Below are 55098 nucleotides of genomic sequence, written 5' to 3'. Positions count from 1 at the left end.
GCTCAACGAAAAGGCAAACTCGCTGTTCGGCAAGGCGTCGATCGGGCTCGAATATCTCTTGAAACGTTCCGGGCCAATGGCGATGGCGCCGAGCCAGCTCGGCATCTTCACCCGCTCCGGGCCGGAAAAGGAAACGCCGGATCTGCAGTATCACGTGCAGCCGGTGTCGCTCGACAAGTTCGGCGAGCCGGTTCATTCCTTCCCGGCTATCACCGCCAGTGTGTGCAACCTTCGTCCGGAAAGCCGCGGTTCGGTGCATCTCAAAGGGCCGGACTTTGCCGCCTCACCGGACATCCGGCCGCGCTACCTGACGGCGGAGGCCGACCGAAACGTCGCGGTCAATGCCATCCGGCTAACGCGGCAGATCGTCAGGCAACCTTCCTTCGCCCGCTTCAACCCGGTCGAGTTCAAGCCGGGGCCTTCCTACGAGACCGAGGAGGACCTGAAGCGTGCGGCCGGCGACATCGGCACGACGATCTTCCATCCGGTCGGGACCTGCCGCATGGGCGCCGATCCCGACAGCGTCGTCGATCCGGAACTGCGCCTACGGGGGCTCAAGGGATTGCGCATCGCCGACGCCTCGGTCATGCCGACAATCACCTCGGGCAACACCAACTCGCCGACGATCATGATCGCCGAAAAGGCGGCGACGATGATCCTCGCGGCCAATCGCTAGGCGTCTCGGGCAAGGGCGGGCGACGTTCGGGCGCCCGCCGAAGATGCTGATTCCACGCCGGATTCGGCCAGGTAGCGGTGTCGGATAACGGTAAACTGGCCGAAAAACGACGCGAAAAGCTTAAATCTCAGGCGTCGAGCCCCTATATCAGGCCCTGATGGCTCGGTTTGAGCCCAAGCAAGATTTAGGGGTTGTGATGGCAATGCAGCGATTTGGGCGTTTTGGACGAACTCTGGCAATGATGGCGATCGGCATGGTCGTCGCGCTGACCGTTGTGGACGTCGCCGAAGCGCGGCGTTCGGGCGGCGGCTTCGGTAGCCGCGGCACCCGCACCTTCTCGCAGCCGGCAACCACCAACACCGCGCCGACGAGCGCGGCACCGATCAACCGTTCGATGACGCCGCGCCAGGACGCAGGCCCCGCCGCCGCCACTCCGGCAGCCGGCCAGACGCGTCCGAACGCCACCCAGCCGAACGCCCGCCCGGGATTCTTCAGCGGCTTTGGCGGTTCGCTGCTCGGCGGCCTGATGGTCGGTGGTCTCATCGGCATGCTGATGGGCGGCGGCTTAGGCGGCGCTGCCGGCTTCCTCGGCCTGATCGTGCAGATGCTGCTAATCGGCGGCCTGATCATGCTCGCCATGCGCTTCTTCAACCGCAACCGCCAGCAGACGGCCTATGCCGGTCCGTCCGAGCGCTCGTCGGGCCAGCAGCCTTCGAACGGCATGCCGTCGTTCAAGATCCCGAGCATCGGCGGTGGCCAGGCAAGCGGCCAGCCGCAGGCGCGGCCCCAGGCTGCCCCTCAGGCAGCGCCCGTCACCGACGGCCCGACCGATGAGATCGGCATCGAGGGCTCCGACCTCGAGCAGTTCGAAAAGATGCTGAAGGAGGTCCAGGCCGCTTATGCTGCGGAAGACTACGGCACGCTGCGTCGCCTGACGACGCCGGAAGCCATGTCCTACCTCGCCGAAGAGCTCAGCGACAACGCCACGAGCGGCGTCAAGAACGATGTGCGCGATGTGCACCTGGTTCAGGGCGACGTCGCCGAGGCCTGGTCGGAAAACGGAACGGAGTTCGCGACCGTCGCCATGCGCTACGAGAGCATCGACGTCATGCGTGACCGCACCACCGGCAAGGTAATCAGCGGCGATCCGGACAATCTGACGGAAGCCGTCGAACTCTGGACCTTCGTGCGCAAGCCGGGCGCCGAGTGGCAGGTTTCGGCGATCCAGGGCGTCAGCCACTGACGCACTAAACAAAGCCTATAAGAAAGGCCCGGTCGGCATCGCCGCACCGGGCCTTTTCGTTTTCACGCGTCACACGGCGGCGGGGGCCGCAGTCGACGGCGCCAGAACACCGGCGATCAGGTCCCGCAGCCAGCGATGGGCCGGATCGCCGTCGCGCCGCCGGTGCCAGATCTGCCGGAAGGCGAAGGGCGGGATCGCGAAAGGCGGCGGGAAGATGGCAAGCTGCCCGGCCTCCCCGTCGCGGGGCAGGATACGGCGCGCGACCGTCAGCACGAGGTCGGTTCCGGCAACGAGACCGGGCGCCGCACTCCAATGGGGCAAAGCCAGCGCGATACGGCGCTTGTGTCCGATAGCCGAAAGCGCGAGGTCGATCTCGTTGCCGGTATCGCCGCGCAGCGAAACGAGGATATGCGGCCGCTGCAGATAGGCGGAAAGATCCATCGTAGTTTCGCCACCGAGGCTCACACGATCGGCCAGGCAGGCAAAGTGCTCCTCAAACAGCAAGGATGTTCTCAGATCCTCGGCAAGCGTCGGGAAAACCCCGAGCGCCAGATCGATCTCCCCGTCGATGGCCTGCGCCATCATCACTTCGCGGCTCGCCTGGCTGACAATGAGATCGACGTTCGGCGCCTGCTGGCGCAGCACTGCCGTCAGTTGCGGAAGCAGCACAAGTGCTGCGTAGTCGGACATCGCCAGCCGGAAGACATGGCGCGCGCGCGCCGGATCGAACGGCTGAGACCCCATGAGCTGACGCATATGCGCGAGCGCTTCGGCAAGCTGCGGCGCGATCTCCAGCGCCCGCACCGTCGGCTCGAGCTGGCCGCCGTGGCGCACCAGCAACGGGTCGTCGAACAGTGCGCGCAACCGCGCCAGCGCATGGCTGACGGCAGGCTGGCTCCTGTTCAGCCGGAGAGCCGCGCGCGAGACATGGCGCTCCGCCAGGAGGGCGTCGAGCACCACGAGCAGGTTCAGGTCGATAGCGCCAAGATTATTCATCGCACGAATATAGCACCTGCAAAATCGGAATTTCCATTCTCCGCGCAAATGAGAGAGGATCACGGCAACAAAAGGAAAAAAACAATGCCCAATCTCTCCTCCCTCCTGTTGCTTGCCGTGGCGATCTTCGCCGGCGCCGTCGTCCCCCTCCAGGCCGGCGCCAATGCCAACCTTGGCCGCCTCCTCGGCCATCCGCTCTGGGCGACGGTTGTCTCGCTCGGCGTCAGCCTCGCGCTCATCCTGCCGATGCTGATTGCATTCCGGGCGCCGTTGCCCAACCTGGCTGTGGCATTCAAGGGTCCGTGGTGGATCTGGATCGGCGGCCTCGCCGGCGTGATCTACATTACCGCGGCCCTCCTCCTTGCGCCGAAGCTCGGCGCGGCAAGCTTCATTGTTGCCGTCATTGCCGGCCAGATGGTCATTTCCATGCTGATCGACCACTACGGCCTGATGGGTTTTCCGCAAAAGCCAGTCAATGCGGCGCGGCTGACCGGCCTGTTCTTCATCGTCGGCGGCATGGTGATCACGCAGATCGCCAATGTCACGCCGGCCTTGGCCAACGCACCGCGATAGCGCAGGGCCGCCTATCCATCGCGGCAGCCATCACCATGAAGGCTGCCGCTTGTCACCTGAGAAGCGCCCATGGTAGATGGCTGGCCATGTCGAGCGAACCCCATTTGATGGCCTGATTAGCCCCGCAAGGCGGGGCTTGCATCTGTGAGCCCAGAACCGTCCGCCTCTCGCGCGGGCTTATCCTGTTCGCGTCGATCTCATCAAACCTGCCAATGCAGCAGACCCGAGATCGATTGCGTCTCATCGGGCTCTCCTATGAACACTTCCAATCTTTGGGGCGATGCCGCCTTCCGGCGCATCAGCCTTGTCCTCACCGTCGATTCCTTCTGCTCCTGGATGCTCGTCGCCGCGTTACCGCTCGTCGTCGCAACGCGTTTCGGCGCCGGTGCGGAACTGGTCGGCAGTCTTGCCTTGCGCCTGCTGCCGAGCCTCCTGCTTGCGCCGATCGTCGCCGCGCTCCTGCGGCGGAGCGGCCCTAGGCTTCCGGTGCTATGCTCCCTGTTGGTGACCGCCGTCGCCATTCCCGGCCTTGCATTCGCGCCGAACGCGATGACAGTGCAGATGATTGTCCTGGTCATCGGCACTGCGGATGCGGGGATCACGCCGGGCCTCCTGATGCTACGCGCCGCCGTCGTTCCCGCCGGTCGCAACATGGAGGCCAATACCGCATTCCAGGCGATCGACCGCTTCGGCAAGATTTTCGGACCGCCGGCAGCGGGTCTCGCAGTCGCCTCCGCCTCGATCGAGGCAACGCTTGCTGCGCTGGCGCTCGCCCAGATCGCGACAGCCCTTCTACTGGTGCTTCAACCACGCGACAGGCAGGTGCAAGAGAACGCGGCCCCTTCACACGCTCCGGGCTTCGAACGGGAAATCCTTGCGATGTTCCGCGAGAACCCCGTACTCTGGGCCTTGCTGCTCCCGGCTTTCGGCTACATGGTCTCGCTCGGGGCACTGCAGCCGTTCCTGTTCTGGCTCAATCGTGACCAGTTTCATCTCGGCCCCGAGATGTGGACTTTGCTTCTGGCGGCGCAGGGTGCCGGCGCCCTGATCGGCGCCATCGTCTCGCATCAATTGGCAGGGGCTTTGACCAGCACGCAAGCGCTGCTTCGCGCCTATCTCATCTCCAGCCTGCTCGAGGGCCTTTCGACCTTCGCGCTGATTTTCACGCCCAACTATCTGGTCGCGAGCGCACTGCTGATCGTCGGCGGCATACCGGAGATGATCGCCTTCGCCACCTACTTTACCCTCGTGCAACGCTGCCTGCCTCTTGAGCGCCAGGCCTTGTTTTATGCCGTCAGCTTGCCACTCATGGATGCCAGCTTGATCGCCGGCATCGTCTCGGGAGCCTTGTATACCAGCGATCTCGTGACGCTCGGGCAGTTCTGGCTCTTTGCCAGCGCCTGCGCCGTGCTGCCGGTTTTGCCGTTCCTTGTGTGGCGCGGGTCGGCGACCAACCGTTAGAGCCGTCTCCCCGCGGGAAAAAGACCAACGCCAGCCGTAACTTACGGCTGGCGCGTTTCACTTTGACTGGCCATACTCGCACCGGGCTATAAAGGGGTATTGCATGCAGGACCGGTTGTTCATCGACGGAAAATGGGAAAAACCGCGCCGCGGCGGCACGCTCGACGTGATCGACCCGGCGACGGAAGAGGTCATCCATCGTGCGCCTGCCGCAACCTACGAAGACGTGGACCGGGCCACTAAGGCTGCCCGCATCGCCTTCGACAGCGGTCCCTGGCCGAAACTGTCGGGAACCGAGCGCGCCGCCTATCTTCGCGCGATCGCTGCCAAGATCGAAGAGAAGCGCCACTCGCTGGCCCGGCTCGAAGTCGCCGACAACGGCAAGCCGCTGCCGGAAGCATTGTGGGACATCGACGATGCCGCCGGCTGCTTCCGCTATTATGCTGGCCTCGCCGAGGAACTGGACGCCAACCCGGAGGAGGCGATCACCGTCGGCGACAGCCGCTTCACGTCACGTGCCGTGCGCGAACCGCTTGGTGTCGTCGGCGCAATCACACCCTGGAACTATCCGCTGCTGATGGTGTCGTGGAAGGTGGCGCCGGCGCTCGCCGCCGGCTGCACCATCGTGCTCAAACCGTCGGAGCTGACGCCGCTGACAGCGCTCGAGCTCGGCGTCATCGCCGAGGAGGTCGGGCTGCCAGCCGGCGTGCTCAACATCCTCACCGGCACCGGCCAGGACGCCGGCCAGCCGTTGACCGAGCATCCGCTGGTCGACAAGCTTGCCTTCACCGGCTCTGTCGTCACCGGCCGCAAGGTGATGATGGCCGGAGCCCAGGACATCAAGAACGTCAGCCTCGAACTCGGCGGCAAGTCGCCCTTCGTCGTCTTCGCCGACAGCGATATCGACAAGGCCGTCGAATGGATCATGTTCGGCATCTTCTGGAACCAGGGCCAGGTCTGCTCGGCGACCTCACGCGTGCTCGTCGAGGAGACGATCTACGAGAGCGTCGTCAAGCGCCTCTGCGAGGAGGCCGCGAAAATCACCATCGGCAACGGCATCGATGACGGTACCCTGCTCGGGCCGATCGTCTCCAAGGGCCAGTACGACAAGATCATGGGCGCGATCGACCGCGCCCGCCAGGACGGTGCCACCGTGGCTGCCGGCGGAGGCCGCCCGGCCGGCCTCAACAGCGGCTACTTCATCGAGCCGACGGTGCTGACCGATATGCGCGAGGACAGCTACGTCTGGCGCGAGGAGATCTTCGGCCCGGTTGTCTGCGTCAAGCCGTTTGGCGAAGAGGCAGACGCGATCCGCATGGCCAACGACAGCCGCTTCGGTCTTGCAGCCGCCGTCATGTCGGCCGACAGGGACCGCTGCGAGCGCGTCGCCCGCGCCTTTCGCGCCGGCATCGTCTGGATCAACTGCTCGCAGCCGACCTTCACCGAAGCGCCATGGGGCGGCTACAAACAATCGGGCATCGGCCGCGAACTCGGCCGCTGGGGGCTTTCGAACTATCTGGAGACCAAGCAGATCACCAGCTTCGATGCCGACGAGCCCTGGGGCTGGTACATCAAGGGATAGCGCCGATCGGAGGGTGGAGGTACCGGCGTCAAATTCCCTTCATGCGGCTGTGAAATAAGCCGACTAACGATGGCATCATGCAAAGCTGTCGTGGAGCACACGGAATCCGGAGGGTCAGATGAACAGGTCGAACGACGAGATCGAAACGCAGGACTGGCTGGAAGCGGAACTGGCCGACACGCTCGACGAGGATTACGAACTCGAGCTTTCCGAGCCGGCGCTATCGGAAGAGATCCGCAAGATCTACCGCAAGAACCATCCGCCATCGATCCCGCGCATCGACTACTTTCGCTCTCTACTCAGACTGCAATCAGAACTGATCAAGCTGCAGGACTGGGTGGTCCATCACAAGGAAAAGGTGGTGGTGATCTTTGAGGGCCGCGATTCCGCCGGCAAGGGCGGCGTCATCAAGCGCATCACCCAGCGGCTCAACCCCCGCGTCGTGCGTGTCGTCGCACTGCCGGCGCCGTCCGACCGCGAAAAGACGCAATGGTACTTCCAGCGCTACGTGCCGCACCTGCCGGCCGGTGGCGAGATCGTGCTCTTCGACCGCTCCTGGTACAACCGCTCCGGCGTCGAGCGCGTCATGGGCTTTGCCACCGAAAATCAGGTCGAGCAGTTCTTCGACGACGTGCCGGAATTCGAGCGCATGCTGGTTCGCTCCGGTATCCGTCTTGTCAAATACTGGTTCTCGATCACCGACGAAGAGCAGCAGATGCGCTTTCTCGTGCGCATCCATGATCCGCTGAAGCAGTGGAAACTGTCGCCGATGGACCTGCAGTCGCGGGTGCGCTGGGAGGCCTATACCAAGGCCAAGGAAGAGACCTTTTCCCGCACCAACATTCCCGAAGCCCCGTGGCATATCGTTGAAGGCAACGACAAGAAGCGTGCCCGGCTGAACTGTATCGACCATCTATTGGCGCAGATCCCCTACGAGGATGTGCCGCACGAGGAAATCTCGCTGCCGGAACGCGTCTTCAACCCGGACTACGAGCGCAAGGTGCTGCCGCCGGAACTCTACGTGCCGTCCAAATACTGACGTGCGCGAGCAACTGCCCGCGTCGGCCGCCGTTGAAAGCGGGGCGGCATCCGCCCGCCTTGCTTGCAATATTCCCGCGAAAATCAGAGATTGCCGTGAAACGCCAGTTTCATGGACATCGCATGAGCCCGAAAGAACGTTCCTTCCTCACCCGTGTTCGCCAAGTGCTGCCGGAGCTGCATCCGGCCGAGCGGCGGCTGGGCGATTTCCTCTGCGATTTTCCAGGCGAGGTCGCCAGCTACTCCGCCCAGGAACTGGCGGCGTTGGCGCATGTGTCGAAGGCGACGGTGTCGCGCTTCATCCAGCGGCTCGGCTACGACAATTACGAGGAAGCGCGCCGGCATGCCCGCGCCGACAAGCAGACGGGGTCGCGCCTGTTTCTCGCGACCGCCACCGACAGCGGCGGCGAGCAGTCGCTCACCTCGCACGTGGCGCAGGGCGTCGCCAACATCGAAGCGACGTTCCTCGCCATTTCCGAAACCCAGGTGACGGCGGCCGCCACCGCCATTCTCGGCGCCCGCAAGGTCTGGGTTATCGGCTTTCGCGCCAGCCATTCCTTCGCCACCTATCTGCAATGGCAGATGACCCAGGTGGTCGAGCACATATCGGCCATACCCGGTGGCGGCCAGACGCTCGGCGAACATCTGGTCAGCATCGGTAGCGACGACGTCGTCATCCTTTTCGGCCTGCGCCGCCGCGTCACCTTGATCGAACCGATCCTGGCGCAGCTCGAAAAAGCGGGCGCAAGGCTGCTCTATATTACCGACGAAGGCGTTCCCTTCCTCAACCAGGCGGAGTGGCACTTCCGCTGCCAGACGCTGGCGCCGGGGCCTTTGTTCAACCACGTCTCGGTGATGGCGCTCTGCCATCTGCTCACCACCCGATGCATCGAAATCGCCGGTCCCGCCGGCCGAAATCGCCTGCGCGGCATCGAGGCGATCAACGACGCGCTCGACGAACTGTGAGCGTCGATTGGGCATTTGCCTGAAACGGCAGAACATTTTTCAAGCAGACGAAATCTGAGTTTCAACTGCTCGTTCGAGCGCAATCTGTCGCCAAGCTTTTGACGATAAACGAGAAACCTTAGTTTCTCATAGAATGGCACGAAATCTGCTTTCCCTAGCCTGGGTTGCGAACGGCCATTTCCTTTCGCAGCGCGTCATAGAATCTCCTATGAAACTGAGATTTCATGATATAGATTTCATGAAACTGAGTTTTCACATTTTCACGTTGTTAAGCCATAAAGGGGAACGAACCATGGCAGCGGAAAATATGGTACCGTCCGGCAGGTCATCGCCGGTCATCAGACAGTTGGAATCAGCCTTCACCAAGATCGGCGTCACCGGCGCCCACAAGCAGATCCTCGCCCTCGTGCTCATCGGCTGCCTGTTCGACAGTTTCGAGCAGAACACCATCGGCGTCGCCGGCCCGATCCTGAAAGAACATTGGGGCCTGACCGGCACCGACATCGGTTTTCTCAACACCATCACCTTCGGCAGCGCAGCGATCGGCCGCCTGCTCTCCGGCATCCTCGGCGACCGTTACGGCCGCCGCGTAATGCTGACCATCAACCTCCTGCTTTTCACCATCGGCTCTGCCGCCTGCGCCATGGCGCCGAATTTCGCCACGCTCTGCTTCGCCCGCGCCATCGTCGGTTTCGGCGTCGGCGGCGAGATCTCGACGGCCGTCACCATGCTGTCGGAATTCTGCTCGCCGAAATTCCGCGGCACGGCAGCCGGCCTCGTCAATGTCGGCGCCGGCGGCTTCGGCAACTTCCTCGCACCCGCCTTCGGCCTGATGATCTTCACCCTCTTCCCGGGTGAAAACAGCTGGCGCTGGCTGTTTGCCTCGCTCGCCTTGCCGGCCCTGCTCGTCGTCTTCTACCGCCGTTTCGTGCCGGAGACACCGCGCTTCCTGGCATCGCAGGGCAAGATCGACGAAGCCAACAAGGTACTTTCCATCCTTGCCTCCGGCTCGCTGCGCCCACGCAATCTCAAGGTCCAGGAGTACCTCACCAAGGATCACCTGAAGGATGAAGAGCCGGCCAAGAGCGACTGGAAGGAACTCTTCCGCGCGCCCTTCATCGGCCGCACCATTCCCGTCGCCATCGCCATCCTGATGAGCTACGGCGCGCAGCTTTCGGTGCTGACGCTGATGCCGATCATCTTCGTCTCCATGGGCTACACGCTGCAGGGCAGCCTGCTCTACAGTATGATCATCCAGAGCGGCAGCGTGCTCGGCGCCATCGCCGCCTCGATGTTCGGCTATTACTTCCCGCGCAAGAAGGTGCTGACGCTGGGTGCGGTCTTCGCCTGCCTCGCGGCCGTCTCGATCGCCTATCTCGGCACCAATATCTATCTGGTGCTGATGTTCGGCGCGATCTTCCAGTTCTTCGTGCTGCTGCTCAACACCTCGATCTGGATCTATGCACCTGAACTCTTCCCCACCCGCATCCGCGCCTTCGGCGTGGCGCTGATCCTGGCAACCGGCTCGGCCGCGGGCTCCTTCGTGCCCACCATCGCCGGCGCCCTCTTCGACGTCTACGGCATGGTCGGTGTCTTCGGGCTTGCCGCCGGCATGTATGCGGTCTTCGCCTTCTGCATCCAGCTCGGGCCAGAGACCTACGGCATGTCGATGGAAGACCTGACCCAGCCAGCCGATACGGACCTTACAAAGTCTGACACTTCCGAAATCAAGGTCGGCGCGGAACTGAGAACGTGAACACACATATCCTTCTGATCAACCCGAACAGTTCGCGTGCCACCAGCGACATGATGGTCGCCATTGCACGCCGGGCTGCATCAGGACGCATGGCCGTGGCAGTCGCCACGGCCATGCGGAACCCGCCGATGATCGTGACGCCGGAGCAGCTGACGGACGCTGCAGCCGAGGTCGTCGAGATCGGTGAAAAGCATGACGCGGGATGCCGTGGCATCGTCGTCAGCGCCTTCGGCGATCCCGGCCTTGCCGCCCTCAAGCAGAGGCTCGATATCCCGGTCATCGGTATCTGCGAGGCTTCGATGATTGAGGCCTCCAGGAACGGCCGAAAATTCGGCGTCGCCACCACGACACCGGAACTGATTGAGGCCATCGACGAGCGCGCCCGCGACCTCGGCGTCTGGCCGCAATATACCGGCATCCGCTGCACGCCGGGCGATCCGCTCGCGCTCTCCGCGCACCCGGACCGTCTCCTCGCGGCGCTCGGCGAAGCGGTGCGTCAATGCATCGAAGACGACAGCGCCGAGGCTGTCATCATCGGCGGCGGTCCGCTCGGCCAGGCGGCCGACGAACTGCAGCCGTTGTTTGCGACACCGATCATCGCGCCCATTCCGAGCGCCATCAACCGCATGCTCCAGCTGATGCAGGTCGCCGCCTGAGCGGCGCCCGCAAGCCCATGATCGCCCAAAAGGAGTATGGATCGGGCGAGCGGAAAACCTGTTTCCACCGGCCGCCCTGTGGTATTTTCGCTGTTCCTTAGGAAGCGAGACCAAAGCTGGGGCGGAGGTTGCGCGATGAAATCGCTCTTTGCTTCGCTGGCCGCGGTGGGGTTCTTCACCGCGACAGCCATGGCCGGCCCTTTGCACGACGCGGCACGGGACGGCGATACGGCACGCGTCAAACAGTTGCTCGACCTGGGAAGCGACATCACCGAGCCGGATGCGGCCGGCGAACCGGCGCTGCTGATCGCGGCTCTGAAAGGACGCACCGAAGTGGTCGCGCTCCTCCTTGACCGGGGCACCGACATCGAGATCCGCAACAAGGGCGGCCTGACGGCGCTGCACGCGGCCGCCTATGGCGGCAGTCTCGACACCGTGAAGCTGCTCGTCGCCAGGGGCGCTGCCGTCAACGATACCGCCAACTTCTACAAGATGTCGCCGCTGCACGCGGCCGCTGAAGAGGGCCACGCCGAGATTGTCGCCTTTCTCTTGGCCAACAAGGCCGACATCGAGGCCAAGGAGCGCAACGGCTACACGCCGCTGACACAAGCCGGCTGGCGATCGTACTGGCCGGCCGCCGAGCTGCTCCTCAAGGCCGGGGCCACCTGCCAGAAGGCCGAGCTTGTCGGCGATTGGCTCTATGGCGAATGCACGAAACGGCAATAGATCAGATCCGGAAACGGAGGAAAAGGCATGTCTAGACACTCCATACGATTTGCAATCGCGACGACAGCGGCGCTCCTTTTACCGGCCGTCCCGTCGCTGGCGGAAGAGCCCGTCAACACCGGCTATTTCGGCGACGTGGCGATCAAGGGCTACGACCCGGTCGCCTATTTCACCGAGAACAAGGCGGTCGAAGGATCGCCCGAATTCAGCTACCGCTGGCTCGGCGCCACCTGGCAGTTCGCCAGCGCCGAACACCGCGACCAGTTCATCAAGGAACCGACCCGCTATGCACCGCAATATGGCGGCTATTGCGCCGACGGTGTCTCCTTCGGCACGGTGACAACCAACATCGACCCGAAGGCCTGGCGCATCATCGAGGACAAGCTCTATCTCAGCTACGATCCGGGTGCGGCCGACGGTCTGGTCAAGAACCCGAACAAGGTGGTGGATTCGCGCAAGCACTGGTCCGAGGTCGAGCAGACGTTGCTCACCGAGAAGGCGAACATCAACTGGACGAAGCCCCAGCCCTGAAGGCCTGCGCTCCGGCGACGATAACCGTCATTTCTCGATCGAGAAGAATTTTAACGCCTGCGGCGTCACGTTGATGTAGTCGGCGGTGCGCTCACCCTTGGCGGTGTTGCGGTAGACGTAGCCGCAGACCATGCGGTCGAGAAAATAGCCGTCGTATTTCTCGCAGAGCTGATTGCCCTTCACTTCGATGCGTCCGGTGATGTTGGTGTTGCTGGTCCGATAGGCAGTATTGCCGTCCTTGTCGAAGAACTGCGCGAAGCTCGTGCCGTTCTTGTGCATGCCAACCCAGGTTTTGTCGGTGGTCAGTTGCTTGAGTTCGGCAGGGCCGAGCCGGTCGCTGGCGGCACCGACGAAGCCGAAGGGCCATTCGGGAACACCGGCGACGCGCAGGCCGAAGAGGTGCCGATAGAGATCCTCTTCGCGCCAGTAGTCGTAGAGATAACCATAGTAGCTGAGGTTCGTATCCGGGAAGAGCTTCAGGAGTTCCGACGCTTGTGCAGCGGCACTCTGCTGGTCACCGCGCTGGGCATAGGCGGAAGCCAGGTACTCGCGTACCGCTTCGGCCTTCGGTAAGGACGCGCCGGCCGCTTCGATCAACGGGATCGCCTTCTCGAGGCGGCGCGAGGTGTAGTAAACGATGCCGGCCAAAAGCTGTAGGCTCGATGAGGGCGAAGGATCGAGCCTCAGCGCCCGCTCGATATCGTCGAGCGCCTGTTCATGTTCGCCGGTCTGCGCCAGCACCAGCGCCAGGTTGGCCAGCGCTTCCGCATCGTTCGGCTGCGCCGAAACGGCCCGAAGTGCCGATTCCTTCGCCTCCAAGGGACGGCCATCGACGAGTTGCAGCAACGCCAGCACCGTATGGGCGCGGGCGTTGTTGGCATCGAGCTTCAGCGCCTGCCCCGCCGCGTCATAGGCGATCTTGCGCGCCACGGCCGCCGACCAGAGATAGTTGTAGTCGTTTCGCCAGACGTCGACGGCGACACGGGCGATGCCCGCATGGGCGTCGGCGAAATCCGGATCGAGATCGATCGCCCGCTGATAGTAGGAAAGCGTCTGGCGATAGGTGTCGACATCGCGCCAGATCAGGCCCTGCTGTTCCGCCCGCATGTAGTTGTCATAGGCTTCCAGATTGTCCGTCGGGATGCGCGCCAGTTGGTCGCGCTCGCCCTCACTGAGCTTGACCTCGAGTGCCGCTATGATCTTGCCGATCACGTCGTCCTGAACCGCGAAGAGATCGGCATATTGCCGGTCGTAACGTTCCGCCCAGAGCGAAAGTCCGCTCATCGCGTCGATGAGCTTGACGTTGATGCGCAGCCGCTGGTCGGCCCGCTGCAGCGTGCCTTCGAGCACATAATGCACGCCGAGTTCTGCGGCCACGTCCTGGATCTTGTCGGCACTGCCCTTCAACGCAAACACCGAATGGCGGGCAATCACAAAGAGGCCGGACAACTTGGACAGCTCGGTAATGAGATCGTCAGTCAGCCCCTCGGCCAGATGGTCGTGATCACTGTCGCCGCTGACATTGATGAAGGGCAGCACGGCGACGGAAGGCTGGTCCGGCAGGGGGTAGGCGAAGCGCTGCGCTGGCCCTTGCGGCGCAATCAACGTCCAAGGCTGCCACCAGCCAACAGCCGCCGCCAGCGCAAACACCGCCAGAGCGATCACTACGCTCTTCAGCCGAGCAGTGTTGCGCCCATTCTGCGCGACGATCGTCTTGCCAGCGGCATCGGGATCAAGAAGCACGCGATAGACACGGATCGGTTCGGCGAGCCCCTTGACCGCCTGCGCCCCGAGCGACGCGAAACCGGCCTTCAGCTTCGAACCCACCTGGTCATAGGCCGTGCCCGAGATGGCAATGCCGCCCGGCTCGGCGAGCCCCTGCACCCGGTCGGCAATGTTGACGCCGTCGCCGTGGATATCGTCCCCCTCGACGATGATGTCGCCGAGATTGATGCCGATGCGGAAATCCAGCCTCTCGCCGTTCGCCGCCTTTTCGGCTTCTGCCGCCGCCTTGCGCTTCTGGATTTCGATCGCGCATTGCGTCGCATCGACGACGCTGCGGAACTCGACCAGCAAGCCATCGCCCATCGTCTTCACCAGCCGTCCATGATGTTCGCGAAAGAGGGGTTCAAGGATCGTGTTGAGGTCGGACTGGAATCGCAGACGCGTCCCTTCCTCGTCCAGCCGGCTCAGGCGGCTGTAACCGACGACATCCGCGATCAGGACGGCAGCGAGACGGCGCTCCATCGACGGGCTCTCAACGTACGATGTACTCCAGCCTTTGATGTTACCGCAGCTTGGCAAACGGCGCCATCATGCCGAGAGGGTGTTCGAAAGCGCCAGTGTCCGTAACCGTTACGTACTTGCGTGAACCTTCTGCCGGGCCTGACATAGGCAGCAGAGAGCCGACGGCCCGCCATCGCACCATGGCGGGCGACGTCACGCTTTGCGCGACAGGCGCGTCCGTTTCCTGTCGCAACACCTGAAGGGAACCGTCTATGTCCAGCATCTTCCGCCGAACCGCCCTCTCCGCGTTTCTCCTGCCCTTCGTGGCTGCGCCCTCGATCGCGGCCGATCTAGTGCCGGTCGGCGTCGACAACTTCGTTCGCGCAGAAAGCGACATGTACGCGGCCGGCATGGTCAAGGAAGGCGGCCTTGGCAAGCTGCTGCACCGGCGGGAACCCGCCTCGATCGACAATCAGACCGTCATCCGCCTCAACCGCGACACGCTCTATTCGTCGGCGGTCTTCGATCTCGACGCTGGCCCGGTGACCATCACCATGCCGGACGCGGGCAAGCGCTTCATGTCGCTGCAGGTGATCACCGAGGATCACTATGTGCCCGAAGTCGTCTACGGCGCTGGCGAAACCATGCTGACGAAGGAAAAGGTCGGCACGCGCTACGTCGTCGTCGGTATCCGCACGCTCGTCGATCCGGCCAGCCCCAAGGACATCGCCGCAGTCCACGCCCTGCAGGACGCCATCAAGGTCAGCCAGCAAGCAGTCGGCAGTTTCGAAATCCCGGCCTTTGATCCGGCGAGCCAGAAGAAGGTGCGCGAGGCACTGTTGGTGCTCGGCTCGACCATGCCGGACTTCAAGAAGGCCTTCGGCACCAAGCAAGAGGTCGACCCGATCCGCCACCTGATCGGCACGGCGACCGGCTGGGGTGGCAATCCGGACAAGGACGCGACCTATCTCAACATCACGCCGCCCAAGAACGATGGCAAGACGTTCTACAGGCTCGACGTCAAGGACGTGCCTGTCGACGCCTTTTGGTCGGTGAGCGTCTATGATGCCCAAGGGTTCTACGAAAAGAACCCCTACGACGCCTATACGATCAACAACATCACCGCCAAGAAAGCGGATGATGGCAGTGTCGCGATCCAGTTCGGCGGCTGCGACGGCAAGATCGCCAATTGCCTGCCGGTGGTCGAGGGATGGAACTATACGGTGCGGCTCTACCGCCCGCGCCAGGCGATTCTCGACGGCTCCTGGCAGTTTCCGGAGCCGCAGCCGGTAGAATAAGTGCGCCGCGCCAAGCAGGGAGACGGGCCCGTGGAATTCCAGGACGACGACCTCGCAAAGTTTGCCGAGAACGGCGCACTTCCCCTGCCCGCTGCCACTGTCGAGGGCCATGTCGAGCGCGAGGGTGCCCGCATCTGGTATGCGACCTATGGCTCAGGCAAGCCGGTGATTCTCTTGCATGGCGGCCTCGGCCACAGCGGCAACTGGGGTTATCAGGTCGCCGCCCTGCTTGATGCCGGCCACCGCGTCATCCTGATCGACAGCCGCGGCCATGGCCGCAGTACGCGCGACGCCCGGCCCTATACCTATGAACTGATGGCGGCGGACGTGCTTGCCGTCATGGACCGGCTGGAGCTTCCAGAGGCAGCCTTTGCCGGCTGGAGCGACGGCGCCTGCATCGCTCTGGTGCTGGCCTCAAAAGCACCGCAACGGGCGAGTGGCGTCTTTTTCTTTGCCTGCAACATGGACCCAAGCGGCACCAGGGAGATCGAATCGAGCCCGATCCTCGACCGCTGCTTCGGCCGCCACGCGGCCGACTACAGAGAACTGTCAGCAACATCAGATGAATTCGGCGCCCTCGTCGATGCCGTCAGCGCGATGCAGAAGACGGAGCCGAACTATACCGCTGACGATCTCGACAAGATCCGTGTGCCGGTGGTGATCGTTCAGAGCGAAAACGACGAATTCATCAAGGGCGAACACGCGGACTATCTCGCCCACAGCATTCCCGGCGCGGCATTCATCCTGCTTGATGGCGTCAGCCACTTTGCGCCGCTACAGCGACCGGACCGCTTCAATGCGGCGCTCACGGCCTTCCTTGCCGCGCTGGACGATCAGCCCGAAGGCAACGACCACTGGCAATGACGAGCCTGGATCGGCTCGTCATCGCTTCATGCGAACGTTACTCGGCCGCTTCCGTTTCCGGCATCGGCACATAGTTGAGGATCGGCGACAGCCAGCGTTCGACCTCGCGCACCGGCATGCGCTTACGTGTCGCATAATCCTCGACCTGATCGCGCTCGACCTTGGCAACACCGAAGTAATAGGCTTCCGGATGGCCGATATAGAGCCCCGATACCGACGACCCCGGCCACATCGCATAGCTCTCGGTCAGGCTGACGCCGATTGCGGCATCGGCATCGAGCAGCCGGAAGAGCGTCGCCTTTTCGGTATGGTCAGGCTGAGCCGGGTAGCCGGGCGCCGGGCGGATGCCGGCATAGGGCTCCCCAATCAGCTCCACGGGCGTAAACGTCTCGTCAGCCGCATAGCCCCAGAGCTCCCTGCGCACATACTCGTGCATGCGCTCGGCGAAGGCTTCGGCAAACCGGTCGGCCAGCGCCTTGACCAGGATCGACGAATAATCGTCGTTGGCGCGCTCGAAGCGCTCGGCAATTGCAACTTCCTCGATACCGGCCGTCACCACGAAGCCGCCGATATAGTCGTGTGAGCCGCTATCGGCAGGCGCGACGAAATCGGAGAGCGCCACGTTCGCGCGACCGTCGCGCTTCGAAAGCTGCTGGCGCAGCGTGAAGAAGGTCGCAAGCTCTGACGCGCGATCCTCGCCGGTAAACAGCCGGATGTCGTCGCCGACCGTGCCGGCCGGCCAGAAGCCGACGACCGCCTTCGGCGCGAACCATTTTTCGTCGATGATCTTCTTGAGCATCGCCTGCGCATCATCGAACAGCTGCCGGGCCGCCGCCCCTTGCGCCTCGTCGTCGAGGATCTTCGGATAGACGCCCTTCAACTCCCAGGTCTGGAAGAACGGCGTCCAGTCGATATAGCGGGCGAGTTCGGCGAGATCCCAGCTCTGGAACACGCGGGTGCCGAGGAAGGATGGAGCCTTCGCCTGGTAGTTCGACCAGTCGATCTTGTGCTGGTTGGCGCGCGCCTGCGACAGCGGCAGTCGGCGCTTTTCCGCCTCGTTGCGCGCATGCGCGTCGGCAACCTTGCGGTACTCGGCTCGCACCGTCTCCATGTAATTGTCGCGCGCTTCCGGCGACAGCAGGCTCGAAACGACGCCGACGGCGCGGCTCGCGTCGGTGACGTAAACCGTCTGGCCGCGGTCGTAGCGCGGATTGATCTTGACCGCCGTGTGCACGCGGCTGGTGGTCGCGCCGCCGATCAGAAGCGGCACGTCGAAACCTTCGCGCTCGAGCTCGGAGGCGACATGCACCATCTCGTCGAGCGACGGAGTGATCAGGCCGGAAAGGCCGATTATGTCGACCTTCTGTTCGCGCGCAACTTCGAGGATTTTGGCAGACGGCACCATCACGCCGAGATCGATGATCTCGTAGTTGTTGCAGGCAAGCACGACGCCGACGATGTTCTTGCCGATGTCGTGCACGTCGCCCTTGACGGTCGCCATCAGGATTTTGCCGGCGCTCTGGCGCGCCTCGCCGCCATTGGCAAGCTTCTCCGCCTCCATGTGCGGCAACAGAACGGCAACCGCCTGCTTCATGACGCGCGCGGATTTGACCACCTGCGGCAGGAACATCTTGCCGGAGCCAAAGAGATCACCGACGACGTTCATGCCGGCCATCAGCGGGCCTTCGATGACGTGCAGCGGCCGCGCGGCGGCCAGCCGTGCTTCCTCCGTATCGGCCTCGATGTACTCGGTGATGCCGTTGACGAGCGCGTGTTCGAGGCGCTTCTCCACCGACCATTCGCGCCAGGAGAGATCCTTCTCGCGCCCTTGAGCCCCGCCCTGGCCGCGATAACGCTCGGCGATCTCAAGCATGCGCTCGGTCGAATCGGCGCCACGGTTGAGCACGACGTCCTCGCAGGCCTCGCGCAGGTCCGCATCGATCGCGTCGTAGACGGCCAGCTGGCCGGCATTGACGATGCCCATGTCCATGCCCGCCTGGATCGCGTGGTAGAGGAAGACCGCGTGCATCGCCTCGCGCACCGGCTCGTTACCGCGGAACGAAAAGGAGAGGTTCGAGACGCCGCCCGACACATGCACATGCGGCAGGGTCCTGATGATCTCGCGCGTCGCCTCGATGAAGTCGACGCCGTAGTTGTTGTGCTCCTCGATGCCCGTCGCCACGGCAAAGATGTTCGGATCGAAGATGATGTCCTCAGGCGGGAAGCCCGCCTGTTCGGTCAGAAGCTTGTAGGCGCGGGTGCAGATCTCGACCTTGCGCGCCTGGGTGTCGGCCTGGCCGACCTCGTCGAAGGCCATGATGACCACGGCGGCGCCATAGGCGCGGCAGAGCCTGGCGTGGTGAAGGAACGCCTCTTCGCCTTCCTTCATGGAAATGGAATTGACCAGCGGCTTGCCCTGAACGCACTTCAGGCCTGCCTCGATCACCTCCCATTTCGACGAATCGATCATCACGGGAACGCGGGCGATATCCGGCTCGGATGCGACGAGGTTCAGGAACTCGACCATCGCCTGCTTCGAATCGATCAGGCCCTCGTCCATGTTGATATCGATGATCTGCGCACCGTTAGCCACCTGATCGCGTGCGACATCGAGTGCTGCCGAATAGTCGCCGGCGGTAATCAGCTTGCGGAACTTCGCCGAGCCGGTGACGTTGGTGCGCTCGCCAACGTTGACGAAGGGAATATCGGAGGTCAGCGTGAACGGCTCCAGGCCGGAGAGCCGCATCAGCGGCTCGACCTTGGGGATCTCGCGCGGCGGATGCTTGGAAACCGCCCTGGCGATCGCGCTGATATGGGCCGGCGTCGAGCCGCAGCAGCCGCCGACGATGTTCAGCAGCCCATCGCGCGCAAAGGCTTCCACCTGCGCCGCCATCTGCTCCGGCGTCTCGTCATACTGGCCGAACTCGTTCGGCAGGCCGGCATTGGGATAGGCGCAGACGAAGGTATCGGCAACGCCCGAGAGCTCGTCGATATGAGCGCGCATGGCATTGGCGCCGAGCGCGCAGTTGAGCCCGATGGTGAAGGGTTCGGCGTGGCGCACCGAGTGCCAGAAAGCGGTCGGCGTCTGGCCCGACAGCGTGCGGCCCGAGAGATCGGTGATCGTGCCGGAGATCATGACCGGCAGGTCGATGCCCTTCTCCGCAAAGACTTCCTTCGTCGCGAAGATCGCCGCCTTGGCGTTCAGCGTGTCGAAGATCGTCTCGATCAGGATGATATCGGCGCCGCCGTCGATCAGACCGCGGATCTGTTCGGCATAGGCGATGCGCAAATCGTCGAAGGTGACGGCGCGATAGCCGGGATTGTTGACGTCGGGCGAAATCGACGCCGTGCGGTTTGTCGGCCCGAGTGCGCCGGCGACGAAGCGGCGGCGACCATCTTCGGCCTCTGCGCGCTTGGCGGCGCGGCGCGCCAGCCGGGCGCCGTCGCGGTTGAGCTCATAGACCATGTCCTCCATGCCGTAATCGGCCTGAGCGATCCGGGTCGAGGAGAAGGTGTTGGTTTCGAGGATATCGGCGCCGGCGATCGCATAGGCGTAGTGGATGTCCTCGATCGCCTTCGGCTGGGTCAGCGTCAGAAGATCGTTGTTGCCCTGCTGGTGACAGGCGCAGCCGCCGAATCGGTCGCCACGGAAATGCTGCTCGATGAAGCCGAGCTGCTGGATCTCCGTACCCATCGCGCCATCCATGATCAGGATGCGTTCGCGCGCAGCCTGGGCCAGCGCCCGCTTGATCTCGGAGCCGTCCGGCTTGGAGGAAACATCGCCGAAAAGGGCGTCGATGGCGGACATGGGAAATCTCCCGTTCTGAAAACGACAAACACGAAGCCAAGTCAATCACATAAAGATATCTTTATGTCAACATATGCAGCCATCACATTTACCCCTCGGAGCAAAGAAAATGGCCCGCCGCAATTGCGACGGGCCATAACAAAAGCGGATACTCTGGATCGGCAAATCAGAGCCGGGCCAGGCAGTCCTCGGTTTCATAAATGGCGCAAAGGATGTGGTAGAAGCTGCTCGCCGGCGCCGGCTCCTCAACGAAGCTGCCGTCGGACTGCTGCTTGTCGCGCCAAAGGCCCGCAATCGGCGTCGCCAGGAACGTCTGGAGGGCCGCCGCTGCCCGCGCGGCCGAAGCAAGATAACGCTCGCGCTCGGCACCGTTCGTGAGTGCGGCAAAGCGGACGGCCGCCTTTAGCCACTCGGTCTGCGGCCACAGCCGCGCGATCGGATCGGCGACCGACAGGTCGTCGAGAAGCGTCATGATCGCAACGTTGCGGTTCGCACAGATGCCGTGCGCCTCGCCGATATCGAACAGCCGCCGCGCCTTGACGATCGCCTCGGCACTGCCGCGGCGTTCCGCCCAGCGCAAAAGCAGCCACGCCCATTCGAACAGATGACCGGGCTCGACGATCCGGCCCTTGTCGCCGGCCATCGGCGCCCAGTCATGATCGAAGAATTCGCGCAAAACGCCGCTCTCGGCATCGATGAAATAATCCATCGCCAGATGTGCAATTTCATCGGCGAGGTTCGCCCAGCCCACCCGATCGAAGCCCTCGACGGTCTCGCTCGCCAGGCACGCTTCGAAGAGGTGCATATGCGGATTGGAGCAGAGCGGCAAGCGCGGAGGATTGTCTTCCTCGAAGCCGGCGACCGGATGCTTGACGTGCGCCTCTATCCGCGCGCGAAGATCATTGCTGCGCTCGATCATCTCGGCCTTGCGGGCCGGCACGACCTCGCCCAAATAGGCGAAGGCGAGCAGCGCGAAGGCCTGGTTGTAGAGGTCGAAGGACGGATCGAGCAGACTGCCATCGGCATCGGCGAGCGCACCGTAAAAGCCGCTCGACTGCTTGAAAACGAGGTCGAAATAGGCAAGCCCGCCTTCGGCGGCACCACGCCAGTCGCCTGTCCAGCCGCGCCGGCCGGCTTCCGCGAAGCAGTAAACCTGCCGGGGCTGAACGCGCGCACGCCGGTTGGCGCGGGTCGGCTCGCCCGCCATATCGATCGTCTCGACGAAACCGCCTGAATGATCCACGCCCTTGTCGCGCCACAGCGGCAGGGCCTGGTCTGCCAGCCAATCCGACAGCACGCGTGATTGCGAAAGAATATCCAATGCCAATTCTCAGTCCTCGAGCTTCAATGCGCCGTGATCCTTGCCGAGCAAGGCCGAGAGCGCTTCGACCACCATATTGTGGTCCTCGCGTTGCGGCAGGCCGGATACGGTGACGGCACCGATACACCCGGTGCCCTTGACGACGATCGGGAAGCTGCCGCCATGCGCTGCATAATCGGCATCGGCCAATCCGAGCTTCGCCTGCAGATTGGTCTGTGCCTTGGCAAGCTCGCGGCCGGTGGCGTAGCTGCTCTTGAACAGCCGGAACACGGTGTTGCGCTTGCGGCGCACCCAGTTCGGATTGTCAGGCGTCGCCCCGTCGAGCGCGGCATAGAACACCTGCATCGAGAAGAGCGTGATGTCGATGACGACGCCAAGCTTGCGCTCGGCCGCCATCTTGCGCAGCAGCGTGCCAAGCTCCCAGGCCGTATCCAGATCGAAGCGCTCGAACTGCAATTCCTGATCCTGCCGCGCGATGCGGGCGAGGTCCTTGTCGATATTCATGGGGTTCAGTCCTTCCAGAGCCAGGCCGCGCCGCGCACGCCGGAGCTGTCGCCGTGCAAGGCCTTGCGAATGGGCGTTTCGAACGTGTCGCCGAAGAGATAATTGACCACGCGCGGCGGAACGTCCTGATAGATCTCGTCGACATTCGACATGCCGCCGCCAAGCACGTAGACGTCCGGATCGACGATATTGGTCAGCAGCGCCAGGCTGCGCGCCAGCCGGTCGACGAAGCGCTCATAGACGCCTGTCGCAACCGGGTCGCCCGCCCGCTTTGCCTCGATGATGTCGCGCCCGCGCTTTTCAACACCGGTCGTGAGCCGGTAGTCGAGTTCGACGCCGGTACCGCAGGCATACATGTCGAGACAGCCGTGTTTGCCGCACCAGCATTTGTGGCCGGGATATTCGTCCTTCGTCATCCAGGGCAGCGGATAATGGCCGATCTCGGCGGCAACGCCCTGGTAACCGGCATGCACCTTCTTGTCGATCGCAAGGCCGCCGCCATGGCCGGTACCGACGATGACACCGAAGACCACATGCTCGTTCTTGCCGGCACCGTCGACCGCCTCCGAGACCGCCAGGCAATTGGCGTCGTTAGCAAGCCGGACCGGGCGGCCAAGCGCCGTTTCGAGGTCGCGACCGAGCGGTTTGCCGTTGATCAGTACCGCATTGGAATTGCGCACGATGCCGGTGCGCGGATTGGGGCTGCCGGGAATGCCGATGCCGATCGAGCCCTGTTCGCCCGCCGTCTGCTCGGCGGCGGCAACGAGATCGAGAACGGCGCGAATGCAATCGTCATAACCGCTGGTCGGGGTCGAGACGCGATGACGGGCGCGCGTTTCGCCATCGCGGCCGAGCGCGATGACTTCCATTTTCGTGCCGCCCCAATCTATTCCGATGAACATATCTGGATCAGGTCTCTGATGAAGGTCTCAATGGGGAGCGCCAGCTTCCTCGGGCCGGCGCTTGCTTTGCTTAGCATTCGGAAGACGTGGAAGACCAGCCCCGTTTCATCGTCGTTTTCAAGCCTGCCGATCCGTGGCAACATCCCGCCCCGACGGGACGAGGCCGCCCGCATTTCCTTGGGCATGCACGCAAAAACACTTGGCGAAGAGCCCTTGCTTTTGTATGGGTGCTATCCAAGTGGTCCCGTAGCTCAGCAGGATAGAGCACCAGATTCCTAATCTGGGGGTCCCGCGTTCGAATCGCGGCGGGATCACCATTCTCCAAGACCCCTGGTAATCGAACTGGACGCGGCGCGCGCCGTGCTGACGCCGTGGATGACATTAAAGCTACCCCTTCCGGAGAAAACACGGTCCAGCTGCTTGTGACCTATATGGAAATGCTCGAACGCCCGGCGGGCGACGCGTTTCCGGCACCGATCGCGCACGCGGTGGTTACGTCCGAACGTCCGGATACCGCTGCGTTTCTTTCGCTCTATCGCGCCGTCGGCGAACCATTGCGCTGGGATCAGCGACTGCGCATGCCAACAGCCGATCTCGACGATTTTCTCGGCAGCGCCTCCACGAGCCTCTACATCCTCCGGCTGGGCGACCGCGCGGTCGGGCTTTGTGAATTCGACCGCGCTGATACCGAGGATGTCGAACTCACCCATTTCGGCCTGATCCCGGACGTTTACGGCCAAAGGCTGGGGCCGTTTCTGCTCGATAGTGCGCTGCGCGCCGTCTGGGACCGTGGTGCAAACCGGATCTGGCTGCATACCGACATATGGGATCATCCGAAGGCGCAGGCGACCTATCGTCGGGCCGGTTTCAGCATCTTCGCGCAAAAGCTCGAAGAGATCGTGCCCTAGCGCATGCTCACCGAAGCGGCTGCCACGCCGGGCCGCGCCAGGCTTTGAGTTCCTGCAGAAACACCTGCAGCCGTGATGGCAGGAAGCGCCGTGTCGGATAGACCGCGTGCACGAAGACGTCCGGCGCCGACCATCCCGGAAGGACGCGCACGAGCTTGCCGCTCGCAAGCAGGCTGTCGCAGAAGATCGGCGGCAACCGGCCTATGCCGTGGCCACGCTCGGTCATGGCGTTCGCCGACTGGATGTCATGGACCGACACCGCTCCGCTCACACGCAGGCTGGCCGTTGCGCCACCTTTGACCAGATGCCATTCTGCCTCGTTGCCGCGGGCATTGACCAGAACGCAGCGATGGCCGCTCAGGTCTTCGGGGCGCGATGGGGTGCCATGTTGGTCGAGATAGTCGGGCGCGGCCACCAGGAAGTGGGTGCTTCGGCCCAGGCGCTGCGCGACAAGCGACGAATCGCGCAATTCACCGAACCGCACCGCGACGTCGATATTTTCGGCAACGAGGTCCATGAAACTGTTGGTGACGAGCAGATCAACCTCGATCTCGGGATAGGACCTCATGAATGCGGACAGGAAATCAAAGAAGGGCGGCTGCCCGAGGGTCATGGGAACGGTGACCCTCAGCAACCCCTCCGGCCTTCTCTGCGCCTCACTCAGCACCCGCTCGGCATCGCGAAGCTGCTTCAGCGGTTCGCCGCATTCCGCATAATAGGCCCGCCCCTGCGCCGTGAGACTGAGCTTGCGCGTCGTGCGCTGGATGAGCGTGGCGCCCAGTTGCTCCTCAAGGGCCGTGACCTTGCGGCTGACGGTGGAGACCGGCATGCCGAGCGAACGTGCCGCCCGGCTGAAACTCTCGAATTGGGCCACGGCGGCAAAGACCGCGATATCGTTCAGATCGACCATGTGATGATTTTTGCATCAATGGAAAAGTAATTCCAGATATTTCCGTCTAATCGCACAATCCGGCGGCAGCCATATTGACCTCACCGAAACCGTCCAACCACGGAGAGATCAGATGACAAACAAGGTCGCCATCATCACCGGTGCATCCCAGGGCATCGGCGCGGGCCTCACAAACGCTTTTCTGGCAGAGGGCTATAGCGTCGTCGCAACCTCGCGCAATGTCAGCCAATCGCGCGAAATCACCGAATCGGACCGGCTGGCCCGGGTCGACGGCGATATCGCCGATCCGGAGACGGCGAAACGCGTGGTCGAAACCGCGATCGCCCGGTTCGGCTCGATCGACGCGCTGGTCAACAATGCCGGCATCTTCTTCACCAAGCCCTTCGTCGACTACACCACTGACGACTACCGGCAGCTGAGCGCCACCAACATCGAGGGATTCCTCCACACGACCCAGCTTGTGATCAAGCAGATGCTTTCGCAGAAAAGAGGCGGCAGCATCGTCAGCATCACGACGCCGCTTGCCGATCGCCCGATCGCAGGCATGAACGCTTCGGTCGCCATGCTGACCAAGGGCGGCATCAACGCCATCTCGAAGAACATCGCCATGGAATACGCAAGAGACGGAATTCGCGTCAACGTCGTCGCGCCCGGTGTCGTCGACACGCCACTTCACAAGGACAATCCGCGGGATTTCCTCAACACGCTTTCGCCGATGCACAGCATCTCCAGCGTCGAAGAGATCGTGGATGCCGTCCTGTTCCTGACCCGGGCGCCGCGCATCACCGGGGAGGTGCTGAACGTCGACGGCGGCGCGCATCTGGGCAAATGGTAGAGCGGCAGCGCCCGCCGCTGGCGCAGAGCAGCGCAGGGGAAAAGAAACGCGCTAACGTCATGCGCCTGTCACGAACCCCAGCTAAACAATACTCACATCTTCCTGATGACCACGGATGAACTGGCATCGACGGAAGGTGATGAGGAAGGTCGGGTTTGCCCCGGCCTTTTTTGTTGGGCCGGGTTTTGCTCCCTCAGTCATGATCGCAAGATTGCCTTGCCGAAGCCGCCTGCTTGACAGGAGATGCAGTCTGCCTGACGGTGCGCGCATGACGGGAGGACACCATGGGTAAGCTTCTGCAAATCATCGGCATCGTCATCATCCTGGCCGCACTGGCAGCTGCGATCGCGCTGCTCGCTACCGATCCGGCAACGGCGCAGCTTCGAGCGCTGGTCGTGCTTCCCTGGGCTTTGAGTGCGATCCTGAGCGGCATCCTTCTCGCGGCCTTTGGCTCGATGTTGCGGCAGCTCAGCGCAATCCGCGCCGCGACCGAGCATCAGGCCGCCCTGTTCCAGGCTATCCTTGATCGCAGAGCGCCGACCGCCGCGCAATAAGCGCTGCTGTTCCGCGTTCGGTCCACCGAAACCTGATGATTTCAATCATCGGGCCTGCATACGCGCAGGCGATGACCATCGGGATCAAGCGCCACGAAGGTGCGGCCGAAGACGGCGGTCTTCAGCTCCTGCTCGATCGTGATCCCTTTGCGGCGCCACTCCGCATAAAGGCGCTCGACCTCAGCATCGTCCTTGACCATGAAGGCGATTTCCGAGCGATGGCCGGTACCGGACGAGACGAAATCCCGCGCGCCGGTGGACCAGAGACTGAACGTCAGCCCGTTTTCGAGTTCGAAGGCGACATAGGTCGGGAAGGAGGCAACGGGTTCGCGTCCAAAGAGGCCGGTATAGAACGCGGCACTTCTTGCCGGGTCTTCGACATAGAACAGGATGAGGTTCGGTGACAGCATCGTCGGGTCTCCTTTTCGATGCCCGACCCTAGGCGCTACCGCTGTCAGATCCTGTCAGCATCGACCAGACAGCCAAAGGCCGCCGGGTCTTGCGATCCGGCGGCCTTTGGCTGGAAGGCGGCACGTCAGAAGACGGCCAGGTATTTCAACAGAGAGATGATGCCGATGATGATGACGATGATCTGCACGATCTGCTTGGCACGCGCGTCGAGCGGCAGCCGCTGGACGAGATAGAGCACCAGCACGATGACGAGGAACGTAATCAGGATTCCGATAAGCAGCCCCATGGATCAACTCCCTTTTCACAACAACAGCGCGACAGCGCCGGGATTGTAACTATGAAGCGAGGGCAAAAGTTCCGACTTTCACCACAACTTCTTCCACCGGTCGCGATAGAGGTCTGGCAAGAGCGGGAGGAACAAGCGGCGCCTCGTCAGGACGCCGGCTTGCAGGCGATGCCCTTATCCTGGTCACCTTTCGTCGCGTCGAAAAGCGTCGCCTCCTCGCCCTTCGTCCACCAGACATATTGTCCGCCGGCATATTTGGCCCCGGACGCGGCAATCACGTTGGATGCGACGACGAACGTGCCGTCGATGGTGAAGGTCACCAGTGAAACCGGGCCGGCGTTGATGTACTCCGCCTCGATCGCCTTGCTACCGCAATCGTATCGGACCGATTGCCTATCGACCGTGTCGGCTCCCGGAATGCGGATCGTCACGTCAGCGCCTTCCGACGCTGCCGTCATCGATGCCAGCTTCACGGAAGTGCCACCACCGGCCTTGCCAAGCACGAGCTTCGATCCTTCCACCGACCAGGAAAGCTCTGAACGCAGCGCTTCCAGGAACTTCTGCTCCTGGGTCATCACCGCCGGCACGCACATCTTGCGCGTCGTGGCGGCGGGACCGAAGGTGACCTTGGAGCCCGAGAGGCTGAAGGTTCCGGTGAAATGGTTGCAGCCAGCCATGCCGCCATAGGTGCCGTCTTCGCGGATCTCAAGTGTCGACTGCAGATTGTCGATGACCCCGCCGCCACCGATGTCCTCGGCAAGCCAGGTGCCGACGAGCTGCTGCGGCACGTTCTCGGCCGCAACCGGCTGCATCGAGGCCATCTCGATCGCCACGCAGGCGCAGGAAACGGCGGTCATGACTTTCAGCATCGCGAACTCCTTCGGCCCCGACTCAAGGCACCTGATTCTTAGCCCGCGGACGAGACGGAATGAAGACCGCGCCCTTGTTGCCGGCGGATTTCGCCTGTAGAGCCTAGCAAACAACATAAAAAACTCGGATCGATCTCGTGCAGATCATGCGTCCGCGGCGAAGGCTCAGCCGGGCATCTCGTCCGAAAAGAAGAACATGGGTATTGGCATGGCATCCCGCGACAGTGCGAAGCGCCGACTGACGATCCTCGGCTCGACCGGCTCGATCGGCACCAACACGCTCGACGTCATCGAGCGCCTTGGCGGCCGCGAGCACTTCGATGTCGTCGCCGTCACCGGCAACGGCAACATTCCCCTGCTTGCCGAGCAGGCCGTGAAGGCCGGCGCCGAACTCGCCGTCACCGCCAACGAGAGCCAGTACGAAAACCTGAAAGCAGCGCTCGTCGGCACCGGCATCCAAGTTGCCGCCGGCAAGAGCGGCCTTATCGAGGCGGCCGAGCGCAATGCCGATTGGGTGATGGCCGCGATCGTGGGCAATGCCGGCCTCGCCCCGACGCTTGCTGCCGCCCGCCGCGGCGCCGACATCGCGCTCGCCAACAAGGAGTGCCTGGTTTCGGCCGGCAGCCTGTTCATCCACGCGGTGAAGAAAGGCGGCGGTCGGTTGCTGCCGGTCGACAGCGAACACAACGCCATCTTCCAGGTGCTGGAAGAGCATCAGCGCCACGCGGTCGAGCGCATCATCCTGACGGCCTCGGGCGGCCCCTTCCGCACCAAGTCGCTTGAGGAGATGCGGCATGTGACGGCCGATGTCGCGCGCGCCCATCCGAACTGGTCGATGGGCCTGAAGATCTCGATCGACAGCGCCTCGATGTTCAACAAGGCGCTGGAGATGATCGAGGCGAAGCACCTCTTCGCGCTTAAGCCCGAGCAGGTCGAAGTGATCGTGCACCCGCAGTCGGTCATCCACTCGATGGTCGGCTACACCGACGGATCGGTGCTGGCCCAGCTCGGCTGCCCGGACATGCGCACCGCCATCGGTTATGCGCTCTCCTATCCGAGCCGCTGCAGCCTACCGATCGAGCGGCTCGATTTCGCCAAGCTGTCGCGCCTCGATTTCGAAGCACCGGACGAAGTGCGCTTCCCGGCGATCCGGCTTGCCCGCCGGGCAATGGTCGAGGGTGGCGTGCAGGGCGCGGTGCTCAATGGTGCCAAGGAAACGGCGCTCGACGCCTTCATCGCCGGCCGCACCGGCTTTCTCGCCATGGCCGAGATCGTCGAAAAGGTGATGGACAAGCTCGCGGACCTGCCGGCCGCCACGACGATGGACGACGTCTTTGCCGCCGACGAAAAAGCCCGGCACTTGGCGGCCGGGCTGCTTCAGTAGTTCGGAGCTTTCCAACCGGCGCGCATGGCGCCGGCAAAAATGGCCTTACGCGACCGCGCGAGCCAGCGCACAGCGCGACCACAGCGAATGCAGCGCACCGACGAGATGGTCGATGTCGGCGTCCGAATGCAGCGGCGTCGGCGTGATGCGCAGGCGCTCGGTCTTCTTCGGCACCGTCGGATAGTTGATCGGCTGCACGTATACGCCGAAGTTGTCGAGCAAGAGGTCGGAGATCCACTTGCACTTGGCGGCATCGCCCACCATGACCGGCACGATATGGCTCGGGTTCGGCATGTGCGGAATGCCGCGCTGGTCGAGCAGCGAGCGCAGACGACGCACGCGCTCCTGGTGCGCGAAGCGCTCGACCTGGCTTTCCTTCAAGTGACGGATCGAGGCGAGCGCGCCGGCGGCGAGCGTCGGCGGCAGCGCCGTCGTGAAGATGAAGCCGGATGCGAACGAGCGGATGAAATCGCAAAGTGCTGCCGAGCCGGTGATGTAGCCGCCCATGACGCCGAAGGCCTTGCCGAGCGTGCCTTCGATGACCGTCAGGCGGTGCATCAGGCCTTCGCGCTCGGCAATGCCGCCGCCGCGCGGACCGTACATGCCGACGGCATGCACTTCGTCGAGATAGGTCATGGCGCCGTACTTGTCGGCGAGGTCGCAGAATTCCTTGATCGGCGCGATGTCGCCGTCCATGGAGTAGACGGACTCGAAGGCAATGAGCTTCGGCGCGCGCGGATCGGCTGCGGCGAGCTTGGCTTCGAGGTCAGCGACCGAATTGTGTTTGAAGATGACGCGTTCGCACTTGGAGTGACGGATCCCCTCGATCATCGAAGCGTGATTCCCGGCGTCCGAGAAGACGATGACGCCAGGAATCTTCGAACAGAGCGTGCCGAGCGCTGCCCAGTTGGACACGTAGCCCGAGGTGAACAGAAGCGCCGATTCCTTGCCGTGCAGGTCCGCGAGCTCGCGCTCAAGCAGGACGTGGTAATGGTTGGTACCGGAGATGTTGCGGGTGCCGCCGGCGCCGGCGCCGCATTCGTCGATGGCGCGCTTCATCGCCTCGGTGACGACGGAATGCTGGCCCATGCCGAGATAGTCGTTCGAACACCAGACGGTGACGTCCTGAACGCCCTGAGCCGTGTGGCGCGCGGCCTTCGGGAATTGGCCGCGATGACGGGCGAGGTCTGCGAAAACCCGGTAGCGGCCTTCCTGATGCAGCCCGTCCAGCTCGTTCTTAAAGAAATTTTCGAAATCCATCATTTTCTCCAGTGCCCGGGCGCTTTTCTTCAATCAAAGCGACCTGGCGTCAACCTCGGAATGCCCGGCATCTGCCAACTGCGGCAAAAGGCCCTTGAAGCGCTGCCTGCCCAGCGAGTGCATCCGAGATGATCTAGCATTTTTGAGCCTGAGCATCTTCGCTGCTTTCACTGAAACCGTTTCAACGGGAACAGCCCTAGTTTTGAAACATTCCAAAGAAAGCCTTAGTGGATGTTCATCACGTCAAGCTTGATCGAAGTCAAGCAAGGATGAAAAAAGGACGGCCGAGGCCGCCCTTTTTCGCTGTTTGTGTGGCGGCGAAGGCCGGTCATGCCGCTGCCACGGCCCGTTTGGCCATGACCTTCACCAGGTTGGCGCGATAGGCCGCATCCGCGTGAAGGTCGGAGAGCAGGTCCGACGCACTGACATTGATGCCAGCGAGCGCGTCCGGCGACCAGTTGGCGGAAAGTGCGGCCTCCATCTCCGCCTGACGGAAAACGCCGTCTGCGCCCGCACCGGTGACCGCGACCCGGACCCCGCCATTGTCGCGCTTGGCGACGAAGACACCGGTCATGGCGTAACGCGAGGCCGGGTTGGCGAACTTCTGGTAGGCGGCCTTGGCAGGCGCATCGAAGGTAACGGCGACGACGATCTCGCTGTCTTCCAGCGCCGTTTCGAACAGGCCGGTGAAGAAATCGTCGGCCGCGATCTCCCGCCGGTTGGTGACGATCGTCGCCCCCAGCCCGAGCATCGCCGCCGGATAGTCGGCGGCCGGGTCGTTGTTGGCGATCGACCCGCCGATCGTGCCCATGTGCCGCACATGCGGATCGCCGATATGGCTGGCAAGGCTGCAGATTGCCGGACAGACGGCTTTGAGCGCTGCCGACGACGCCACCTCGTAATGGGTGGTCGCAGCCCCGATCCGCACCGATCGGCCGTTGACCGAGATGCCCTGCATTTCAGCGATATGGCGAAGGTCGATCAGGTCGCTCGGCGACGCCAGCCGCTGTTTCATCGTCGGGATCAGCGTCATGCCGCCGGAGACATATTTGCCTTCGCCGGCCGCTTCCATTCGGCTGATGGCGTCCTGAACCGAGGACGCCCGGTGATATTGGGTCTCGTACATGAGTGTCCTCCTCAGTTGGCCGCGTTTGCCGCCGCCCACACCTTGTGCGGTGTCGCCGGCATGGTGAGCGCGTTGTTGCCGATGGCGTCGGTGATGGCGTTGATCAGCGCCGGTGGCGAGCCGATCGCGCCGGCCTCGCCGCAGCCCTTGATGCCCAACGGATTGTTCGGGCACGGCGTGTTCGAGGTCGAGACCTGGAACGACGGCAGGTCGTCGGCGCGCGGCATGGCGTAGTCCATGTAGCTCGCCGTCAGCAGTTGGCCCGAGGCATCGTAGTGCACGCCTTCGAGCAGCGCTTGGCCGATGCCCTGCGCCAGCCCGCCATGCACCTGTCCCTCGACGATCATCGGGTTGATGATGTTGCCGAAGTCGTCGGCGGCGACGAACTGGATGATCTTGGTCCGGCCCGTTTCCGGATCGACCTCTACCTCGCAGATGTAGCAGCCGGCCGGGAAGGTGAAGTTGGCGGGGTCGTAGAAGGCCCCTTCCTTCAGCCCCGGCTCCATGCCGGCAGGCAGATTGTGGGCGGTATAGGCGGCGAGCGCCATCTGGAACCAGGGCACCGCCTTGTCGGTACCGGCGACCTTCAGCTCGCCGTTCTCGATGACGATGTCGCTCTCGTCCGCCTCCATCAGATGGGCGGCGATCTTCTTCGCTTTGGCTTCGACCTTGTCGAGCGCCTTGACCACAGCCGACATGCCGACGGCACCGGAGCGCGAGCCATAGGTGCCCATGCCCATCTGCACCTTGTCGGTGTCGCCATGCACGATGTTGACGCTGTCGAGCGGCACGCCGAAGCGGTCGGCGACAAGCTGGGCAAAGGTCGTCTCGTGGCCCTGGCCATGGCTGTGCGAACCGGTCAGCACCTCGATCGTGCCGACGGCATTGACGCGCACCTCGGCCGATTCCCAAAGGCCGACGCCGGCGCCGAGCGACCCCACGGCTGCCGACGGCGCGATGCCGCAGGCCTCGATGTAGCAGCTCATGCCTATGCCGCGCTTCATGCCCCGACCGGCCGCTTCCGCCTTGCGGGCGGCAAAGCCGTTCCAGTCGGCCGCCTTCATCGCCGCTTCGAGCGAAGCGTCATAGTCGCCGGCGTCATAATTCATGATCACAGGCGTCTGGTGCGGGAAGGAGCGGATAAAGTTCACCCGCCGCAATTCGGCAGGCGAGACGCCGAGCTCGCGCGCGGCCGTCTCCATCGTGCGCTCCAGGAGATAGGTCGCCTCCGGCCGCCCGGCGCCACGATAGGCGTCGACCGGCGCCGTGTTGGTGTAGACCGTGCGCACATTCGCGTGGATCGCAGGGATATCGTACTGCCCTGACAGCAGCGTCGCATAGAGATAGGTCGGCACCGCCGACGAGAACAGCGACATATAGGCACCAAGATTGGCGATCGTGTCGACCTTGAGCCCGATGATGCGGTTGTTGGCGTCGAAGGCCATCTTCACCTTCGACACATGGTCGCGGCCATGGGCATCGGTGAGGAACGCTTCGGTGCGGTCCGACGTCCATTTGACCGGCACGCCGGTGCGCTTCGACGCCCAGAGACAGACAATCTCTTCCGGATAGATGTAGATCTTCGACCCGAAGCCACCGCCGACATCGGGCGCGATCACCCTCAGCTTGTTTTCCGGCGCGACATTATAGAAGGCGCTCATCACCAGCCGGGCCACGTGCGGGTTCTGGCTGGTCGTGTAGCAGGTGTAGTGATCGTCGCCGGCGTCGTAGATGCCGAGCGCCGCGCGCGGCTCCATCGGGTTGGGCGAGAGCCGGTTGTTGTGGATGGTGATCTCGGTGACATGCGCTGCAGCGCCGATCGCCTTGTCGGTTGCCGCCTCGTCGCCGATCTGCCAGTCGAAGATCAGATTACCAGGCGCTTCCGGATGAAGCTGCGGCTGTCCCGCCTCCAGCGCCTTCGACGCATCGATGACGACGGCAAGCTCCTGGTACTCGACGACAACGGCCTCGGCCGCGTCACGCGCCTCGGCGACGCTGTCGGCAACGACGATCGCCACGGCATCGCCGACATAGCGCACGGTCTCGTGCGCGAGCGGCCGCCAGGCGCCCATCTTCATCGGCGATCCGTCCTTGGAATGGATCATCCAGCCGCAGATCAGGTTGCCGATACCGTCGGCGAGCAGCTGCTTGCCGTCGAGCACGCCGATCACACCCGGCATGCCCTTGGCCGCCGACGCGTCTATCTTCACGATCTTCGCATGCGCGTGCGGGCTGCGCACGAAGACTGCATATTTCATTCCCGGCACGGACATGTCGTCCGTATAGCGGCCCTTGCCGGTCAGGAACCGCTTGTCCTCCTTGCGCGCCACGCGCGCGCCAATGCCTTCAACGCCCATTGCCTATCTCCTCCCGAGATATCCAGCGACAGTCCCGACGGCCATGCGTCGGTTCTGGGTGACATGCGTCAGGGGCGAGGTCCCGCCCCTCGATCTACCGCTATTCTGCGGCCACGCGGGCGCCGCTCATCTCGGCGGCGGCGGCAAGGATCGCTTTCACGATGTTGTGGTAACCGGTGCAGCGACAGATGTTGCCTTCGAGTTCGGCGCGCACCGTCGCTTCGTCCAGCTGGCCCTGGTGCCTGCGGATCATGTCGACGGCGGTCATCACCATGCCGGGCGTACAGAAGCCGCATTGCAGGCCGTGATTGGCCTTGAAGGCCGCCTGCACCGGATGCAGCTCGCCGTCGGCCGCCAAGCCTTCGATGGTGGTGATCGTGGAGCCTGCCGCCTGGACGGCGAGGATGGAACAGCTCTTGACCGATTTTCCGTCCATATGGATGACGCAGGTGCCGCACTGCGAGGTGTCGCAGCCGACATGGGTGCCGGTCAGTCCAAGATTTTCGCGTATGAATTGCACCAGCAATGTGCGGTCGTCGCAATGACCGCTCACCTGACGGCCGTTGACCGTCATTGTTACTTTCGCCATTTCGCTCCTCCGGGGTCGGTCAATGCCAACACGAGCGCGGCCGGAAAGTCGGGTGAGATGGTTCACGCGACTAAGGTACGCGCCAACTGATATCGATGCCCTTCGCCCACGGATCCGCTCCTCCGGATTTTGCAGGCTTGTTTGTATCATTTGTCTTTTTTTGGAATGCCGCAACCGCCCCCGCCCGCCGGACGATAAAATTTTTCTACCCCGGTTGTATCGCGGGGAACTGAGCCTTCATGTCCCGTTCAGGAACGATATCATTATCTTGCCGCCAGGAAGAAACCGCAGCGCTCCCGTAGACTTTCGATGGGGACCGCGTATTTTCCGAACCGCAAGTTCAGGTGGAGCGGGATGTTCCCGGCTCCGCCATCATCCACGGGACGGACTGAGCGCAAGGCTTGAGATCCGTAGAGATCGGAGAGAACAACATGAAGAAAGCCATCGCACTTGTGCTGGTCGCCCTGGCGGTCGCAAGCTGCACCCAGACGGAAAAAGGCGCCGGCATCGGTGCCGTTTCCGGCGCGATCATCGGCGGCGCTGTCACCGGCGACGTCCGTGGCGCAGCGGTCGGCGCGGCCATCGGCGGCGTATCCGGCGCGGTCATCGGCAACGTCACCGAACAGCCAGGCCAGTGCTACTACCGCGACCGCTATGGCCGCCGCTACATCGACTCCTGCCCGCGCTAAGGCGCAGCAAGAAGATCGTCCCTCGGCGTCGCGCAAGCGCGTCGACGGAATGGTTCCCCCTCATGGCAATCGCCCTGAGGGGGTTTTTCGTTGCAGCAGGCAGCGAGAAAAATGATGCACGCCGGACTAAAATTACAGGGCGCGCGCAAACCGGGTGGCTCTGCGTCACGCAATTCCGTTTCGTGGCCTCGACCTATCATGATCGAGGCTTCCCATGTCGAAACCAGAAAACACACCCCTTCCCCCGGCCTTCAAGCGGATCGGCTGGTCCAACCTCCTTGCGCAATTTTCAGAGCAGATGGCGCTGGCCGCCGCTCCTCTGGCCGCCGTGCTTCTGCTCGCCGCAGGCCCTGCGGAAACCGGCTGGCTGCAGATGGCGCAGACGCTGCCATTCCTGCTGCTCTCGATTCCAGCCGGCCTCATTGCCGACCGCGCATCGCGGCGCGGCCTCATGGTCAGCTCGGAAATGCTGCGCGCGCTGTCGCTGGTCGCCACGCTGTTGCTCATGCTCAGCGGACTGCTGTCGCTGCCGTTGCTGGCCGTCATGGGCTTCGTCGGCGCCATCGGCACGGTCTGCTACAATGTCGCCGCACCTGCCCTGATCCCGGCAATCGTTCCGCGTGCGCAACTGGCTGATGCCAACCGCTGGATGGAGCTTGCCCGCAGCCTCGCCTATTCCGGCGGGCCGGCGATCGGCGGCGCGTTCGTCGCATGGACGGGCGCGTCGCTCGCCTATGTCGCCGCCACATCCCTGTCCCTTCTCTCCGTCGTCCTGCTCGCCGGCCTTGGTGATCACCACCAGCCGAGCAGCCCCAAGCGCAAGCTTCTCCAGGATCTCGCCGAAGGTGCCCGTTTCCTTGCCGACCACGCGCTGTTGAGGCCCATTCTGGTGACCGCCATCGTCTTCAACACGGCCTGGTTCGTGCTGCAGGCGGTCTATGTCGCCTATGCCATTCAGACCCTCGGGCTGACGGCGACCGGCGTCGGCATCACGCTTGGCATCTATGGCGCCGGCATGATGATCGGCGCCTTCGCAGCACCCGCCATTGCGCGCCATATCCCTTTCGGCGTGATGATCGCCCTTGGCCCGCTGGGCGGGCTGACTGCCGCGGCCGTCATGCTCTCCACCATCTGGGTTCCCTCCGGCCTCCTCGCCGGCCTCAGCTTCTTCCTGTTCGGCGCCGGCCCGGTGCTCTGGTCGATCGCCACCCTCACCTTGCGACAGGCCGTCACGCCCAATGCGATGCTCGGGCGCGTCTGGCCTTCATCACCACCGCCACCTTCGGCGCACGGCCGATCGGCGCGGCGCTCGGCGCCGTCGTTGCCACGCGCTTCGGCGTCGAGGCATGCCTTGCCGTCGCAGCCGTCGGCTTCCTGGTTCAGTTCCTGGTGATCATCGCTTCCGCTGTGCCGCAGCTGCGGGAACTGCCCGAGGCAGCCTAGCAATATGGCACCTCGGGCGAGGCCCGCGGCTCCGGCGAAGGCCGGGCGCGTACCTAGTTGCCGGCACCGCAGATCCGGCGGTTGTGCTGCGCCGACAACATTTCCGCGCTTTTTCGACGAAATCGACACCGAATCTCGGCATGAGGGGTGGATGCAACGGATCGTCATCGTTAACAGATGGAAAACCTTAGGCATGCAATAGTGACCCGGCCGCATAAGCAGGCAGTTTGTATTGGGTCGCCTGAAGACGGGATGCGGAAGCGAATGTCCCCACCACGGTCGAGTATTGCGTACTGGAAGGCAGCGACTGCGCTTGCTGTTGCCTTTACGTGCGCGCTCGGCCCGCTTTCCGCCGAGAAGGCCTATGCCTTCAAGCTCTTCGGCATGAAGTTTTTCGAGAGCGACGAGGAAGAAGCGCCGGTCATCGACCCGGTCAACTATACCCTCACCTTCGACGCCGGCACCGACGACGACGAACTGAAGGAAGCGCTGGAAAACAGCTCGCAGCTCGTGCAGGGCCAGGAAAAGCCGGTCTCCGGCGATCTTGGGCTCGCCATCCGGGCCCGCGACGACCGCGACCGGCTGTTGGCCGCACTCTACGAAAAGGCGCGCTACGGCGGCACCATCGCGATCCGCGTCAACGGCCAGGATATCGACAGCCTGCCGCCGGATCCGTCTTTCCCGGATGGCAAGCCTATCCCGGTTACCGTCACCGTGACGCCGGGCCCGGTCTTCAACGTCGGTTCCGTCAGGTTCGAAGGCGACGCGGCCAGCTTCAGTCCCGCCGATTACGGCCTGCCCGCCGGCGCGCGCGCCGATTCCACCCTTATCATCAAGGCCGGCGAAAAGGTCGTGAACGACCTGCGTGAGCAGGGCCGGCCGATGGCCAAGCTCACCGAACGCAGCGCCGTCGCCAACCACGCCAATTCAACGGTCGACATCGTCATCGGCGCCAGCGGCGGCCCCGTCGCCCCGGTCGGCGAGGTCACCGTCGGCGGGACGAAGACCGTCGATCCCGGTTTCGTGCGCGACTATTCGCGCCTCAACGAGGGCCGTCCCTATTCGCCGGAGGACATCCGCAAGGCCTCCGAGCGGCTGCGCCAGCTCGGCGTCTTTTCGAGCGTCACCATCAAGGAAGCCAACACGCTTTCGCCTGATGGATCGATCCCGATGAAGATCGAGGTCTCCGAAGGCAAGCACAAGTATTTCGGCTTCGGCGCCCAGGTTTCGACGACCGACGGCCTCGGGCTTTCGGGCTATTGGGGACACCGCAATCTTTTCGGCCGCGCCGAATCGCTGCGCATCGAGGGCTCGGTCGACCGCATCGGCGAGACCAAGGAGCTCGACAAGCTCGACTATTCGGTCGGCATTCTCTTTGCAAAGCCGGGCGCCTTCGGTCCCGCCTCCACCTTTACCGCCAGCCTCAAGGCCAACATCCAGGACCCGGACGCCTATCGCGCCAAGATCCTGACGGGTGCCGCCGGCGCGACCTTCGAACTCTCGCCGACCGACACCTTCTCCGGCGGCGGCGAATTGAGCTGGGCCAACATCGACGACGCCTTCGGCTCGAATTCCTATCTGACGGCCGCGGTCCCGCTCGAATATGTTCGCGATACCCGCAACGACAAGCTGAACGCGACCGAAGGCTATCGGGCGATGATCAACGCCAAGCCGAGCTACGAGATCAAGGGGCAGACCTTCTTCTCGTCCTTCGAAGCGTCGGCGTCCGGCTACCATGCGCTCGGCGACGAGAAGCGCTTCGTGCTTGCCGGCAAGATCGGCGCGGGCGTGCTCGTCGGCGGCAGCGGGCTCGAGGACATCCCGGCCAACCGTCGCTTCTATCTCGGCGGTGGCGGCTCGGTGCGCGGCTATTCCTACCAGGAGATCGGCCCGCGCAATTCCGACGACCGCGAGACCGGCGGGCGCTCCTATGTCAACGCCTCGCTCGAAGCCCGCATCGCGGTCACCGACACCATCGGCGTCGTGCCCTTCATCGACGCAGGTACCGTCTCGGCGAAGACGACACCCGATTTCTCCGACATTCGCGCCGGCGCCGGCATCGGCCTGCGTTATGCCACGCCCTTCGGCCCGATCCGCCTCGACTTCGCCGTACCGCTCAACAAATATCCGAACGGAACGAAATACGGCATCTATGCCGGCATCGGCCAATCCTTCTGATCCAGGCCGTTTCTCCCGCAGGAATCGGCAAATCGCCGTCATTGCGCGATAGTTTCTCCCCGCGGCGATTCCGCTGCCGCGCAACTTGCGTTATGGGTAGATCATGAATCAGGTCGTCCGTTTCCTTCGCGCGACGCTGCGCTATGGCCTTCGTGTGCTTGGCGTGCTTGCGATCGTTGCCCTTCTTCTCGTCGCCTTCGTGGGCTTCACCACACCCGGCGCCCGGCTCGTCGCCTGGGCAATCGAGAAATATGCGGCAACACCCGACCAGATCGTGCGGATCGCCGATCCGAGCGCGCTTTTGACCGGCAAGTTCACGGCCGGAAGCATCACGCTGTTCGATGGCGAGGGCATCTATGCCGAAGTGCGCGACGTCAATCTCGACTGGTCGCCCGCCGCCCTCCTCTCCTTCCGCTTCGAAGCCGCAGCGCTCTCGGCCGGCTCGATCCGCGTCGAGCGCCTGCCGATCCCCTCCTCCGAGACCAAGGAAGTCCGCTCGACCTTTGCGCTTCCCGTCGACGTCAAGATCGACGCGATTGATCTCAAGGAGATCATCATCGGCAAGGCGATCGCCGGCGAGGACCAGTTCCTGACCGCCAGCGGCAAGGTGAACGCGACCAACGAAAGCATCGCCCTTCAGCTTGCGGCCGCCCAGCGCGACCGGCCGGAAGCACGCGCGGTCGCCGATATCGTCTTCAATCCGGCGGGCAACGAGCTGAAGCTTGAAGCGACCGTGGACGAACCGAACAACGGCGTGCTGGCAAAGCTGCTTCGCCTCCCGAACGAGCCTTCGGTCAACATCAAGCTGACCGGTGAAGGCCCGCTTTCCGACTGGAGCGGCAGCGCTACGGCAGCACTCGACGGCAGCAAAATTCTCAAGCTCGACGGTCGCCACGTCCAGACGCCTGACGGAATGCACCGGCTGACGGTCGACGGTGGCGGCGGCTTCGGCTCGCTGATGCCGCCAGCGCTGCGCCCGATGTTCGAGGGTGAGACCAGGATCGACATCGCCGCCGCGTTCAACGACCAGGGGCTGGTGCAGGTCGACAAGGCTCATGTGGCGACCGGCGCGCTCTCCTTTGCCGCTTTTGGAACCTACGACAGCAAGGGCGAGAACAACCTCAAGGCCAGGCTTGCCGGCACCAACGGCCCGGTCGATTTCCGCTGGCCGCTGCAGAAGGGTGAGGCGCAGGCCAAGATCAATTCCGTCGACTTCTCGCTCATCGGCGACGCGCAAGCCGCGATCCTCGATCTCGCCGCAGACGTCACCTCCGTGGCGCTGCCGGACGTGGCGCTCGGCGCAGTCAAGCTCTCGGCACGTAGCGACGGCTTCAATGTCCAGGCGCAATCCGGTCTGGTGAAGGCGGCAATCGAAGTGGGCGAAGCCGGCTTCAACGATGCAAACCTCGCCCGCCTGGTGCAGGTGCCGATGAAGATCGACGCCAACCTGTCCGTGACGAAGGAAAGCATCGCCTTCAATCCGGTAACGATCGAGAGCCCCGGCGTTGGCGGTTCGCTCACCGGCGCCTTCTATCGCGACGAGAATACGGTTTCCGCCGCCTTCAAGCTCTTTGCCGTTCCAGGCGCGCTGCCGCCGGCAGCCGCAGCGAAGTTCGACGGCACGATCGCACTCTCGGGCGAGGTGAAGACGGCAAGCGACGGCGGCGTCACCGTGGAGGGTATCGAGCTCAAGTCGGGCACGATCGAGGCGGCCGGCACCGTTGCGCTCGCACAGAGCAACCTGACGGCCGATCTCAAGGGCACACTGCCCGATCTCGGCAAGGTGCTTGACGATGCCAAGGGCAAGGCCGAATTCACTGCCGCCGTGACCGGCCCGCTCGCCGAACTCGGCATCAAGGCCGAGCTGACCTCAAGCGGCGCGACATTGGCCGGGCGCACGCTCAGCGACCTCAACGTCAAGGCCGACGCCAAGGCCAACCCATCGAGCCCGCAGGCAAGTCTGACGGCAACCGGTGCGCTCGACGGCCAGGCCATCGACGTCAAGGCCGACGTCGTCTCGAAGGACGGCCAGACCGCAATCCCGGTGCTCGAAGCCAGGATCGGCGAGAACAAGCTGACCGGGGCGATCAGCTTCACCCCCGATTTCAAGCCGGACGGCACGATCAGCTTCGACCTGCCTGATCTCGGCCTGCTTGCCGCCATGGCCGGGCAGAAGGCATCCGGCGACCTCAACGGTTCCGCTGCCATCAAGACCGCAAACGGCATTACCTCCGTCGTCGTCAAGGCCGGCGGCAGCGGCATCAAGCGCGATCAGCTGACGATTTCCAAGCCGACCGCCGACATCACCATCGCGGACCTTGCGGTCCTTGCGGTCAAGGGCAGCATCCGCGCCGAAACCGTGGCGCAGGGCGAAAACCGTGTTTCCGGACTCGCCGTCGATTTCGAGCAACAGGCCGGCCGCACCGGCTTTTCCGTCGACGGCAAATACGACGGCGGACCGCTGACGGTGAAGGGCGACCTTGCCAGCTCCAAAGGCCGCACGGAAATCCGCCTCACATCCTTTGGCGCAACGCCGAAAGGCATTGCCCTGAAATTGGCGCAGCCGACGGTGATCGCCATCGAAAACGGCACCGTCCGTCTCAACGCGCTGACGATCCAGGCGTCGAAAGGCACGATCGCCGTCAACGGCACCGCTGGCGAAAAGCTCGACATCACGGCGAAGCTCAACGCCCTGCCCGCAGCACTGGTCAACGCCTTTGCGCCGGATCTCGGCGCCGAGGGTACGATCGCCGGCACCGTCGATGTCGAGGGTGGCGCGTCTGCACCGGTCGTCGCCTACGATCTCAAATGGTCGGGCGCCTCGCTCGCAGCGGCGCGAACGGCCGGCGTTGCGGCTTTTGACGTGACGGCGGACGGCAAGTTTGCCAACAACAAGGTGACGCTCGATACGACGCTTTCGGGCGCCGGCGGCCTTTCCTTCAAGGGCGGCGGCAATGTCGATATCGGCGGCAACATGCCGATCGCGATGAAGTTCAATGGCAACGTCCCCTTCGCGCTCATCGCCAACCTGATGGCGGAAAAGGGCTTCACGCTGACGGGTCAGGCGAATGTCGATGTGGCGATTTCCGGCTCGGCCAAGGCGCCGCAGATCGCCGGCACGATCGCCACGTCAGGTGGGCGCCTCGTCGACGTGCGCCGCAACCTGGCGCTCAACGACCTGACCGCCAATGTCGCGCTCGACGGCAAGCAGGCGACGATCTCGAGGCTCTCGGCCAATCTCGCGACCGGCGGCTCGGTCGAAGCCAGCGGCACCGTCGGCACCGTGCCGGGTTCAGGCTTCCCGGCCAACCTGAAGATCAAGCTGAACAACGCGACCTACGTCGACGGCACGCTGTTCAACGCCAATGTCGCCGGCGAGATGACGCTGACCGGCCCCCTGGTCGCGACCCCGACGCTCGGCGGCAAGGTGACGATCCGCAAGGCCTCGATCACCATTCCCGAGAAGCTGCCGACCTCGCTGTCGGCGATTGACATCAAGCACAAGAATGCACCGCCCAAGGTGCAGAAGATGGTCAAGGACCTGCGCAAGGACGAAGTGCCGGCTGCCGGCGCCAATGCCAGCGGCGTGATCGCCTTCGATCTCGGCGTCAATGCGCACCAGATCTTCGTGCGCGGCCGCGGCATCGACGCGGAACTTGGCGGCGACCTGACGATCCGCGGCACTGCGGTGCAGCCGGTCATTTCCGGTGGCTTCGAGATGCGCCGCGGGCGGCTTGAAATCCTCGGCAAGCGCCTGACCTTCACCGACGGCAATATCGGCTTTGGCGGCGACCTGATCCCGACGCTCGATCTGAAGGCGACGTCCAGCGTCGGCGCGACCACCATCACCGTCTCGGTGGCGGGCCTCGCCAACAATCCGCAGATCGCCTTCTCGTCCTCCCCGGCCCTGCCGCAGGATGAAATCCTGGCGCAGCTGATCTTCAACCGGTCGCTGTCGAACCTCTCGGCCTTCCAGATCGCCCAGCTTGCGTCCGCCGTCAGCCAGTTGGCCGGCGGCGGCTCGACGTCGCTGCTCGACGGCCTGCGCAACAAACTCGGCGTCGACGATCTCGACGTCACCACCGACGAGAATGGCGGTGCGTCCGTGCGCGCCGGCAAGTATCTCAACGACCGCACCTATATCGAACTGCAGCAGGGCTCCGATTCCGCCTCCAGCAAGGCGGTCATCAATCTCGATGTCGGCAAGGGCGTAAAGCTCAAAGGCTCGGCCGCCGGCGACGGTTCGGCCTCGGGCGGTGTCTTCTTCGAAAAGGAATATTGAGCGGCGCCCGGCGAAAAATACGCCTGCCCTGCTCAGCAGTGAGCGTGAGGGAGCCCGCGGATCCGGTCGCGATCCGCGGGCTCATCTCTCTTCACGAAGATCGCCTCGACGGCGAAGTCTGCCGCAATCCTTCAAATGCGCCGGTGGTGCTTCAAGCTCGGCTCTGCTGCATGGCATCAGCGCAGAACCGCCGCGCATTCCTGCACGACCTGTTTCAGGCCCAGCCGTTCTCGGGAACGAAGGAGGCCTCGCGGCGCGGGCGCGTCTGCTCGTAGCGGCTCCACGCGACGGCGTCGGGCGACAGGCTCGTCATCTCGGTCCTTCGGGCAAGCGCGACGAGTTCGTCGATAGAGAGAGCATCGCCCCGCTCGATCTTCTCGAGCGCCGCATCGATCAAGGACAGGCTGTGTTCGACACGGTCGCGCAGGTCCAAGAATGCCGATTGCTGGACGGCAAGCGTTTGCCGAAGGGCCGGCGCGGTACCGGCAAGCATCTCGGTAATCCGGGTGAGGCTGAGGCCAAGCCGTCGCAGCGCCAGGATTTCGGTCAGCCGCGCGATTTCGACGGCACCATAGAGCCGCCACTTCTTCTCCGTCCGCCGCGGCGAGATCAGGCCGCGATCCTCATAGACCTTGAGAGCGCGGATGGTTAGGCCGAGGCGGTCGGCGCATTCGGCAGCCGACAGCAGTTCATCGTGGTTCACGCCCATGAGCACCTCTTCGAAACACGTTCAAAAAAGGTGACTTTGCGGTCAGCCCGAGCGGGCTTTGCGAAGTTTTGATGGAGATTTGACGAAGACGCACCATGAAAGGCGATTTGCGCTCAGGCGGTGTCGAAAACTTCCGAGATCGCTCCGTGGAATTGCCACTTTGCCGAACCTACATCGGTGTCGGCGCGCGACCGCACGCCCCATTTGTTTCATTCCTTTTTCAGGTGATTGCCTTGCCCTCTTCTTTTCCGCATCCCCAACTGCCCGCCCAATTCCACCCCTTCGTCGACGGCTATCAGTGGAACCGTGATCTGCTCGGGCAATCCGACTCGAGCATCTTTCTCCTCAAGGCGCCCGATCGTCCCATGCTGGTTCTGAAGCTCGAGGAAGCCGGCCCGTTCGGCGAGTTCGTCGACGAGGCTGCGCGGCTTGATTGGCTGGCATCAAAGGATGTGCCCTGCCCCCGGGTGATCGCCCGCGCCTTCGGCGCGCAAACCAGCTGGCTGCTGCTGCAGGCCGTGGAAGGGACAGACCTCGCCTCCACGACATTGTCGCCCAAGGACCAGATCGTCATCCTTGCCGACGCCCTGAAGCGACTGCATGCGCTGGATATCGCCACCTGCCCCTTCGATCATCGGATCGAAAAGCGCATCGCCATCGCGAAGACGCGCACCCAGGCCGGCGTGATCGACGAGAGCGACTTCGACGAAACGCGGCTCGGCCGCACGGCGGCGGATCTCTTTGCCGAACTGCAGGCGCGCATGCCCCGAGCCGGCAAGCTCGTCGTCACCCATGGCGACGCCTGCCTGCCGAACATCATCGAGAAGAACGGCCGGTTTTCCGGCTTCATCGATTGCAGCCGGCTGGGCGTCGCCGACCCCTATCAGGACATCGCACTCGCCTGCCGCAGCGTCGCCTACAATCTCGGCGAGGAATGGGTTCAGCCGTTTCTGACCCGCTACGGTATCGACAAGGACGATTCCGAGAAACGCGACTTCTACTGCCTGCTCGACGAGTTCTTCTGATCGCGTAGCCATCAAAGCATACGTCCAGACGGCGAAAGGCCCGCAACGCCTCAGGCGGCGTTGCGGGCCTCGATGCTCAGGTCGACGATATCGGCATCTTCCATGGCATTGAACAGCGCCCAGATATGGCCGAAGGGATCGATGAAGGCGCCGACGCGATCGCCCGTCGACAAGGTTTCGGCCGCATTGCGAAGGCTTGCTCCGGCGCCGATCGCCCGGCCGATGACGCGATCGACGTCGCGCACATGCAGTTCCAGGATCACCGCCGTCGTGCCGAGCGCATGCGGCGAGCGCGGCCCGCCAAGCTTGGGCTCGGCATCGCGGCGCGGGTTGGCCCCGGCAATCCGAAACACCGATTCCCCGATCCTCAAGTCCGCACTCGTCAGAATGCCGCTCGGCCATTCATGCCGCTGCAGCAGTTCGGCACCGAGCGCTTCGCGATAGAAGGCGATAGCGCGATCCTCGTCGCCATGCCTGACGAACAGCTTCACACAGATCTGCCGATCGGCAAGCCTGCCGCCATTGGCAACCATGACATCCTCCATCTTGGGTGAGGCGGCCATCATAGCGGAACATTAGAACAAATCAAGAACAATTCGACTCCGAGAGGCATTTTCCTCGCCGGTTCGAGCCGCCCGAAACGTTCAGAATGCGCCGGTCATCTTGCTGGTTTTCAACAGAATATTCGTCTCCGTGACGGTGATGCCGTCGATCAGACGGATGCGCCGCAGCGTCTCGTCGAAGGAGACGAGATCGCGGTCCTGAAGCTCGGCGATAAAGTCCCAACGTCCATTGGTGCTGTGCAGCGCGCGCACCTGCGGCAGGCCGCGCAACTGCTCGGCAACACGGTCGGCCATCTTGCCGTGCACCTCGATCATGACCACGGCACGAACCCCCGAAGCCGGGATTTCCGCACCGGTGCGGATGGTAAAGGCGGCGATCGTGCCGTTGGCGACCAGCCTGTCGATGCGGGCAGCGACCGTCGCCCGCGACACGCCCGTCATTTCCGATAGCGTCGAAACGGGAATGCGCGCATTCTGGCGCAGCGCGCTGATGAGCGCCTGGTCGAGATCATCCATTGCCTGTCACTTTGCAAAACGGGACTTATCAATCTGTCGAATTTAGCTCACTAATCGGCAGTTTTCCATCTTTTTGCTGACGCCCATTTTCGCCATAATCCACACATCCCGAACGGGATCACATGGGAATTATCTTGAGAAGGAATCGGGCGGACATGACGACCATCACGCTGATCGGCGCACCCATCGAGGAAGGTTCTGGACGGCGCGGCGCGGCCATGGGACCGACAGCCCTGCGCATCGCCGGCATCGACACCGTGCTGCGCGACCTCGGCCATACCGTTCACGACGAAGGCGACGTCAAGCCGCTGCCGGCCCGCGACCTTGCCAACCACCCAGGCGCCAACAACCTGCAGATCGTCGCAGCCTTCGCCCGTGCGCTACATGATTCGGTGCACGACACGGTGCGCAAGGGCCACTTCCCGATCATCCTGGGTGGCGACCACGCGCTTTCCATGGGCAGCGTCTCCGGCATGGCGCGCTACGCCGCCGACGTCGGCCGACCGCTCTTCGTGCTCTGGCTCGACGCCCATGCCGACTTCAACTCGCCGTCGACCTCGCCCTCCGGCAACATGCACGGCATGCCGGTCGCCTTTTTCTGCGGCCAGGCGGAATTCGCCCCGATCCTGCCGTCCGACCGTCCGCTCGTCGACCCAACCAAGGTCTTCCAGGTCGGCATCCGCTCGGTCGACGACCGCGAGCGTGAAGAGATCGCCGAGCATGGCGTCCGCGTTTATGACATGCGCGCCGTCGACGAACTCGGCATGGCCCATATCATGCGCCAGATCCTCGAAGAGGTTCGCGCCGCCAACGGCCTGCTGCATGTCAGCCTCGACGTCGACTTCATGGATCCAGACCTTGCGCCCGGCGTCGGCACCACCGTTCCCGGCGGCGCCACCTTCCGCGAAGCGCACCTGATCATGGAAATGCTCTGGGAAAGCGGGCTTGTTTCCTCGCTCGACGTCGTCGAGCTCAACCCCTTCCTCGACGACCGCGGCAAGAGCGCGCGCGTCCTGGTCGAACTGACGGCAAGCCTCTTCGGCCGCCGCGTTCTCGACCGGCCGACCCGCAGCGCCTGAGAAAAAAAGACAAACGGAGGACGATATATGAACACGACGGCAGCCCTGATCGAAACCGAATACCGGCTCGGCGCCCATAACTACAAGCCGCTCGACGTGGTGCTCTCGCGCGGCGAAGGCGTCTATGTCTGGGACATGGAGGGCAATCGCTACCTCGACTGTCTCTCGGCCTACTCCGCCGTGAACCAGGGCCATTGCCACCCGAAGATCCTGCAGGCGATGATGGAGCAGGCGCAGAAGCTGACGCTGACCTCCCGCGCCTTCCGCAACGACCAGCTGGCGCATTTCTACGAAGAGATCGCAGCGCTCACCGGCTCGCACAAGGTGCTGCCGATGAACTCCGGCGCGGAAGCCGTCGAGACCGCCGTCAAGGCAGTGCGCAAGTGGGGCTATGAGGTCAAGGGCGTTGCCGAGAACAAGGCCGAGATCATCGTCTGCTCCAACAACTTCCACGGCCGCACCATGGGCATCGTCGGCTTCTCCACCGACCCGGACGCCCGCACCGGCTTCGGCCCGTTCGCGCCCGGCTTCCGCGTAGTGCCTTTCGGTGACATTGACGCCTTCCGCGCGGCGATCAACGAAAACACCGTTGCCTTCCTCGTCGAGCCGATCCAGGGCGAAGCCGGCGTCATCGTACCACCGGTCGGCTACTTCACGACGGTGCGCGAACTCTGCACCAAGCACGGCATCACGCTGATCCTCGACGAGATCCAGACCGGTCTCGGCCGCACCGGCAAGCTGCTTGCCGAAGAGCATGAGGCGATCGAAGCCGACGTGACGCTGATCGGCAAGGCTCTATCAGGCGGTTTCTACCCCGTCTCGGCCGTGCTTTCGAACTCCGAAGTGCTCGGCGTCCTGAAGCCCGGCCAGCACGGCTCGACCTTCGGCGGCAATCCGCTCGCCTGCGCCATTGCCCGCGCTGCGCTGAAAGCGCTGACGGAAGAAGGCATGATCGAGAATTCGGCGAAGATGGGCGAACGCTTCCAGAAGGGCCTCACCGACATCCGTTCCAACATCATCAAGGAAGTGCGCGGTCGCGGCCTGATGCTGGCGGTGGAACTGGTGCCGGAAGCCGGCGGCGCCCGCAAGTATTGCGAAGCGCTGAAAGGGCTCGGCATCCTTGCCAAGGACACCCACGGCGACACCATCCGCATCGCGCCGCCGCTCGTCATCACTGCCGAGCAGGTGGATTGGGCGGTCGAACAGTTTGCCAAGGTTCTCGCTTCCGCCTGATCGTCGTGGTTCCGGCGCCTTCAATCGCGCCCCGGCTTCAACCGGGGCGCAATGTCTTTAAGCTCTTGCAAAAGCAAGTCTTAACGAATCCCGGCCTATAGTCCTTTCCCAAAGCGCAAAGCGGTTCCTCCGCGCATGATGCAGCTGCGCCCTGCCGGATGTAATCGGCGGACTGGAAGGATCTCTCCTTTACGGATCATTGGCCGCGCCTCACGCGCCGTCAGCCATGCGGAGAGATCTGGAGTTTGGCGATGTCGCGCCCAGAGGCGTCGACCGGAAAGCTGGAAGGACCTTCGATGACAAGCACACTCAGGACGGCCGGGTTCGACGGCGAGACGCTGGAAATCATTGCGTTCCGCCTCCACGATCAGGAATTCTGCGTCAAGACGACGACGATCCGTGAAATCCGCGGCTGGGCGCCCTCGACGCCCATCCCGCATTCGCCGCCGGAAGTGATCGGCGTCATGAACCTGCGCGGCACGGTGATCCCGATCATCGACCTCGCCCACAAGCTCGGCATGAAATCGACCACCGCCAACGAGCGCAGCGCCATCGTCGTCGCCGAAGTGCACAACATGGTGATCGGCCTCGTCGTCGACCGCGTGTCGGACATTCTCACGGTCCAGGGCAGCCAGGTGCAGCCGGTGCCGGAAGTCACGGCCTCCTTCGACAAGAGTTTCGCCGAAGGCATCATTGCCAACGAAACCGGCATGATCTGCTTCCTGAACCTCGCCCGGATGTTCAAGGAACGAGAAGTCGAGGAACTGGCCGCCTAAAGCAACAGGTCAGGCGACATTCAAGGCCGTCCGACGTCTCGTCGGGCGGCTTTTTTGTTGGTTATTTGCTCAGCCAGAGGGCAATACTTTAGAAAAGCAGGAGAGACTAATTCAACTAAAATTGGGACCTATGAGTTCTTACAACTGAAATTTGATAGTTGCTATTTTAACACATGCTTAATAGTCATATCACTAACCTAGATTGCATAAACACGGCGCCTTGGGCATGAAGCCCGACAGTTCGAACTCCCCTCACGAAGCACGAAATCGCTGACCCGGCGGGTCGGCGTGGGACGACCAGACAATTTTCGGCAGGCCGGCATTTGTCTTAGTCCGGGCGTTGCGCCGCTTCGGCCCCGCAAGCCCTGTCAAGGAAGGCACGAAGCCCCCGGCTTGAGCCACCAAACGAGAAGAGGGTTACAATGTTCGCTCTCGGAAAAATTGCAGACGCGAACCAGATCATCGCCGCGCTCTCGAAGTCGCAGGCCATCATCCAGTTCGACCTGACCGGCAAGATCCTGACTGCCAATGAGAATTTCTGCCAGGCCCTTGGTTACAGCCTCAGCGAAATCGTCGGCCAACACCACCGCATGTTCTGCTCCGCCGACTACGCCCAGACGCAGGAATACCGCGACTTCTGGGCCCGGCTCGGCCGCGGCGAATTCGACGTCAATGCCTACAAGCGTGTCGCCAAGGGCGGCCGCGAAATCTGGATCCAGGCGACCTACAACCCGGTGCTTCGCAACGGCAAGCCCTACAAGGTGGTCAAGTTCGCCAGCGACATCACCGCCGCCAAGGCGAGAGCCACGGAAGATGCCGGCAAGCTCGACGCGATTTCCCGCTCCCAGGCCGTGATCGAGTTCACGCCATTGGGCGAGATCCTGACCGCCAACGAAAACTTCTGCGCCGCGCTCGGCTACAGCCTCCAGGAAATCCAGGGCAAGCACCACAGCATGTTCTGCGAGCCCAACTATGCCCGCACCGCCGAATATGCCGACTTCTGGAAACGGCTCGCCGCCGGCGAGTTCTTCTCCAACGAGTTTGTGCGCTACGGCAAGGGTGGCAAGGAAATCTGGATCCAGGCAGCCTATAACCCGATCCGCGACTTCAGCGGCAAGGTCTACAAGGTCGTCAAGTTCGCGACCGATGTCAGCGAACGCATGAGCGCCATCAACAGCCTCGGAGCCGGCCTGCGGGCGCTCGCCGAAGGCGATCTGACGCGCAACCTCGACACGCCCTTCGTGCCGAGCATGGAAGCGGTGCGCACAGACTTCAACGACGCGACCGCCAAGCTGCGCGGGGCGATGCGGACCGTCGGCGACAATGCCAGCGCCATCGCCTCCGGCGCCCGCGAAATCCGGGCCGCCGCCGACGACCTGTCGAAACGCACCGAACAGCAGGCCGCGTCCGTGGAAGAGACCGCCGCAGCGCTCGACGAGATCACCACGACCGTCTCGGACTCCAGCCGCCGCGCCGAGGAGGCGGGAGGCCTGGTCGCCAAGACCAAGGCCGGCGCCGAACGCTCCGGCAACGTGGTCAAGAGCGCGATCGGCGCCATGGACCAGATCGAACAGTCGTCCCGCGAAATTTCCAACATCATCGGCGTGATCGACGACATCGCCTTCCAGACGAACCTTTTGGCGCTGAACGCCGGCGTCGAAGCGGCCCGGGCCGGTGAGGCCGGCAAGGGCTTCGCCGTCGTCGCCCAGGAGGTGCGCGAACTGGCGCAGCGTTCGGCCAGTGCCGCCAAGGACATCAAGGCGCTGATCGGCACCTCCACCGAGCACGTCAAGAACGGCGTGTCGCTGGTCGGCCAGACCGGGGCGGCGCTCGAGGAAATCCTCGTCCAGGTTCAGGAGATCAACGCCAACGTCTCGGCGATCGTCGAAGCCGCCCGCGAACAGTCGACCGGTCTCAAGGAGATCAACCAGGCGGTCAACTCGATGGACCAGGCGACCCAACAGAACGCCGCCATGGTCGAGGAAAGCACGGCAGCCAGCCACGCCATGGCCCGCGAGGCGGAAGCGCTGCACGAACTGCTCCGCCAGTTCCGCTACGGCGAGCAGGCCCAGGTCGTCGACGCAAACCGCCACATCGAAGATCGCGCGCAGCCGTCACGCCTGCACGCCACCGCCCGCGCCTTACGCGGCGGCCAACGAACGAGCCTCGCTGCGGCACCGGCCGCGGATGGCTGGCAGAATTTCTGAGCGCACATCCCTGCACCCCGCGCTCGGGAATGGGGAAGGCGGCGACCGGTAGCCGCCTTCCCTTAAATCTTTTCGGAAGAGTGCCTGCTTAGCAAAACGGGCTGTCGATGAGCGCGCAGAAGCTCTGGCGGGTAAAGGAGACAGTCTAGGCCGCTTCCGGACGCTTGATCTTTGCGGCCGCCTCCAGCACTAGCGGCGTCAGGCCTTCGCCGCCCTTGTCGATATGCTCGAACAATTTGCGCCGCATGCGCGGCTCCCAATACTTGTTGATATGGGTGGCGACGCCCTGCGCCGCCTCGCTCGACGGCTGGCTCTTGAAGAAGGTGGCGATCTGGTTCGCCATGTAGATCAGCTTGGCGTTGGTATTGTCATGCGACATCGACGGCAGCTCCGGACTTGATGCGTTCGGCATGGGTGAAAATCTCGAACTCGTCGCCGCGCACGAGCGCAATCAGCGTCATGCCTGCGGCTTCGGCGGTGCGGATGGCGAGCGCCGTCGGCGCCGAGATGGCAATGATCACGGGGCTGCCAACGACCGCCGTCTTCTGCACCATCTCGACGGACACCCGGCTGGTGACGACGACGGCGCCCTCGCTGCCCTTGAAACCGGCGCGTGCCGAAGCACCGATCAACTTGTCGAGCGCATTGTGGCGGCCGACATCCTCGCGCACCGCAATCAGCCCGCGGCCAGGCACATAGAAAGCGGCACCGTGCACGGCCCGCGTCTCGAAATGCAGCGGCTGCTGGCCGTTAAGCAGCTGCACGGCCGAAACCACGTCCTCCTGCGACAGTGTCAATCTCGAACGGGAAACGTCCGGCGTCGGCCGTACCGCCTGCTCGATCGATTCGATGCCGCAAAGGCCGCAGCCGACAGGCCCCGCCATATGCCGTCGGCGCTGGCGCAGCATGTCGTTCTCTTCGTCCTGAAGCACGATCTGCAGGTCGATGCCGAGATTGCCGGCGACCGTCTCCGAGACGATCTCCACCGTTTCGATCTGGCCGGGATCGGTAATGATGCCCTCGGTCAGGCTGAAGCCGATGGCGAAATCCTCGAGATCGCCGGGTGTCGCCATCATCACCGCATGGGTCGAGCCGCCATAGCTGAAAGCGACCGGCGTCTCCTCCGGCACGGCGCGCGCACCGTCCCGAAGCGCGCCGTTGCGGCGGGCGGCCTCGGGAACGGTCTTGGATGTCTTAAACGTCGCCATGATCGATCGCAGTGCGGGCCATCACTCCGCCGCCTCCAGCTTGCCGGAAATCCGGCGCGACTGGCGGGCCTGCTCGTCATAGTCCACCTGCCAGTCCGAAGGACCGTTGGACGGCATCACCTGCACCGCCGTCACCTTGTATTCCGGGCAGTTGGTCGCCCAGTCGGAGAAGTCGGTCGTGATGACGTTCGCCTGCGTCGATGGGTGGTGGAAGGTGGTGTAGACGACGCCGGGCGCGACGCGATCGGTGATCAGCGAACGCAGGGTCGTCTCGCCGGCGCGGCTTGCGAGCCGGATCCAGTCGCCATCACGGATGCCGCGCTGTTCGGCGTCGTGCGGATGGATCTCCAACCGGTCTTCCGCATGCCACACGACGTTGTCGGTGCGCCGCGTCTGGGCGCCGACATTATACTGGCTGAGGATACGACCGGTGGTCAAAAGCAGCGGGAAACGCGGGCCGGTGCGTTCGTCGGTCGCAACATATTCGGTGCGAATGAACTTGCCCTTGCCGCGCACGAAGCCGTCGACATGCATGATCGGCGAACCCTCGGGATGCGCCTCGTTGCAGGGCCACTGCACCGAGCCCATTTTCTCGAGATAGTCGTAGGAGACGAGCGCGAAGCTCGGCGTCGTCGCGGCGATCTCGTCCATGATCTCGGACGGATGGCGGTAGTTCCAGTTGAGGCCCATGGCCTGAGCGAGCTTCTGCGTGACCTCCCAGTCGGCATAACCGTTCTTCGGCGTCATCACCTTGCGCACACGGTTGATGCGGCGCTCGGCATTGGTGAACGTGCCGTCCTTTTCGAGGAAGGTCGAGCCCGGCAGGAAGACATGTGCGTAGTTGGCCGTTTCGTTCAGGAACAGGTCGTGCACGACGACGCATTCCATCGCGGCGAGGCCGGCGGCCACATGCTTGGTGTCCGGGTCGGACTGCAGGATGTCCTCGCCCTGGATGTAGAGCGCCTTGAACGTGCCGTCGACCGCAGCGTCGAGCATGTTGGGGATGCGCAGGCCCGGCTCGTTGGAGATCTCGACGCCCCAGAGCTTTTCGAAGGTCTCGCGGGTCGCATCGTCGGAGATGTGGCGGTAGCCTGGCAGTTCGTGCGGGAACGAACCCATGTCGCAGGAACCCTGCACGTTGTTCTGGCCGCGCAGCGGGTTCACGCCGACGCCCGGCCGGCCGATGTTGCCGGTGACCATGGCGAGGTTGGCGATCGCCATGACCGTCGTCGAGCCCTGGCTGTGTTCGGTAACACCGAGACCGTAATAGATCGCGCCGTTGCCGCCAGTGGCGTAGAGCCTTGCGGCACCACGCACCAGGTCGGCCGTTACGCCGGTATAGGCTTCGGTCGCCTCGGGGCTATGGTAGGGCTCGGCGACGAAGGCGGCCCAATCCTCGTATTCCGACCAGTCGCAGCGCTCGCGGATGAACTTCTCGTTGGTGAGGCCTTCAGTGACGATCACATGGGCGATCGAGGTCAAGATGGCGACATTGGTGCCGGGCTGCAGCGGCAGGTGATAGGCCGCCTCCACATGCGGCGAGCGCACGATGTCGGTGCGACGCGGATCGATGACGATCAGCTTGGCGCCTTCGCGTAAGCGCTTCTTCAGTCGCGAACCGAAGACCGGATGGCCATCGGTCGGATTGGCGCCGATGATGACGGCAACGTCGGTGAACTCGACCGAATCGAAGTTCTGCGTGCCGGCAGAGGTGCCAAAGGCCTGGCCGAGGCCGTAGCCTGTCGGCGAGTGGCAGACGCGAGCGCAGGTGTCGACGTTGTTGTTGCCGAAGCCGGCGCGCACCAGCTTCTGCACCAGATAGGTCTCTTCATTGGTGCAGCGCGACGAGGTGATGCCGCCAACGGAATCGCGGCCGTACTGATACTGGATCCGCCGGAACTCGGAGGCCACATGCGCATAGGCCTCCTCCCAGGTAACCTCGCGCCAGGGATCGGAGATCTTCTCGCGGATCATCGGGTTGAGGATGCGGTCCTTGTGGTTGGAATAGCCATAGGCGAAGCGGCCCTTGACGCAGGAGTGGCCGCGGTTGGCCTGGCCGTCCTTCCAAGGCACCATGCGCACCAGTTCTTCGCCGCGCATTTCCGCCTTGAACGAGCAGCCGACGCCGCAATAGGCGCAGGTCGTCACCTCGGAATGCTCCGGCTGGCCGATCTCGATCACCGACTTTTCGGTGAGCGTCGCGGTCGGGCAGGCCTGCACGCAGGCGCCGCAGGAGACGCATTCCGACGACAGGAAGTCTTCCGCCATGCCGGCCGAAACGCGGCTGTCGAAGCCACGGCCGCCGATCGTCAGCGCGAAGGTACCCTGCACTTCCTCGCAGGCGCGCACGCAACGCGAACAGACGATGCATTTGGCCGGATCATAGGTGAAATAGGGATTGGAATCGTCTTTCGGCATCCACTTGGCGTTGATCTCGCCATTGTTGCGCGCGGTGACATGGTTCTCACCCTCATAGCCGTAGCGCACGTCGCGCAGGCCCACGGCACCGGCCATGTCCTGCAACTCGCAATCGCCGTTGGCCGCACAGGTCAGACAGTCGAGCGGATGGTCGGA

At 63.5% G+C, this 55098-nt stretch carries 46 protein-coding genes and 1 tRNA gene (2 of these 47 cut by a window edge); 27 read left to right on the top strand and 20 right to left on the bottom strand.

The features are described 5' to 3' along the window. Positions 1–676, top strand: the end of a protein-coding gene (locus tag JVX98_RS24235) for a GMC family oxidoreductase (protein WP_192450900.1). It extends 920 nt beyond the left edge of the window; 676 of the gene's 1596 nt are visible here — the last part of the coding sequence; its start codon lies off the left edge, out of view; its stop codon occupies positions 674–676. Between the two features lie 241 nt (positions 677–917). Further along, the gene (locus tag JVX98_RS24230; RefSeq protein ID WP_371826578.1) at positions 918–1919 is read left to right on the top strand and encodes a Tim44 domain-containing protein; all 1002 of its coding nucleotides are present in this window, start codon (positions 918–920) and stop codon (positions 1917–1919) included. Positions 1920–1988: 69 nt separating this feature from the next. On the opposite strand, the gene JVX98_RS24225 is transcribed toward JVX98_RS24230, so the two are convergent. Next, positions 1989–2915 (bottom strand): LysR substrate-binding domain-containing protein, encoded by a 927-nt coding sequence (locus tag JVX98_RS24225; RefSeq protein ID WP_205237631.1) that lies wholly within the window; start codon positions 2913–2915, stop codon positions 1989–1991. Between the two features lie 84 nt (positions 2916–2999). On the opposite strand from JVX98_RS24225, the gene JVX98_RS24220 reads away from it, so the two are divergent. The 9 genes from JVX98_RS24220 to JVX98_RS24180 all read left to right on the top strand — a co-directional run bounded on the left by JVX98_RS24220 (position 3000) and on the right by JVX98_RS24180 (position 12204). After that, positions 3000–3488, top strand: coding sequence for a DMT family transporter (locus tag JVX98_RS24220; RefSeq protein ID WP_043619501.1), 489 nt, complete (start codon positions 3000–3002; stop codon positions 3486–3488). 255 nt (positions 3489–3743) lie between these two features. Next, on the top strand, positions 3744–4949 hold the full coding sequence (locus tag JVX98_RS24215) for an MFS transporter (RefSeq protein WP_192450903.1): 1206 nt from the start codon (positions 3744–3746) through the stop codon (positions 4947–4949). 103 nt (positions 4950–5052) lie between these two features. After that, positions 5053–6531, top strand: a complete 1479-nt coding sequence (locus JVX98_RS24210; RefSeq protein WP_192450904.1) for an aldehyde dehydrogenase family protein — start codon at positions 5053–5055, stop codon at positions 6529–6531. Between the two features lie 118 nt (positions 6532–6649). Continuing rightward, positions 6650–7570 carry a polyphosphate kinase 2 gene (ppk2, locus tag JVX98_RS24205; protein WP_192450905.1) on the top strand — a complete coding sequence of 307 codons (921 nt, stop codon included), beginning with the start codon at positions 6650–6652 and terminating at the stop codon, positions 7568–7570. 122 nt (positions 7571–7692) lie between these two features. Beyond that, on the top strand, positions 7693–8535 hold the full coding sequence (locus JVX98_RS24200) for a MurR/RpiR family transcriptional regulator (RefSeq protein WP_192450906.1): 843 nt from the start codon (positions 7693–7695) through the stop codon (positions 8533–8535). A 292-nt stretch (positions 8536–8827) separates the two neighbouring features. After that, entirely contained in the window at positions 8828–10291 is a 1464-nt protein-coding gene (locus JVX98_RS24195) for an MFS transporter (RefSeq protein WP_192450907.1), read from the top strand. Further along, complete coding sequence (locus JVX98_RS24190; RefSeq protein WP_192450908.1) at positions 10288–10947, top strand: aspartate/glutamate racemase family protein; 660 nt, start codon at positions 10288–10290, stop codon at positions 10945–10947. The genes JVX98_RS24195 and JVX98_RS24190 overlap by 4 nt, the downstream gene beginning before the upstream one ends. Positions 10948–11082: 135 nt before the next feature. Beyond that, positions 11083–11673 (top strand): ankyrin repeat domain-containing protein, encoded by a 591-nt coding sequence (locus JVX98_RS24185; protein ID WP_192450909.1) that lies wholly within the window; start codon positions 11083–11085, stop codon positions 11671–11673. A gap of 27 nt (positions 11674–11700) precedes the next feature. Beyond that, on the top strand, positions 11701–12204 hold the full coding sequence (locus tag JVX98_RS24180; RefSeq protein WP_192450910.1) for a YHS domain-containing (seleno)protein: 504 nt from the start codon (positions 11701–11703) through the stop codon (positions 12202–12204). Between the two features lie 27 nt (positions 12205–12231). Here the strand turns inward: JVX98_RS24180 and JVX98_RS24175 are convergent, their stop codons facing one another. Continuing rightward, positions 12232–14451: an adenylate/guanylate cyclase domain-containing protein gene (locus tag JVX98_RS24175; RefSeq protein ID WP_192450911.1), complete on the bottom strand. Its 2220-nt coding sequence runs from the start codon at positions 14449–14451 to the stop codon at positions 12232–12234. A gap of 251 nt (positions 14452–14702) precedes the next feature. On the opposite strand from JVX98_RS24175, the gene JVX98_RS24170 reads away from it, so the two are divergent. Continuing rightward, positions 14703–15728, top strand: a complete 1026-nt coding sequence (locus JVX98_RS24170; RefSeq protein ID WP_205237629.1) for a DUF1254 domain-containing protein — start codon at positions 14703–14705, stop codon at positions 15726–15728. 30 nt (positions 15729–15758) lie between these two features. Further along, on the top strand, positions 15759–16592 hold the full coding sequence (locus JVX98_RS24165) for an alpha/beta fold hydrolase (RefSeq protein ID WP_205237627.1): 834 nt from the start codon (positions 15759–15761) through the stop codon (positions 16590–16592). A 37-nt stretch (positions 16593–16629) separates the two neighbouring features. Here the strand turns inward: JVX98_RS24165 and metH are convergent, their stop codons facing one another. The 4 genes from metH to JVX98_RS24145 form a co-directional block, all read right to left on the bottom strand. After that, positions 16630–20400 (bottom strand): methionine synthase, encoded by a 3771-nt coding sequence (gene metH, locus JVX98_RS24160; RefSeq protein WP_205237625.1) that lies wholly within the window; start codon positions 20398–20400, stop codon positions 16630–16632. A 166-nt stretch (positions 20401–20566) separates the two neighbouring features. Beyond that, positions 20567–21721, bottom strand: coding sequence for an AGE family epimerase/isomerase (locus tag JVX98_RS24155; protein WP_371826577.1), 1155 nt, complete (start codon positions 21719–21721; stop codon positions 20567–20569). Positions 21722–21730: 9 nt separating this feature from the next. After that, on the bottom strand, positions 21731–22225 hold the full coding sequence (locus tag JVX98_RS24150; protein WP_205237621.1) for a heme-degrading domain-containing protein: 495 nt from the start codon (positions 22223–22225) through the stop codon (positions 21731–21733). Positions 22226–22230: 5 nt separating this feature from the next. Further along, positions 22231–23127, bottom strand: a complete 897-nt coding sequence (locus JVX98_RS24145; protein WP_192450917.1) for an ROK family protein — start codon at positions 23125–23127, stop codon at positions 22231–22233. 240 nt (positions 23128–23367) lie between these two features. Here JVX98_RS24145 and JVX98_RS24140 point away from each other — a divergent pair. Both JVX98_RS24140 and JVX98_RS24135 read left to right on the top strand, forming a co-directional pair. Then, positions 23368–23444 (top strand) — tRNA-Arg (locus JVX98_RS24140). 54 nt (positions 23445–23498) lie between these two features. Further along, the gene (locus JVX98_RS24135) at positions 23499–24035 is read left to right on the top strand and encodes an N-acetyltransferase (RefSeq protein ID WP_246764943.1); all 537 of its coding nucleotides are present in this window, start codon (positions 23499–23501) and stop codon (positions 24033–24035) included. 7 nt (positions 24036–24042) lie between these two features. On the opposite strand, the gene JVX98_RS24130 is transcribed toward JVX98_RS24135, so the two are convergent. Continuing rightward, positions 24043–24945, bottom strand: a complete 903-nt coding sequence (locus JVX98_RS24130; protein ID WP_205237620.1) for a LysR family transcriptional regulator — start codon at positions 24943–24945, stop codon at positions 24043–24045. A 112-nt stretch (positions 24946–25057) separates the two neighbouring features. Between JVX98_RS24130 and JVX98_RS24125 the strand changes: the two genes are divergently transcribed. Both JVX98_RS24125 and JVX98_RS24120 read left to right on the top strand, forming a co-directional pair. Next, positions 25058–25780 carry an SDR family NAD(P)-dependent oxidoreductase gene (locus JVX98_RS24125; protein ID WP_205237618.1) on the top strand — a complete coding sequence of 241 codons (723 nt, stop codon included), beginning with the start codon at positions 25058–25060 and terminating at the stop codon, positions 25778–25780. Positions 25781–26064: 284 nt separating this feature from the next. Then, positions 26065–26334: a hypothetical protein gene (locus JVX98_RS24120; protein WP_043614800.1), complete on the top strand. Its 270-nt coding sequence runs from the start codon at positions 26065–26067 to the stop codon at positions 26332–26334. Between the two features lie 41 nt (positions 26335–26375). Here the strand turns inward: JVX98_RS24120 and JVX98_RS24115 are convergent, their stop codons facing one another. The 3 genes from JVX98_RS24115 to JVX98_RS24105 form a co-directional block, all read right to left on the bottom strand. Beyond that, on the bottom strand, positions 26376–26744 hold the full coding sequence (locus tag JVX98_RS24115) for a VOC family protein (protein WP_205237616.1): 369 nt from the start codon (positions 26742–26744) through the stop codon (positions 26376–26378). Positions 26745–26869: 125 nt separating this feature from the next. Then, entirely contained in the window at positions 26870–27031 is a 162-nt protein-coding gene (locus JVX98_RS24110) for a Thivi_2564 family membrane protein (protein WP_089044368.1), read from the bottom strand. Positions 27032–27177: 146 nt separating this feature from the next. Beyond that, on the bottom strand, positions 27178–27900 hold the full coding sequence (locus JVX98_RS24105) for an META domain-containing protein (protein WP_205237615.1): 723 nt from the start codon (positions 27898–27900) through the stop codon (positions 27178–27180). A gap of 208 nt (positions 27901–28108) precedes the next feature. Here JVX98_RS24105 and dxr point away from each other — a divergent pair, with 208 nt between their 5' ends. Next, positions 28109–29284: a 1-deoxy-D-xylulose-5-phosphate reductoisomerase gene (gene dxr / locus JVX98_RS24100; protein ID WP_205237614.1), complete on the top strand. Its 1176-nt coding sequence runs from the start codon at positions 28109–28111 to the stop codon at positions 29282–29284. A gap of 45 nt (positions 29285–29329) precedes the next feature. Here dxr and hemA read toward each other — a convergent pair whose 3' ends face one another. The 4 genes from hemA to JVX98_RS24080 all read right to left on the bottom strand — a co-directional run bounded on the left by hemA (position 29330) and on the right by JVX98_RS24080 (position 34616). Then, positions 29330–30544 (bottom strand): 5-aminolevulinate synthase, encoded by a 1215-nt coding sequence (gene hemA, locus JVX98_RS24095; RefSeq protein ID WP_043614792.1) that lies wholly within the window; start codon positions 30542–30544, stop codon positions 29330–29332. Between the two features lie 328 nt (positions 30545–30872). After that, a complete protein-coding gene (locus JVX98_RS24090) occupies positions 30873–31670 on the bottom strand; it encodes a xanthine dehydrogenase family protein subunit M (protein ID WP_192450924.1) in 798 nt (265 codons plus the stop codon). A gap of 11 nt (positions 31671–31681) precedes the next feature. Beyond that, complete coding sequence (locus JVX98_RS24085) at positions 31682–34027, bottom strand: xanthine dehydrogenase family protein molybdopterin-binding subunit (protein ID WP_205237613.1); 2346 nt, start codon at positions 34025–34027, stop codon at positions 31682–31684. 100 nt (positions 34028–34127) lie between these two features. Then, on the bottom strand, positions 34128–34616 hold the full coding sequence (locus JVX98_RS24080) for a (2Fe-2S)-binding protein (RefSeq protein WP_192450926.1): 489 nt from the start codon (positions 34614–34616) through the stop codon (positions 34128–34130). A gap of 431 nt (positions 34617–35047) precedes the next feature. On the opposite strand from JVX98_RS24080, the gene JVX98_RS24075 reads away from it, so the two are divergent. The 4 genes from JVX98_RS24075 (at position 35048) to JVX98_RS24060 (ending at position 43208) form a co-directional block, all read left to right on the top strand. After that, a complete protein-coding gene (locus JVX98_RS24075; protein WP_034802400.1) occupies positions 35048–35305 on the top strand; it encodes a glycine zipper domain-containing protein in 258 nt (85 codons plus the stop codon). Positions 35306–35519: 214 nt separating this feature from the next. Next, positions 35520–36698, top strand: a complete 1179-nt coding sequence (locus tag JVX98_RS24070) for an MFS transporter (protein ID WP_371826531.1) — start codon at positions 35520–35522, stop codon at positions 36696–36698. Positions 36699–37012: 314 nt separating this feature from the next. Beyond that, positions 37013–38926, top strand: coding sequence for an autotransporter assembly complex family protein (locus tag JVX98_RS24065; protein ID WP_192450928.1), 1914 nt, complete (start codon positions 37013–37015; stop codon positions 38924–38926). Between the two features lie 103 nt (positions 38927–39029). Beyond that, on the top strand, positions 39030–43208 hold the full coding sequence (locus tag JVX98_RS24060; protein ID WP_192450929.1) for a translocation/assembly module TamB domain-containing protein: 4179 nt from the start codon (positions 39030–39032) through the stop codon (positions 43206–43208). Between the two features lie 214 nt (positions 43209–43422). Here JVX98_RS24060 and JVX98_RS24055 read toward each other — a convergent pair whose 3' ends face one another. Continuing rightward, positions 43423–43917, bottom strand: coding sequence for a MerR family transcriptional regulator (locus JVX98_RS24055; RefSeq protein ID WP_205237612.1), 495 nt, complete (start codon positions 43915–43917; stop codon positions 43423–43425). A gap of 233 nt (positions 43918–44150) precedes the next feature. Here JVX98_RS24055 and JVX98_RS24050 point away from each other — a divergent pair, with 233 nt between their 5' ends. Continuing rightward, complete coding sequence (locus JVX98_RS24050) at positions 44151–44942, top strand: APH(3') family aminoglycoside O-phosphotransferase (protein WP_246764942.1); 792 nt, start codon at positions 44151–44153, stop codon at positions 44940–44942. Between the two features lie 50 nt (positions 44943–44992). Here JVX98_RS24050 and JVX98_RS24045 read toward each other — a convergent pair whose 3' ends face one another. After that, positions 44993–45475, bottom strand: coding sequence for a VOC family protein (locus tag JVX98_RS24045; protein WP_043614772.1), 483 nt, complete (start codon positions 45473–45475; stop codon positions 44993–44995). A 111-nt stretch (positions 45476–45586) separates the two neighbouring features. After that, positions 45587–46021, bottom strand: a complete 435-nt coding sequence (locus JVX98_RS24040; protein ID WP_043614769.1) for an Lrp/AsnC family transcriptional regulator — start codon at positions 46019–46021, stop codon at positions 45587–45589. A 155-nt stretch (positions 46022–46176) separates the two neighbouring features. Here JVX98_RS24040 and rocF point away from each other — a divergent pair, with 155 nt between their 5' ends. From rocF to JVX98_RS24020, 4 genes are all read left to right on the top strand, one after another. Continuing rightward, entirely contained in the window at positions 46177–47100 is a 924-nt protein-coding gene (rocF, locus tag JVX98_RS24035; RefSeq protein ID WP_043614767.1) for an arginase, read from the top strand. Between the two features lie 27 nt (positions 47101–47127). Then, positions 47128–48333: an ornithine--oxo-acid transaminase gene (gene rocD / locus JVX98_RS24030; RefSeq protein ID WP_043614764.1), complete on the top strand. Its 1206-nt coding sequence runs from the start codon at positions 47128–47130 to the stop codon at positions 48331–48333. Between the two features lie 296 nt (positions 48334–48629). Further along, positions 48630–49109 (top strand): chemotaxis protein CheW, encoded by a 480-nt coding sequence (locus tag JVX98_RS24025; protein ID WP_034803080.1) that lies wholly within the window; start codon positions 48630–48632, stop codon positions 49107–49109. A 422-nt stretch (positions 49110–49531) separates the two neighbouring features. Beyond that, the gene (locus JVX98_RS24020) at positions 49532–51316 is read left to right on the top strand and encodes a PAS domain-containing methyl-accepting chemotaxis protein (protein WP_205237610.1); all 1785 of its coding nucleotides are present in this window, start codon (positions 49532–49534) and stop codon (positions 51314–51316) included. Positions 51317–51461: 145 nt separating this feature from the next. On the opposite strand, the gene JVX98_RS24015 is transcribed toward JVX98_RS24020, so the two are convergent. The 3 genes in view from JVX98_RS24015 to fdhF are tightly spaced (at most 21 nt apart) and all read right to left on the bottom strand, a layout consistent with a single transcriptional unit that may run on beyond the window. Continuing rightward, positions 51462–51695, bottom strand: a complete 234-nt coding sequence (locus JVX98_RS24015) for a formate dehydrogenase subunit delta (protein WP_192450935.1) — start codon at positions 51693–51695, stop codon at positions 51462–51464. After that, the gene (fdhD, locus tag JVX98_RS24010) at positions 51685–52524 is read right to left on the bottom strand and encodes a formate dehydrogenase accessory sulfurtransferase FdhD (RefSeq protein ID WP_205237609.1); all 840 of its coding nucleotides are present in this window, start codon (positions 52522–52524) and stop codon (positions 51685–51687) included. The genes JVX98_RS24015 and fdhD overlap by 11 nt, the downstream gene beginning before the upstream one ends. Before the next feature lie 21 nt (positions 52525–52545). Next, positions 52546–55098: the 3' portion of a formate dehydrogenase subunit alpha gene (gene fdhF, locus JVX98_RS24005; RefSeq protein ID WP_205237608.1), read on the bottom strand. It continues 327 nt past the right edge of the window; 2553 of the gene's 2880 nt are visible here — the last part of the coding sequence; its start codon lies beyond the right edge, outside the window; its stop codon occupies positions 52546–52548.

This window comes from Ensifer sp. PDNC004, assembly GCF_016919405.1.
Taxonomy (GTDB): Bacteria; Pseudomonadota; Alphaproteobacteria; order Rhizobiales; family Rhizobiaceae; genus Ensifer.
Note: the sequence above shows the minus strand (reverse complement) of the source record. Positions and strands in the feature narration are given on the sequence as shown.

Excerpts from the sequence above, each read along its gene's own strand:
- JVX98_RS24230 (WP_371826578.1), top strand. The coding sequence starts at position 918 with ATGGCGATCGGCATGGTCGTCGCGCTGACCGTTGTGGACGTCGCCGAA.
- JVX98_RS24225 (WP_205237631.1), bottom strand. The coding sequence starts at position 2,915 with ATGAATAATCTTGGCGCTATCGACCTGAACCTGCTCGTGGTGCTCGAC.
- JVX98_RS24220 (WP_043619501.1), top strand. The coding sequence starts at position 3,000 with ATGCCCAATCTCTCCTCCCTCCTGTTGCTTGCCGTGGCGATCTTCGCC.
- JVX98_RS24215 (WP_192450903.1), top strand. The coding sequence starts at position 3,744 with ATGAACACTTCCAATCTTTGGGGCGATGCCGCCTTCCGGCGCATCAGC.
- JVX98_RS24210 (WP_192450904.1), top strand. The coding sequence starts at position 5,053 with ATGCAGGACCGGTTGTTCATCGACGGAAAATGGGAAAAACCGCGCCGC.
- ppk2 (WP_192450905.1), top strand. The coding sequence starts at position 6,650 with ATGAACAGGTCGAACGACGAGATCGAAACGCAGGACTGGCTGGAAGCG.
- JVX98_RS24200 (WP_192450906.1), top strand. The coding sequence starts at position 7,693 with ATGAGCCCGAAAGAACGTTCCTTCCTCACCCGTGTTCGCCAAGTGCTG.
- JVX98_RS24195 (WP_192450907.1), top strand. The coding sequence starts at position 8,828 with ATGGCAGCGGAAAATATGGTACCGTCCGGCAGGTCATCGCCGGTCATC.
- JVX98_RS24185 (WP_192450909.1), top strand. The coding sequence starts at position 11,083 with ATGAAATCGCTCTTTGCTTCGCTGGCCGCGGTGGGGTTCTTCACCGCG.
- JVX98_RS24180 (WP_192450910.1), top strand. The coding sequence starts at position 11,701 with ATGTCTAGACACTCCATACGATTTGCAATCGCGACGACAGCGGCGCTC.
- JVX98_RS24175 (WP_192450911.1), bottom strand. The coding sequence starts at position 14,451 with ATGGAGCGCCGTCTCGCTGCCGTCCTGATCGCGGATGTCGTCGGTTAC.
- JVX98_RS24170 (WP_205237629.1), top strand. The coding sequence starts at position 14,703 with ATGTCCAGCATCTTCCGCCGAACCGCCCTCTCCGCGTTTCTCCTGCCC.
- metH (WP_205237625.1), bottom strand. The coding sequence starts at position 20,400 with ATGTCCGCCATCGACGCCCTTTTCGGCGATGTTTCCTCCAAGCCGGAC.
- JVX98_RS24150 (WP_205237621.1), bottom strand. The coding sequence starts at position 22,225 with ATGAATATCGACAAGGACCTCGCCCGCATCGCGCGGCAGGATCAGGAA.
- JVX98_RS24145 (WP_192450917.1), bottom strand. The coding sequence starts at position 23,127 with ATGTTCATCGGAATAGATTGGGGCGGCACGAAAATGGAAGTCATCGCG.
- JVX98_RS24130 (WP_205237620.1), bottom strand. The coding sequence starts at position 24,945 with ATGGTCGATCTGAACGATATCGCGGTCTTTGCCGCCGTGGCCCAATTC.
- JVX98_RS24125 (WP_205237618.1), top strand. The coding sequence starts at position 25,058 with ATGACAAACAAGGTCGCCATCATCACCGGTGCATCCCAGGGCATCGGC.
- JVX98_RS24120 (WP_043614800.1), top strand. The coding sequence starts at position 26,065 with ATGGGTAAGCTTCTGCAAATCATCGGCATCGTCATCATCCTGGCCGCA.
- JVX98_RS24115 (WP_205237616.1), bottom strand. The coding sequence starts at position 26,744 with ATGCTGTCACCGAACCTCATCCTGTTCTATGTCGAAGACCCGGCAAGA.
- JVX98_RS24110 (WP_089044368.1), bottom strand. The coding sequence starts at position 27,031 with ATGGGGCTGCTTATCGGAATCCTGATTACGTTCCTCGTCATCGTGCTG.
- JVX98_RS24105 (WP_205237615.1), bottom strand. The coding sequence starts at position 27,900 with ATGCTGAAAGTCATGACCGCCGTTTCCTGCGCCTGCGTGGCGATCGAG.
- dxr (WP_205237614.1), top strand. The coding sequence starts at position 28,109 with ATGGCATCCCGCGACAGTGCGAAGCGCCGACTGACGATCCTCGGCTCG.
- hemA (WP_043614792.1), bottom strand. The coding sequence starts at position 30,544 with ATGGATTTCGAAAATTTCTTTAAGAACGAGCTGGACGGGCTGCATCAG.
- JVX98_RS24090 (WP_192450924.1), bottom strand. The coding sequence starts at position 31,670 with ATGTACGAGACCCAATATCACCGGGCGTCCTCGGTTCAGGACGCCATC.
- JVX98_RS24085 (WP_205237613.1), bottom strand. The coding sequence starts at position 34,027 with ATGGGCGTTGAAGGCATTGGCGCGCGCGTGGCGCGCAAGGAGGACAAG.
- JVX98_RS24080 (WP_192450926.1), bottom strand. The coding sequence starts at position 34,616 with ATGGCGAAAGTAACAATGACGGTCAACGGCCGTCAGGTGAGCGGTCAT.
- JVX98_RS24075 (WP_034802400.1), top strand. The coding sequence starts at position 35,048 with ATGAAGAAAGCCATCGCACTTGTGCTGGTCGCCCTGGCGGTCGCAAGC.
- JVX98_RS24070 (WP_371826531.1), top strand. The coding sequence starts at position 35,520 with ATGTCGAAACCAGAAAACACACCCCTTCCCCCGGCCTTCAAGCGGATC.
- JVX98_RS24065 (WP_192450928.1), top strand. The coding sequence starts at position 37,013 with ATGTCCCCACCACGGTCGAGTATTGCGTACTGGAAGGCAGCGACTGCG.
- JVX98_RS24060 (WP_192450929.1), top strand. The coding sequence starts at position 39,030 with ATGAATCAGGTCGTCCGTTTCCTTCGCGCGACGCTGCGCTATGGCCTT.
- JVX98_RS24055 (WP_205237612.1), bottom strand. The coding sequence starts at position 43,917 with ATGGGCGTGAACCACGATGAACTGCTGTCGGCTGCCGAATGCGCCGAC.
- JVX98_RS24045 (WP_043614772.1), bottom strand. The coding sequence starts at position 45,475 with ATGGTTGCCAATGGCGGCAGGCTTGCCGATCGGCAGATCTGTGTGAAG.
- JVX98_RS24040 (WP_043614769.1), bottom strand. The coding sequence starts at position 46,021 with ATGGATGATCTCGACCAGGCGCTCATCAGCGCGCTGCGCCAGAATGCG.
- rocF (WP_043614767.1), top strand. The coding sequence starts at position 46,177 with ATGACGACCATCACGCTGATCGGCGCACCCATCGAGGAAGGTTCTGGA.
- rocD (WP_043614764.1), top strand. The coding sequence starts at position 47,128 with ATGAACACGACGGCAGCCCTGATCGAAACCGAATACCGGCTCGGCGCC.
- JVX98_RS24025 (WP_034803080.1), top strand. The coding sequence starts at position 48,630 with ATGACAAGCACACTCAGGACGGCCGGGTTCGACGGCGAGACGCTGGAA.
- JVX98_RS24020 (WP_205237610.1), top strand. The coding sequence starts at position 49,532 with ATGTTCGCTCTCGGAAAAATTGCAGACGCGAACCAGATCATCGCCGCG.
- JVX98_RS24015 (WP_192450935.1), bottom strand. The coding sequence starts at position 51,695 with ATGTCGCATGACAATACCAACGCCAAGCTGATCTACATGGCGAACCAG.
- fdhD (WP_205237609.1), bottom strand. The coding sequence starts at position 52,524 with ATGGCGACGTTTAAGACATCCAAGACCGTTCCCGAGGCCGCCCGCCGC.